Origin of the sequence: Embleya sp. NPDC056575 (genome assembly GCF_042793325.1) — a bacterium.
Taxonomy (GTDB): Bacteria; Actinomycetota; Actinomycetes; order Streptomycetales; family Streptomycetaceae; genus Embleya.
The window spans coordinates 1-56,482 of sequence record NZ_JBHTVA010000002.1; the positions used below are offsets into that span (position 1 = coordinate 1).

General features: G+C 71.3%; 51 protein-coding genes (1 of these 51 cut by a window edge). 22 read left to right on the top strand and 29 right to left on the bottom strand.

The features are described 5' to 3' along the window. Positions 1-45: 45 nt before the first annotated feature. Positions 46-2,289 (bottom strand): MMPL family transporter, encoded by a 2,244-nt coding sequence (locus ACFRCG_RS01340; protein WP_380027450.1) that lies wholly within the window; start codon positions 2,287-2,289, stop codon positions 46-48. 180 nt (positions 2,290-2,469) lie between these two features. On the opposite strand from ACFRCG_RS01340, the gene ACFRCG_RS01345 reads away from it, so the two are divergent. Further along, positions 2,470-3,285: a TetR/AcrR family transcriptional regulator gene (locus ACFRCG_RS01345; RefSeq protein WP_380027452.1), complete on the top strand. Its 816-nt coding sequence runs from the start codon at positions 2,470-2,472 to the stop codon at positions 3,283-3,285. 11 nt (positions 3,286-3,296) lie between these two features. Here ACFRCG_RS01345 and ACFRCG_RS01350 read toward each other — a convergent pair whose 3' ends face one another. Beyond that, positions 3,297-4,280: a sheath polysaccharide-degrading enzyme gene (locus ACFRCG_RS01350; protein ID WP_380027454.1), complete on the bottom strand. Its 984-nt coding sequence runs from the start codon at positions 4,278-4,280 to the stop codon at positions 3,297-3,299. 193 nt (positions 4,281-4,473) lie between these two features. On the opposite strand from ACFRCG_RS01350, the gene ACFRCG_RS01355 reads away from it, so the two are divergent. Continuing rightward, positions 4,474-5,760, top strand: coding sequence for a serine hydrolase domain-containing protein (locus tag ACFRCG_RS01355; RefSeq protein ID WP_380027456.1), 1,287 nt, complete (start codon positions 4,474-4,476; stop codon positions 5,758-5,760). 285 nt (positions 5,761-6,045) lie between these two features. On the opposite strand, the gene ACFRCG_RS01360 is transcribed toward ACFRCG_RS01355, so the two are convergent. Then, a complete protein-coding gene (locus ACFRCG_RS01360; protein ID WP_380027458.1) occupies positions 6,046-6,993 on the bottom strand; it encodes a LysR family transcriptional regulator in 948 nt (315 codons plus the stop codon). A gap of 175 nt (positions 6,994-7,168) precedes the next feature. Between ACFRCG_RS01360 and ACFRCG_RS01365 the strand changes: the two genes are divergently transcribed. Beyond that, the gene (locus ACFRCG_RS01365) at positions 7,169-8,086 is read left to right on the top strand and encodes a ketopantoate reductase family protein (RefSeq protein WP_380027460.1); all 918 of its coding nucleotides are present in this window, start codon (positions 7,169-7,171) and stop codon (positions 8,084-8,086) included. A 232-nt stretch (positions 8,087-8,318) separates the two neighbouring features. Here the strand turns inward: ACFRCG_RS01365 and ACFRCG_RS01370 are convergent, their stop codons facing one another. Further along, complete coding sequence (locus tag ACFRCG_RS01370; RefSeq protein ID WP_380027462.1) at positions 8,319-8,615, bottom strand: hypothetical protein; 297 nt, start codon at positions 8,613-8,615, stop codon at positions 8,319-8,321. A 308-nt stretch (positions 8,616-8,923) separates the two neighbouring features. On the opposite strand from ACFRCG_RS01370, the gene ACFRCG_RS01375 reads away from it, so the two are divergent. The 4 genes from ACFRCG_RS01375 (at position 8,924) to ACFRCG_RS01390 (ending at position 12,301) form a co-directional block, all read left to right on the top strand. Then, a complete protein-coding gene (locus tag ACFRCG_RS01375; RefSeq protein WP_380027465.1) occupies positions 8,924-9,781 on the top strand; it encodes a nuclease in 858 nt (285 codons plus the stop codon). Between the two features lie 70 nt (positions 9,782-9,851). Further along, positions 9,852-10,523 (top strand): HEAT repeat domain-containing protein, encoded by a 672-nt coding sequence (locus tag ACFRCG_RS01380; protein WP_380027939.1) that lies wholly within the window; start codon positions 9,852-9,854, stop codon positions 10,521-10,523. Between the two features lie 3 nt (positions 10,524-10,526). Continuing rightward, positions 10,527-11,531, top strand: a complete 1,005-nt coding sequence (locus ACFRCG_RS01385; RefSeq protein ID WP_380027467.1) for a MerR family transcriptional regulator — start codon at positions 10,527-10,529, stop codon at positions 11,529-11,531. A 173-nt stretch (positions 11,532-11,704) separates the two neighbouring features. Further along, positions 11,705-12,301: a class I SAM-dependent methyltransferase gene (locus tag ACFRCG_RS01390; protein ID WP_380027469.1), complete on the top strand. Its 597-nt coding sequence runs from the start codon at positions 11,705-11,707 to the stop codon at positions 12,299-12,301. Positions 12,302-12,383: 82 nt separating this feature from the next. Here ACFRCG_RS01390 and ACFRCG_RS01395 read toward each other — a convergent pair whose 3' ends face one another. Then, positions 12,384-12,980, bottom strand: coding sequence for a YbhB/YbcL family Raf kinase inhibitor-like protein (locus tag ACFRCG_RS01395; protein WP_380027471.1), 597 nt, complete (start codon positions 12,978-12,980; stop codon positions 12,384-12,386). Between the two features lie 297 nt (positions 12,981-13,277). Here ACFRCG_RS01395 and ACFRCG_RS01400 point away from each other — a divergent pair, with 297 nt between their 5' ends. Beyond that, complete coding sequence (locus tag ACFRCG_RS01400) at positions 13,278-13,874, top strand: hypothetical protein (protein ID WP_380027473.1); 597 nt, start codon at positions 13,278-13,280, stop codon at positions 13,872-13,874. Positions 13,875-13,910: 36 nt separating this feature from the next. Here the strand turns inward: ACFRCG_RS01400 and ACFRCG_RS01405 are convergent, their stop codons facing one another. Next, the gene (locus tag ACFRCG_RS01405) at positions 13,911-14,147 is read right to left on the bottom strand and encodes a DUF5988 family protein (protein WP_380027475.1); all 237 of its coding nucleotides are present in this window, start codon (positions 14,145-14,147) and stop codon (positions 13,911-13,913) included. 321 nt (positions 14,148-14,468) lie between these two features. On the opposite strand from ACFRCG_RS01405, the gene ACFRCG_RS01410 reads away from it, so the two are divergent. Then, a complete protein-coding gene (locus tag ACFRCG_RS01410; RefSeq protein ID WP_380027477.1) occupies positions 14,469-14,885 on the top strand; it encodes an ATP-binding protein in 417 nt (138 codons plus the stop codon). Positions 14,886-14,948: 63 nt separating this feature from the next. Here the strand turns inward: ACFRCG_RS01410 and ACFRCG_RS01415 are convergent, their stop codons facing one another. Together ACFRCG_RS01415 and ACFRCG_RS01420 are read right to left on the bottom strand one after the other, a co-directional pair. Next, positions 14,949-15,650, bottom strand: a complete 702-nt coding sequence (locus ACFRCG_RS01415; protein ID WP_380027479.1) for an HAD family hydrolase — start codon at positions 15,648-15,650, stop codon at positions 14,949-14,951. 156 nt (positions 15,651-15,806) lie between these two features. Then, a complete protein-coding gene (locus tag ACFRCG_RS01420; protein WP_380027481.1) occupies positions 15,807-16,730 on the bottom strand; it encodes a ScbA/BarX family gamma-butyrolactone biosynthesis protein in 924 nt (307 codons plus the stop codon). 149 nt (positions 16,731-16,879) lie between these two features. Between ACFRCG_RS01420 and ACFRCG_RS01425 the strand changes: the two genes are divergently transcribed. Then, entirely contained in the window at positions 16,880-17,521 is a 642-nt protein-coding gene (locus ACFRCG_RS01425) for a ScbR family autoregulator-binding transcription factor (RefSeq protein WP_380027483.1), read from the top strand. A 182-nt stretch (positions 17,522-17,703) separates the two neighbouring features. Then, on the top strand, positions 17,704-17,961 hold the full coding sequence (locus ACFRCG_RS01430; RefSeq protein ID WP_380027485.1) for a WhiB family transcriptional regulator: 258 nt from the start codon (positions 17,704-17,706) through the stop codon (positions 17,959-17,961). Positions 17,962-17,982: 21 nt separating this feature from the next. On the opposite strand, the gene ACFRCG_RS01435 is transcribed toward ACFRCG_RS01430, so the two are convergent. Together ACFRCG_RS01435 and ACFRCG_RS01440 are read right to left on the bottom strand one after the other, a co-directional pair. Then, positions 17,983-18,180: a hypothetical protein gene (locus ACFRCG_RS01435; protein WP_380027487.1), complete on the bottom strand. Its 198-nt coding sequence runs from the start codon at positions 18,178-18,180 to the stop codon at positions 17,983-17,985. Positions 18,181-18,452: 272 nt separating this feature from the next. Next, complete coding sequence (locus tag ACFRCG_RS01440) at positions 18,453-19,811, bottom strand: M64 family metallopeptidase (protein ID WP_380027490.1); 1,359 nt, start codon at positions 19,809-19,811, stop codon at positions 18,453-18,455. A 164-nt stretch (positions 19,812-19,975) separates the two neighbouring features. Here ACFRCG_RS01440 and ACFRCG_RS01445 point away from each other — a divergent pair, with 164 nt between their 5' ends. Together ACFRCG_RS01445 and ACFRCG_RS01450 are read left to right on the top strand one after the other, a co-directional pair. After that, a complete protein-coding gene (locus tag ACFRCG_RS01445; protein WP_380027492.1) occupies positions 19,976-21,355 on the top strand; it encodes a tetratricopeptide repeat protein in 1,380 nt (459 codons plus the stop codon). A gap of 265 nt (positions 21,356-21,620) precedes the next feature. Beyond that, entirely contained in the window at positions 21,621-22,886 is a 1,266-nt protein-coding gene (locus ACFRCG_RS01450) for a ricin-type beta-trefoil lectin domain protein (protein ID WP_380027494.1), read from the top strand. 167 nt (positions 22,887-23,053) lie between these two features. On the opposite strand, the gene ACFRCG_RS01455 is transcribed toward ACFRCG_RS01450, so the two are convergent. After that, positions 23,054-26,116 (bottom strand): lantibiotic dehydratase, encoded by a 3,063-nt coding sequence (locus ACFRCG_RS01455; RefSeq protein ID WP_380027496.1) that lies wholly within the window; start codon positions 26,114-26,116, stop codon positions 23,054-23,056. 87 nt (positions 26,117-26,203) lie between these two features. Here ACFRCG_RS01455 and ACFRCG_RS01460 point away from each other — a divergent pair, with 87 nt between their 5' ends. Together ACFRCG_RS01460 and ACFRCG_RS01465 are read left to right on the top strand one after the other, a co-directional pair. Beyond that, positions 26,204-26,587, top strand: coding sequence for a VOC family protein (locus tag ACFRCG_RS01460; protein WP_380027498.1), 384 nt, complete (start codon positions 26,204-26,206; stop codon positions 26,585-26,587). 119 nt (positions 26,588-26,706) lie between these two features. Then, on the top strand, positions 26,707-27,492 hold the full coding sequence (locus ACFRCG_RS01465; protein ID WP_380027500.1) for a GntR family transcriptional regulator: 786 nt from the start codon (positions 26,707-26,709) through the stop codon (positions 27,490-27,492). Between the two features lie 32 nt (positions 27,493-27,524). On the opposite strand, the gene ACFRCG_RS01470 is transcribed toward ACFRCG_RS01465, so the two are convergent. Continuing rightward, entirely contained in the window at positions 27,525-28,079 is a 555-nt protein-coding gene (locus ACFRCG_RS01470; protein ID WP_380027502.1) for a cysteine hydrolase family protein, read from the bottom strand. Positions 28,080-28,228: 149 nt separating this feature from the next. Continuing rightward, positions 28,229-28,789: a TetR/AcrR family transcriptional regulator gene (locus ACFRCG_RS01475; RefSeq protein WP_380027504.1), complete on the bottom strand. Its 561-nt coding sequence runs from the start codon at positions 28,787-28,789 to the stop codon at positions 28,229-28,231. A 37-nt stretch (positions 28,790-28,826) separates the two neighbouring features. On the opposite strand from ACFRCG_RS01475, the gene ACFRCG_RS01480 reads away from it, so the two are divergent. Further along, positions 28,827-29,867, top strand: coding sequence for an epoxide hydrolase family protein (locus ACFRCG_RS01480; RefSeq protein ID WP_380027506.1), 1,041 nt, complete (start codon positions 28,827-28,829; stop codon positions 29,865-29,867). 128 nt (positions 29,868-29,995) lie between these two features. Here ACFRCG_RS01480 and ACFRCG_RS01485 read toward each other — a convergent pair whose 3' ends face one another. The 4 genes from ACFRCG_RS01485 to ACFRCG_RS01500 form a co-directional block, all read right to left on the bottom strand. After that, positions 29,996-30,712, bottom strand: coding sequence for a hypothetical protein (locus ACFRCG_RS01485; protein WP_380027508.1), 717 nt, complete (start codon positions 30,710-30,712; stop codon positions 29,996-29,998). 130 nt (positions 30,713-30,842) lie between these two features. Next, positions 30,843-31,781, bottom strand: a complete 939-nt coding sequence (locus tag ACFRCG_RS01490) for a Gfo/Idh/MocA family protein (RefSeq protein ID WP_380027941.1) — start codon at positions 31,779-31,781, stop codon at positions 30,843-30,845. A gap of 5 nt (positions 31,782-31,786) precedes the next feature. After that, on the bottom strand, positions 31,787-32,935 hold the full coding sequence (locus tag ACFRCG_RS01495) for a polysaccharide pyruvyl transferase family protein (RefSeq protein WP_380027510.1): 1,149 nt from the start codon (positions 32,933-32,935) through the stop codon (positions 31,787-31,789). A 15-nt stretch (positions 32,936-32,950) separates the two neighbouring features. Next, positions 32,951-34,234, bottom strand: coding sequence for a nucleotide disphospho-sugar-binding domain-containing protein (locus tag ACFRCG_RS01500; RefSeq protein ID WP_380027511.1), 1,284 nt, complete (start codon positions 34,232-34,234; stop codon positions 32,951-32,953). A 302-nt stretch (positions 34,235-34,536) separates the two neighbouring features. Here ACFRCG_RS01500 and ACFRCG_RS01505 point away from each other — a divergent pair, with 302 nt between their 5' ends. Further along, positions 34,537-35,484, top strand: a complete 948-nt coding sequence (locus ACFRCG_RS01505) for an NAD-dependent epimerase/dehydratase family protein (RefSeq protein WP_380027513.1) — start codon at positions 34,537-34,539, stop codon at positions 35,482-35,484. A gap of 40 nt (positions 35,485-35,524) precedes the next feature. Next, positions 35,525-36,910, top strand: a complete 1,386-nt coding sequence (locus ACFRCG_RS01510) for an NDP-hexose 2,3-dehydratase family protein (RefSeq protein WP_380027515.1) — start codon at positions 35,525-35,527, stop codon at positions 36,908-36,910. Between the two features lie 22 nt (positions 36,911-36,932). Here the strand turns inward: ACFRCG_RS01510 and ACFRCG_RS01515 are convergent, their stop codons facing one another. From ACFRCG_RS01515 to ACFRCG_RS01560, 10 genes are all read right to left on the bottom strand, one after another. Continuing rightward, complete coding sequence (locus ACFRCG_RS01515; protein ID WP_380027517.1) at positions 36,933-37,373, bottom strand: VOC family protein; 441 nt, start codon at positions 37,371-37,373, stop codon at positions 36,933-36,935. Beyond that, positions 37,324-38,445, bottom strand: a complete 1,122-nt coding sequence (locus ACFRCG_RS01520; RefSeq protein ID WP_380027519.1) for a Rieske 2Fe-2S domain-containing protein — start codon at positions 38,443-38,445, stop codon at positions 37,324-37,326. Before ACFRCG_RS01520 ends, ACFRCG_RS01515 begins: the two co-directional genes overlap by 50 nt. Positions 38,446-38,521: 76 nt before the next feature. Then, positions 38,522-39,691, bottom strand: a complete 1,170-nt coding sequence (locus ACFRCG_RS01525) for a cytochrome P450 (RefSeq protein ID WP_380027521.1) — start codon at positions 39,689-39,691, stop codon at positions 38,522-38,524. 33 nt (positions 39,692-39,724) lie between these two features. Continuing rightward, positions 39,725-40,591 carry an SAM-dependent methyltransferase gene (locus tag ACFRCG_RS01530; RefSeq protein ID WP_380027524.1) on the bottom strand — a complete coding sequence of 289 codons (867 nt, stop codon included), beginning with the start codon at positions 40,589-40,591 and terminating at the stop codon, positions 39,725-39,727. A gap of 12 nt (positions 40,592-40,603) precedes the next feature. After that, the gene (locus tag ACFRCG_RS01535; RefSeq protein ID WP_380027526.1) at positions 40,604-42,016 is read right to left on the bottom strand and encodes a cytochrome P450; all 1,413 of its coding nucleotides are present in this window, start codon (positions 42,014-42,016) and stop codon (positions 40,604-40,606) included. Between the two features lie 38 nt (positions 42,017-42,054). Continuing rightward, positions 42,055-42,981, bottom strand: coding sequence for a methyltransferase domain-containing protein (locus ACFRCG_RS01540; RefSeq protein WP_380027529.1), 927 nt, complete (start codon positions 42,979-42,981; stop codon positions 42,055-42,057). A gap of 45 nt (positions 42,982-43,026) precedes the next feature. Beyond that, positions 43,027-43,254 (bottom strand): ferredoxin, encoded by a 228-nt coding sequence (locus ACFRCG_RS01545; RefSeq protein ID WP_380027531.1) that lies wholly within the window; start codon positions 43,252-43,254, stop codon positions 43,027-43,029. After that, positions 43,251-44,435, bottom strand: a complete 1,185-nt coding sequence (locus ACFRCG_RS01550; protein ID WP_380027533.1) for a cytochrome P450 — start codon at positions 44,433-44,435, stop codon at positions 43,251-43,253. The genes ACFRCG_RS01545 and ACFRCG_RS01550 overlap by 4 nt, the downstream gene beginning before the upstream one ends. Before the next feature lie 40 nt (positions 44,436-44,475). Beyond that, complete coding sequence (locus ACFRCG_RS01555) at positions 44,476-46,530, bottom strand: carbamoyltransferase (RefSeq protein WP_380027535.1); 2,055 nt, start codon at positions 46,528-46,530, stop codon at positions 44,476-44,478. Positions 46,531-46,733: 203 nt separating this feature from the next. Beyond that, on the bottom strand, positions 46,734-49,517 hold the full coding sequence (locus tag ACFRCG_RS01560; protein WP_380027537.1) for an ATP-binding protein: 2,784 nt from the start codon (positions 49,515-49,517) through the stop codon (positions 46,734-46,736). A gap of 179 nt (positions 49,518-49,696) precedes the next feature. On the opposite strand from ACFRCG_RS01560, the gene ACFRCG_RS01565 reads away from it, so the two are divergent. Both ACFRCG_RS01565 and ACFRCG_RS01570 read left to right on the top strand, forming a co-directional pair. Further along, positions 49,697-50,611, top strand: a complete 915-nt coding sequence (locus tag ACFRCG_RS01565; protein WP_380027539.1) for an MBL fold metallo-hydrolase — start codon at positions 49,697-49,699, stop codon at positions 50,609-50,611. A 13-nt stretch (positions 50,612-50,624) separates the two neighbouring features. After that, positions 50,625-52,112 carry a carboxylesterase/lipase family protein gene (locus tag ACFRCG_RS01570; protein WP_380027541.1) on the top strand — a complete coding sequence of 496 codons (1,488 nt, stop codon included), beginning with the start codon at positions 50,625-50,627 and terminating at the stop codon, positions 52,110-52,112. Positions 52,113-52,180: 68 nt separating this feature from the next. Here the strand turns inward: ACFRCG_RS01570 and rph are convergent, their stop codons facing one another. Next, positions 52,181-54,781 carry a rifamycin-inactivating phosphotransferase gene (rph, locus tag ACFRCG_RS01575; protein ID WP_380027943.1) on the bottom strand — a complete coding sequence of 867 codons (2,601 nt, stop codon included), beginning with the start codon at positions 54,779-54,781 and terminating at the stop codon, positions 52,181-52,183. A gap of 261 nt (positions 54,782-55,042) precedes the next feature. On the opposite strand from rph, the gene ACFRCG_RS01580 reads away from it, so the two are divergent. Both ACFRCG_RS01580 and ACFRCG_RS01585 read left to right on the top strand, forming a co-directional pair. Further along, positions 55,043-55,552, top strand: coding sequence for an NUDIX domain-containing protein (locus ACFRCG_RS01580; RefSeq protein WP_380027543.1), 510 nt, complete (start codon positions 55,043-55,045; stop codon positions 55,550-55,552). 266 nt (positions 55,553-55,818) lie between these two features. Then, entirely contained in the window at positions 55,819-56,310 is a 492-nt protein-coding gene (locus ACFRCG_RS01585; protein WP_380027545.1) for a peptidylprolyl isomerase, read from the top strand. A gap of 74 nt (positions 56,311-56,384) precedes the next feature. Here the strand turns inward: ACFRCG_RS01585 and ACFRCG_RS01590 are convergent, their stop codons facing one another. Then, positions 56,385-56,482, bottom strand: the final stretch of a protein-coding gene (locus ACFRCG_RS01590) for a 2,4'-dihydroxyacetophenone dioxygenase family protein (RefSeq protein WP_380027547.1). 436 nt of this gene lie beyond the right edge of the window; only the last 98 of its 534 coding nucleotides appear in the window; its start codon lies beyond the right edge, outside the window — the gene reads right to left on this strand; the stop codon is at positions 56,385-56,387.

Genomic DNA, 56,482 nt, shown 5'->3' on the forward strand with positions numbered 1-56,482 from the left:
GACGGGGCGCGCGTTCGCCCCCCGTCCGCCGCCGCACCGGTGTGCTCAGACGCCCGCCGGGTCCCTCTCGCTCGCCGCGCCGGCCGGGGGCTTGGGCGCCACCGTCGGCGCCGGGCCGCCTTCGCTCAGGCCGAAGCGGTCGTGGAACCTGCGCAGCGGGCCGGGCGCGTACCAGGCCGAGCGGCCCAGCAGCCGCATCGCGACGGGGACCAGCACGCCCCGCACGGCGATCGCGTCGATCAGGATCGCCAGTCCCGTGCCCATGCCGAACATCTGCATGAAGCTGATCTCGGCCGTCCCGAAGGCGAAGAAGCTGACCGCGAGCAGCGCGGCCGCGGCGCTGACGATGCGTCCCGTGTGGCCGAGGCCGTCGACGACGGCGGACTCGGTGTCCTCGCCCTCGTCGTGCAGTTCCTTGATCCGGCTGAGCACGAACACCTCGTAGTCCATCGACAGGCCGAAGGCGATGCAGAACATCAGCACGGTCATCGACGTGTCCATCGGCTGCGGGGTGAAGCCGAACAGGGAGGCGAGGTGACCGTCCTGGAACATCCAGGTCATCACGCCCAGGGCCGCGCCCAGGCTGATCATGTTCAGGAGCAGTGCGCGCAGCGGCTGGACGACACTGCCGGTGAACAGGAAGAGCAGGAGGAAGGTGGTGACGGCGACCAGGGCGATCGCGGCGGGGAGTCGGCCGCCGATCGAGTCCTTGGAGTCGACCAGCTCGGCGTCGGTGCCGCTGACCAGCGGGTGGGTCCCCGGGGGCGGTGTGACCGCCCGTACGTCGGCGACCAGGTCCTGGGCGGCGTCCGACTTGGGGGCCAGGGCGCTGACCACGTCGATGCGCTGCGCGTCCGGGCGGCCCATCGCCGGGTTGCCGGCGCCGGGCGCGGCGGGCCGGCCGCCGATGTACGTGCCGGTGGAGGTCGCGACGCGCACCACGTCCTTGTGCCGGGACAGTTCGCTCGCGTACGCCGCCAACGGGCCCTCCGTCACCGGACCGTCGATGACGATGTGCACGGCCGCGGCGTCGTTGCCGTCGAAGTTCGCCCGCAGCGCGGTCGAGACCTCCCGGCTCTGCGCGTCCTCGGGCAGCACCCGTTCGTCGGCCGTGCCGAAGGTGATGCCGAGCAGCGGGCTCGCGGCAAGCAGCAGTACGGCGAGCACCGGAATCGCGGTGAGCGCGGGACGCCGCATCACGGTGCCGGCGATCCGTCCCCACAGGGGTGTGCGGACGGAGGCGGGGCGGTCGAACCGCGCCCACGGCATGCGACCGCTGTTGACCCGCTGCCCCAGGAGGGCGAGCAGCGCGGGCATCACGAACAGGGTGGCGACCGCGGCGACGATGATCACGCCGACTCCGGCGTAGGCGAACGAGCGGAGGAAGAACTGCGGGAACACCAGGAGTGAGGCCAGCGCGGCGGCGACGGTGGCGGCGGAGAACGCGACCGTACGGCCCGCGGTGCGCACGGTGTGCCGGACGGCGTCGTCCACCTCCGCCCCGGCCGCGAGGTGTTCGCGGAATCGGCTGATCATCAACAGGGCGTAGTCGATGCCGAGGCCCAGGCCGAGCGCCGTGGTCAGGTTGATCGCGAAGACCGAGACGTCGGTGAGGCCGCCGAGGACGGCGAGTTCGGCGAACGTGCCGACGACCGCGACGGTACCGATGACCAGCGGCAGCAACGCCGCGACCACGCTGCCGAAGACGACCAGGAGCAGGAGCAGGGTCAGCGGTACGGCGATCGCCTCGGCCAGGACGAGGTCCTTCACCACCTGCTCGGACAACTCGTCGCCCACGGCGGTGACGCCGCCGGCCTGGACGGTGAGCCCGGGCCCGTACCGTCCGGTGTAGTGCTCCAGGATGCCCTTGACGTGCTCCGCGCGCTCGCTGTCGTCGCCCTTGACGTGGGCGAGCACCATGGCCTGTCGGCCGTTCTCGGAGCGCAGTTCCGGGATGCCCGCGTCCCAGTAGGAGATCACGTTGTCGAGGTGTTTCTCCTTTTTGAGGTCGGCGACCAGCGTCTGCCCACCCTGCTTGGCCGCAGGGCCGTCGACGCCGCCGTCGGGGGCGCGGACCAGCAGGACCAGGTTCGTCTCGCCGCCGAACTTCTTGTCGATGACCTGTTTGGCGCGGGTGGACTCGGAGGCCGAGTCGTCGAACCCGCCACCGCTCAGCAGTTTGCCGAACGCGCCGGCGCCCAGGACGCCCATCAGGACCACGAGCAGACCCGCGACGACGAGTACCAATTTCGGCCGGCGAACCGTGAGTTCGGCTATGCGTTCAAACACCGGTTGTCTCCTTGAGCTTTTGCCATGACAACAGAAAAGACCTGGAACACGCCGGTCGTGGCGCTCCCCGTCGGCTTCGACGACCCTAGTGAGGTACAAGAAACTTTGGCAGTGTTAGATTTTCTTAACAGGGTGCGCCGAGGTCGTGGCGCGCCGGAACCTTCGTCGTAAGGTCGTTGCATGTCTCCTGCCGAAGCCGGATCGACCGTGCCCACGCCGCCCGCGTCGTCCGCGGCGCCCGCGCCGCCGGCGCCCTCCGCGCCGCTCACGTTGCGTGAGCGGCGTCGGGCCGTCGCCGTGCGGGAGATCCTGGGCGCCGCCGAGGAACACATCGGCAGGGAGGGACCGCACTCGTTGTCGCTGCGCGCGGTCGCCCGCAGCCTGGGGATGACCGTGCAGGCGCTCTACCACTACTTCCCGAGCCGGGACGACCTCGTCACCGCGCTCATCACCAAGGCGTACGACGACCTGGCGGACGCCGTACAGGTCGCGGTCGACGCCGTCCCCGACCCGGGCCTGTCGCGCATGGTGGCGGCCGCCGAGGGCTACCGCCGGTGGGCCGTCGCCAACCCGGAACGGTTCCAGCTGATCTACGGGGCGCCGCTACGCCACTACGCGGCACCCACCGACGGCCCGACCACCCAGGCCGTGCGCCGGATGAGCGCGATCTTCGAGCGCGAGCTGTTCGGCGGGTCGACCACGGAGCAACTGGCCGCCGCGGACATCCCGCCGCTGTCGCCGGCGCTGCGCGAGGAGTTGGAGCGGCTGCCACCGGACGGGCTGGGCTCACTGCCGCCACCCGCCGTCGCCATCATCCTGAGCGCCTGGGGCCACATGCACGGCCTGGTCTCCCTGGAGGTGTTCGGCCACACCTCGTTCGTCGACACGCACCAGGCGGAGATCTTCCGCATCGCGATGCACACCATGCTCGCGGACATCCACCGCCGCATCCCGCCGGCGGATCGGGCCGCCACGGCGCGGCGGCCCCGCCCGTAGGCGCGGCGCGGTCAGGGGATGACCGGGACGCCCGGGTTGACCAAGCCGTTGCCGCCGACGACGGTGTTGTCGGCGGTGACGGTGGTGGGGCAGGCGGCGGTGTACGAGAAGGCGTGGATGGCGAGGCGGTCCGGGCCCGTCGCGCCGGTCAGGTCGGCGCGGTTGGCGTGAAAGACGGTGCCGCAGCCCCAACCGGGGAACTGCGCGTGCACCTGGAAGCCGTCGTTCGTGGAGTCGCGGCCCGTGTTGTCCTCGATCAGGTAGCCGTTCCCCTTCACGTCGACCCACGAGTCGTCGTAGTTGTTCCCGGTCAGGCCCGTGCCGTCGAAGGTGTTGCCCGCGACCCGGCCGCCGGTGGTGCCCTCCTTCAGGTCCACCGCCTCGCCGCCCACGTCGGGGCCGATCACGTTGCGCAGGATCTGCACCCGATCGCTGCGGTCGGCAAGCGTGTTGGCGGTGCCGACGTACACGCCCTCGCCCATGCCGCGATTGTCCCGGCCGGTGTCGTAGATCCGGGAGTCGACGATCGCGCCGTCGCTGCTGGAATTGCGGAAGTGCACGCCCTCCATGGTGAGTTCGTGCACGGTGACGGAGTCCACCAGCACGCCGCGGGCGGCATCGATCATGATGCCCTTCTGGGCGTGGGTGAGGGTGATGCCGCGTACGGTCCAGTAGGCGGCGCCGTCGAGGTGCAGGGCGTAGCCGCCGCCGGTGCCGGTGCGCAGCACGGCGTTGGTGGAGCCGACGAGGGTGATCCGGGCGTCGGCGCGACCGGCCCTGGTGGTACGGAAGTTGCCGGTGTACGTGCCGTCGGCGAGGCGGATGGTGGCGCCCGGGGCGGCCGCGGCCAACGCCGACTTGAGCTGCGCCGACGTCGACACGAGCACGACCGGGTCGGTCGCGGACGCGGTCGCGGTGGCGTGGCCGGGCGGCGCGACGGCGAGCGTGGTGGCGAGGGTGCTCACCAGGGCGAGCGACAGGGTACGGATGCGCATCGGGCAACCTTCCGTCGAGGCGGTGACGGGACGCGTGCGGGCGAGTCGGGCCGGTGCATCCACCAGCGTGCGGCATCGGCGCGTAGAGGTCTAGACCAACGTGGGCGCCCATGTGCGCCCGGAAGCGGGTTTGCGACCCGAATGGGTTGATTTCGGGGACATCGGGTCATCCGGAGTCCGTCGGCAGGGGAGGATGAGCGAGGTCGGCGAGGTCGGCGAGAGGGAGGCGGCGGTGGCGATGCGGACGGTACGAAAAGGCCTGGTCGCCGCGCTCGCGGTCGTCGCGACGATCGCCGTCGGGGCCGGCGTGCCCTCGACGGCGAGCGATACGGCCGCCGCGACGGGCGTGTCCGCCGCGGCGGGGGCCGGCCACGAACAGACCCGGGCCGCCATGGACTTCGCGATCCGCTCGGGCGTGCCGGGCGTCATCGTCCGAGCCCGGGACGCGCACGGCACCTGGCGCGCCACGGCCGGTGTCGCCGACCTGCGTACGGGCCGACCGCCCCGCCCGGTCGACCGATTCCGGGTGGGCAGCATCTCCAAGCCGTTCATCGCCGCGGTCCTGCTGCAACTGGAGGCCGAGGGCCGGCTGAGCCTCGCGGACAGCGTGGAGAAATGGCTGCCCGGCCTGGTCCGCGGAAACGGCAACGACGGCCGCGCCATCACCCTGCGGCAACTCCTCAACCACACCGGCGGCGTCGCGGACTACACGGACGACCCCGATCTGCACCTGTTGGGCAAGACCTTCCTGGACCACCGCTACGACACCTGGACACCGGAACGACTGGTCGCGATCGGCCTGAAGCACGCGCCGACGTTCCCGCCCGGCGCCGGCTGGAACTACACCACCACCGCGTATGTCCTCGCCGCGATGGTCGTCGAACGGGTCACCGGCCACACCTACGCGGCCGAGGTCGACCGGCGCGTCTTCGTCCCGCTCGGGCTGCGCTCCACGCTCCTGCCCGGCACGTACCCGCGCATTCCGGCGCCGAGCGGGCGGATGTACACGAGGTTCCCCGATGATCCGGACCAAACGGTGTACGACATCACCGAGTTCGATCCGTCCTGGGGGTGGGCGGCCGGCGAACTGGTGTCCGACACCACCGACCTGGACGGTTTCCTCACCGCCCTGATGCGCGGCCGACTGCTGCCCGAGGCGCAGATGGCCGAGCTGACCACCACCGTGCCCTCGCCCGACTTCGGCGACGGCCAGGACGACGGCCTGGGCGTCTTCCGCGCCACACTGCCGTGCGGCACGCAGGTGTGGGGCCACACCGGATTCCTGCCGGGTTCGCAGAGCATGGCGTACACCACCCGGGACGGCGGACACACCCTGGTGGTCAACTTCGACACCGACTGGGCGGGCGACACCGACGCGGCCGGCTATCTACTCCTCGCCGAATTCTGCGGCACGGCCCCGCCGTCGGCACTCACAAGCCCGCCACCCACGCCCCGAGGGCCGCGTAGTCGGCCGCGGTGAGCCCATGCACGGCATCGACGCGGTACAGCAGCGCCGGCGCGGGATGATGAGCGGCCACCCAGACCCGATCCCCCTCACCGACCTCATCGTCAACCCACACAAACACCCGCCCCACCGCCGCCCGGCTCCGCCGAGTGGTCGTGCCGGTGCTCCGCGCGTGCTGCGCCGGAATCGTCGGGTGGTCCCGAGAAGAGATTCGTGGGGGCCTTGACCTCAAGTGGAGTCGAACTTCCGGCGTCGTCGGGAGCGAGAGGGGTTCGGCTGTGACGGCGCTTGTTACGGGTGCTACCGGGAACATCGGTCGGCCCGCTCGTACGTTCGGGCGGTGGAGTGCCGATCACGTGCGTCGGGTCCGGTGAGGGTGACGCTGTCGGCGAAGGCGCGGGCCAGGGGGGTCAGGTCGTCCCAGCGGCGTACGGCCCAGCCGACCGGCAGGCGGGGCAGGGCCGGGATGGGCAGGAAGCGTACGGGATCGGTGTCGGCGGGCGCCCGCCGGTCGGGCAGGGCGGGCACGATGGCGTGTCCCAGGCCCAGTTCGACCAGCAGGATGGCGGTGTCCCAGTCGGCGACGCCCGATTCGGGCGGGATACGGATGTCCAGTTTCGTGAAGGCCGCGTCGAGGTGGGCCCGCGAGGAGGAGTCCTCCGGAGGCCGGATGTAGCGGATGCCGGCCAGGTCGCCCGCGTCGACGCGGGCGCGTTCGGCCAGCGGATCGTCCGCCCGGACCGCCAATACCCAGGGCAGTTCGGCCACGCAGCGCTGCTGGATGCCGGGAATCGGGCCGCCGACGGTGATCCAGGCGAGGTCGAGGGTGTTGGCGGCGAGCGCGTCGAAGCAGCTGCGACTGGAGGTCTCGGTGCGAAACTCGAGACTGGCTCCGGGATATCGGCTGCGGAAGGCGACGACCGCCTCCGACATGAAGTGCCGAACGGTCGTCGCGCCCGTGGTGACCCGGACCGATCCGGTCTCGCCGCAGGCCAGTTCGTCGAGCCGGCGAAGGGCCACATCCAGTCCGGCGATGCCGTCGGCCGCCGCCGCGTGCAGCAGTCGACCCGCCGCCGTGGGGGCCACGCCGCGCGGATGCCGCTCCAGGAGTTGCACCTTCGTCTCGCGTTCCAACCGCTTCACGTGCTGGCTCACCGCCGACTGGGTGCACGAGAGGTCCCGGGCGACGGCGCTCAGGCTCCCGGCCCGGCACACCGCGACGAAGATACGGAGGTCATCGAGGGTCATGACCCCAAGGTAGGGCTTGGGAAGTTGGCAGCAAACCCGAGGATTGACTTGGGTCGTCGCCCGGTTCGATCATCGGAACCGGGCGGCAACCCGACCCGACCACACGTCCCCGTCCGGACGGGGACGGCCCGGCGGGACGGGTGCCGACCCTCGTCGCCATCGAAAGGATCCGTCCGTGCCCGCTTCGACGTCGTCCCACGAGCCCGCCGCCGTGCCTCCCCGAGCCGTGGCGGTCCTCGGGCCGGGAGGAGTGGGCGGGCTGCTCGCCGCCCTGCTGTCCCGGGCCGGCCACCGCGTGACCTGCGTCGCGGGCGAGGAAACCGCAAAAGCCCTGCGCCGGGGCGGAATTCGGGTACGCAGCGGGCAGTACGGCGAGTTCACCGCCCGCGTCGAGGCGGACACGCGCCTGCGCGAACCCGTCGATCTGTGCCTGATCACGGTCAAGCACACGGGACTGCACGACGCGCTGGAGCGGATCCCGGCCGAAACGATCGGGGACGGGCTGATCCTGCCGCTGCTCAACGGCGTGGAACACCCGGACCTGCTGCGCGAAGACTACGGCGAACAAGCCGTCGTCCCGGGCGTGATCCGCGTCGAGTCCACCCGCCTCGCGCCGGGCGTGATCGAACACGGCAGCCCGTTCACGGAGATCGACCTGGCCGGCCCGCGAGAGCGCGTCGAGCCGTTGACGGCGATGTTCACCGACGCCGGTGTGCGCACCCGGGCGGTGGGCGGCGAGGCGGTCGCGTTGTGGGCGAAGCCGGCCTTCCTCGCGCCCTTCGCGTTGCTCACCAGCCGCTACGGGCTCACCATCGGCGAGGTGCGGACCGGGCGGCGCGCGGAACTGCTCGCGCTCGTCGAGGAGGCCGCCGCGGTGAGCCGGGCCTGTGGCGTCCCCGTCGATCCGGCGCACTCCCTGGCGCTCTACGACTCGTTCCCGGAACAGACCAAGTCGTCCATGCAGCGCGACGTCGAGGCCGGCCGACCCACCGAACTCGACGCGATCGGCGGCGCGCTGCTGCGCGCGGGCGCGCGACACGGCGTTCCCGTACCCGTCGCGACCCGGCTGGTGGCCGAACTGACCCCGCGGTGAGGCCGCTTCGGCCCGCACGGGTGTGATACGGGTCGGGGCGGCACGCGTCGGCCGAACACCGTCCACTCCACGTCGATCCGCCGTCGCCGAGACGGGGCGGGACTCGCGCCGGCGGCCGGGTTCGACCCGTTCGAGTACGGCGTGTACCGGCGCCACGAACTCCCGGCCCGCGGGCGCCGACAACGTGCGGCCCGGTTCCGGACCGGGCCGCCCGGGCCGAGGGGTGGGGTCGTCAGGGAGTGACCACGGTGTGGGCCTGGTAGATCCTGGGCTTCGGGTTGGGCACGCCCAGTTCCTCGAGGATGGGGATGATGGTCTTGCCGAACTCGCGGAAGGCCTCCTCCGATTCCCAGACGTCGACGACGAGCCAGCCGTCCGGGGTGGCGGCGGAGGTGTGCGAGATGAGGCCGGACACCGGCCAGTCCGAGGGGTTCTTCACCGGGCCGGCGCGGCCGGCGACCTTCTCCGCGCTCTGCTCGTACTGGCTGCGGGTCATCCCGGGGACGTCGAAGACGGCGACGATCGGCATGCTGGGCTCCTGTTCGGGAGATGGACGTGGAAGAGTCCGACCAGCCGAGTGCACCATCAGCCCCGGCCCCCCGCATGCCGACTGACCCGAACGGGCGTGCCGGAACCGGACCGCGGCGACACGCCGAAGTGGGCGCAAGCCCGCGCCGCGGGGCCGGGTGGGCATAACGTGGCCCCGCCGTGAGCTTCATGTGACGACCGCGTCACCCGGCGCGAGATCGTGTGGGCCGCGTATTCGCGTCTCCGCGGGTCCGGGTGCTCGTCGGCGGCACATGTGGCGCCCGTACCTCGCACCCCATGGGGGTCGCCATGCCCATGCTGCTGATTCAGGGCTCGTTCCACGTCATCGGAGCCCAACCGGACGGGGACTCCCTCCACTTCACCCCCGACGACCCCACCGAGTGGGACCTCGTCCAGGGCAGACACCGGGTCCGACACAACAGCGCCGGGACCAACCAGCTGCGGCTGGACGCGATCGACGCCCTGGAGACCCACTACGGCCCGCAACGCGACCACCAGCCCCTGGAGTTCGCGCACGCCGCCGCCGCCGAACTGCTCGCCTGGCTCGGCTTCACCGATGTCCGACGCGAACCCGACGAGACGGTCGTCGGGGCCGTCCCGGAGCGGGTGCCCGGGTACATCCTCACCCGCGATGCCGACCTGCACGGCCGATGCGTCGCCCTGGTCGGCAAGGGAACCCCGCCGGCCGCGAGCGGTACCACGGTCGTGGTGGACGTTCCGCTGCTGCGGACCACCGTCAACCACCACCTGCTCGCGACCGGTCTGGTCTACCCGACGTACTACCGCAACCTGTTTCCGGACCTGCGCGGCGAGTTCACCGCCGCGACGCTCCGGGCGAGGGCCGCCGGCAGCGGGCTCTGGTCCCGGGACGCGACCACCTCCGGTGCCGAGATCACCGGCATCCCCTCGATCACCGACGATGTCGTGATCCTCCCGAAGCTGTTCCGTAGACTCGACGACTACCTGCGTCTCGGCGACCCGTCGCCGGCGGGCTTCCCCGCGTTCCTGGCCCAGCACCCGGACCGGTACTTCATCCTGTCGACGGGCCACTCCACCACCGGCCTGGACTTCGTCGTCGAGGTCACGGACGCACGATACGTCCGCATGACCCACCCACCGGAGGACCTCGTCTTCGACGAAGGATGACCCCCGCCGGCCCTCGGATTGACCTTGACACGGTGACAACGTTTTGACTGTGGCCGAGGAGGTGGTCGCGATGGCCATGGCGAAACAGGGCACGGGCACGATGCGAGGACTGCGGGGACTGGCGGACGGCGATCCGTCGGTCCGGGTGCGAGTGGCGCTGGCGGCCGGCACGAACCCGGACCCGGGATTCGTCCGACCGCTCGTGGAGCGGTGCGGGATCGATCCCGACTTCCAGGTGCGCGAGACGTTGACGTGGGCGCTCACCCGCCACCCGGCGTCGCTGACGGTACCGCTGCTGGTCGAGGAGGTGCGTTCGGAACGGGCGCGGGCACGCGGCCAGGCGTTGCACACGCTGTCCAAGATCGGGGATCGGCGGGCTTGGCCGGCGATCACACCGGCGCTGCTGTCCGACGCCGACGACGAGGTCGCGCGCAGTGCCTGGCGGGCGGCGGTAGTACTGGTGCCCGAGGATGCCCGGCACCGGTTGGCCGTGGTGTTGGCGACGCAGCTCGGGCGCGGCGAACGCGAGACGCGGCTGAGCCTGAGCCGGGCGCTGATCGCGCTCGGGGAGGCGATGTTGCCGACACTCGGCGCCGCGACGACGGACCTCGACCCCCGCGTGCGTGCGCACGCGATCGCGACGGAGCGGTTGTGGCGCGACCCCGACGCCGGATTCGAGCTCGCGATCGAGGAGGCGAAGCGTGTCGCGGCCCTCGGTGGTGCCGATGCGGAAGGGCGGTAGGCGGTGTTGATCGGTGACGTCGCGCGAGCGTCCGGGGTCAGCGCCCGCATGCTCAGGCATTACGAATCGCTCGGACTGGTGCGGCCGACGGGTCGCACCGGTTCGGGCTATCGGGAGTATTCCGGCGAGGACATCCGGCGGATCTTCCACATCGAGAGCCTGCGGTCGTTGGGTTTGTCGCTGCGCGACGTCGGACGGGCGCTCGACGATCCCGCCTTCGCGCCCGCCGAGCTGGTCGACGATCTCATCGAGCGCACGCGCGAGCGCATCGCCGCCGAGACCCGATTGTTGACGCGGCTGCGGCGGATCGGCGCCGCCGAACCGGCCGGCTGGGAGGACGTGCTCCAGATCGTCGCGCTGCTACAGGCATTGGGATCGCAGAGCGCGGGCGCGCGGCAGCGCGCGGCGCTGTCCGCGATCGACGAGGGGCCCGTGCCGGTGGAAGCGCTGGTCGAGGCCGTGCTGGGCGAGCCGGACCCGAACGTGGCCGGCGCCCTGCGCTGGGCCCTGGCGCAGGCGGGCGAGGACGCGCCGGCACTGCTGGCGGCGGGGCTGGACGCGCCGGAGGCCGAGGTACGGGAGCGTGCCGTGCGCTCCATCGCCGAGATCGCGAACGCCGAGGCGACCGCGCTGCTCCGGGACGCGCTCACCCACTGGGACGAGGTGGTCCGCGGGCAGGCGGCGTTGGCGCTCGGCGCACGCGGCGTGGCGGACGCGATTCCGACGCTGCTGGACATGATCGTGGCGGAGCGGAACGACGCCGACGCGGCCGACGCGCTGAGCGTGCTGGCCGGCGACCCGGCGGTGGCGGATCGTATCGCCGGCGGCCTGGTCGACTGCCTCGGGCGTGCGGCGGCGGGCTCGTCGGCGCGTCGCCGGTTGACCCAGGCCCTGGCGGATATTCCGGGGAGCACGTCGTCACGGGCGCTGGCGGAGCTGTCCCGGGACGGGGACCGCGTCGTCGCGTCGACCGCGACGTACATCCTCGAGCTGCGCGGTGCGCGATAGCGGTGTGTGGGGTGTGTCGGCGAAGTCCGTTGCCGTGATCCATTGTTCGTGGGGGCGGCCGGGCATCTCACCGACGCATGACAGCAGTTCGGGATGTGGATCATCGGAGCCCCGACTCCGTCCCGGAATTCGCCGCCGCCTAACCTGTTGATCGACTCGGGAGGTCGATGGACATGACGAACTACGCTCGTATGTACCGCTTCGGGGTGACGCCCTGGGAGTCGTACGGGAAAGCCTCGGGGGAAAGCATCGCGGCGGTAATCGCTCGTGAGGACGTCGACCGACCGCGACCGCTCGGCCGAGCGCTCGATCTGGGGTGCGGGCGTGGTCGGTTCACCCCGGAACTCGCCCGGCGCGGCTGGCAGGCCGTGGGCGTCGACTACGTGCCGGCCGCGATCGAGGCGGCCCGACGGCGGGGCGACGAAGGTGTCACCTACGTCGTGGGCGACGTGACCGACCTCGGGTCGGCCGATCTGGGAACCTTCGACTTCTTCCTCGACATCGGCTGCTTCCAGGGCTTCGACGCCGGCCGGCGACAGGCCGTCGGCCGCGGAGTCACGGCGCTGGCCGCGCCGGGTGCCACGCTGCTGATCCTCGCGTTCGGTCCGAGCCGGTACCGCTCCTTCGTCGGTGGCACGAGTCGGGACGAGATCGAAGCCGCGTTCCCCGACTGGGAGTTGTCGACCGTCGAGCCGGCCCCCACGGCCGGCCTGGGCTGGCCGATGAACCGGACCGATCCCCAGTGGTTCCGGCTGCGCCGCCGGTCCTGATCCGCGCACGGATGCCGGCGCGCCGCAGCCGGTCCGACGGCGCGCCGTGCGTCTCGGCAGCGGCGGGGAGTGAAGACACGCGCTAGGACTCGCCGCTGATCCTGGCCGAGCCGATCGAGGCCGCGGCGATCGTCCTGGCGGCGGTCTGCGTCGAGGAGCCGGAGTTCAGCTCGGTCAGCGACGTCCGGTCGAGCGCGTGGACGACGAACTCGTAGGTGTTCACGGTCGACGGCGAGCAGGGCCCCTGGTAGCCGTACAGGCTCGCGCTGCCCCGGTAGTAGACCTGCCGTGCTCCCGCCGGCACCGACGGCCGGTAGGCGTGGTCGACGTTCTGGGGCAACGAGGTGGTGCCGACCGGGATGTCGTAGACGACCCAGTGGATGAGGTTGGCGTTGTCGAGATCGCGCATGACGATCGCGTAGCTCTTGGCGGCGGCCGGCGCGCCCGACCAGGCCAGGGGCGGGGACTCGTTCTTCTTGGCCGGGTCGTGGCCGCCACCGCTGGTGCACTCGTGGACCTTGGGGATGGGACCGCCGTCCGCGAACGCGGCACTGGACAGGGCGAAGGCGTTGCGATCCGCCGGGGACGCCGGTGCCGGCGATGCCGACGCGGCGACGGGCGAGAGGCCGACGGCCCAGGTGACGAGCAGGGCGCACAGCACGATTCGTGTGCTTCTCACTGGAGGCTCCCGAGGATGCTTTTGGCGTGCGGTGGATTCAGCCTAGGCATCCCGGATTCCGGCGGCCAACACCTCATACGAAGGCCGAGTTTTCCATTTCGGTCAACATCTCAGCCGGATTCCCGTCCGACAACGAAGCGCCGGCGCCGGCCGCGACGAGATCACGGTCACGCTCACGGTGCCGGGGCGAGGGCGACGATTTTTTTGGTGTTGGTGCTGCCGAACGCCACCTCGGGCCGGCTCGGGGCTTGCGCAGCCCTCGATGGGGGTGTCGGCCGGTACGGATAGGTTGGCCGCATGAGTCTTTCGCTGTCGTTGTTCCTGGTCGACCCCGAACTCCCGCGTGCCGTGGTGGGATCCGGTGACGTGCGCGTTCGCCGCGCGATCGGTGGGCGGTTCAAGCAGGAGATGTCGCAGGACGACGACTACTTCGCGCACGAGATCGAGAACGGCGCGCCGACGCGATACGAGGCGCTGACGGCGGTCGTGGAAGGCGGCCCGTTCGAGGAGCGGCACGCCTTCCAGTACGGGTACGCGTACCGGATGATCTGCGCCTTTCACGGACGCCGGTTGTGGGGCAACAGCTTCTCGCCGTTCAAGTTCGCGTGGCTGGGGCACGTCGACGAGGCCCTGAAGTCCCTCGGCATCGAGGCCGTCACGGTGTCCGAATTCGGCTACGGCCTGCCCGAGCCGTTGCCCCGTGCCGACCTCCCCGGCCACGGCGTGTGGTCACCGCACGCCTGCGCCACCGCCCGGTCCCAGTACGAGGCCGTCACCGAGGAACAACTCGCCACCCTGGACGGCGACACCCGCGAGGCGGTCGAAGAACTCGGCACCTGGCTCCACGAAACCCACACCCACCCCGGCCGCGGCATCGTGGGCTTCCTGCACTGACGCCCGCGGCACCCGCGGCGCAGTGCCGCCCGGCGGCTATTCGGCGATGCGCGTGGAATAACTCCAGCGGTAGAGCGGTAGGTGCGCGCCGTCCAACTCCACCGCGCCACCGGTGTATTCGTAATGTTCCCGCCCGTTGCGGAAGGCCACGGACACCTTTTCGGGTATGCCCGGTCCGTTCACCACCAGGACCGCCAGCATCTCGGGGATCCCACCCGTCAGAGCCACCCGCACCTCGTCGCCCGGATGGGTGGGAATCGCGCCACTGGTCATCGTCCACCTCGCATCTTCCACCTCGCATCACCCGTCACCGCGCAAGGTCCGCACGGCGAGACCGACCGGGAGCCGCTCGCCCCGCAAGCACAACATCACCGGGGGTGTCCGGCACAGGGCGCACGAACGCATCGTGGGCGCGCGGACGGCCGGGAGAAGGCCGGGAATGCCTTCGATCACTTCTTCCACGCCCTTGCGCGTCCCACGAGAGCGTGCATGTCGCGATCACCGACGTGCGCGACGGTGATTCCCGGGGCGGCGTGAGCGCGGCCGCACGGGGCAGACGTCCGGTCGACGGCGACCAAGCGAGAGGAGCATGACATGGCGGACCTGCGAGCGGTCGGGTGGGCACACTCCTTTCCGATCGGCGGCGGCGTGGAGGCGGGTCGGCGCTGGGCCCGGGAGCGGCTGGCCTGCCTGCCATGGACGGCGGACGCCCCGGAGACGGTGGACGACATCCTTCTCACGGTCTCGGAATTGATCACCAACGCCCACGTCCACGCGCACAGCACGGCCCGACTGGTCCTGGCCTGGGACAGCCGCTGCCTGAACGTCTACGTCGCCGACACCGGCCCCGGACTGCCGGCCCAGCGCGGCCCCGAGAGTCTCGCCACATCGGGCCGGGGCCTGGCCATCGTCGACGCGATCGCCGACGAATGGCACACCCGCCCCACCCCGCACGGCAAGGCCATCACGGCCTGCTTCCACCCACCGGGCACCTCTGCGCACGACGGATGAACAACCGCCGCCCCTCCGCGACCGACGTGCGCTCGGTCGCGGAGAGCGACGATCGGGCCGCGCTCAGGTGCCTACGCAGGCGCCCACCGGCTCGCGCGACTCGGCCCAGGCGACAAGGGCCGCGTCGGCCAACGTGGGCACCCACATGTCGACGAGGGCCAGCTCCTCGTCGCGCGGGGCGGCGCCCACGCCCAGGACGCGCAGGCCAGCGCGCGAGGCGGACAGGATGCCGCAGTAGGAGTCCTCGACCGCCAGGCACACGGAAGGCGGCGCGCCGCAGGCCCGCGCCGCCGCGAGATAGACGTCCGGGTCGGGCTTGGGACGCAGCGTCGCGTCCGGGACCACGATGTCGGTGAAGTACGGAAGCAGCCCGGCCTGCGCCAACCCCGACTCCACGACGTCGCGCGGGCAATTGCTCGCCACCGCCAACGGCGCGAAGTCGGCCGCCAGACGCACCAGTTCACCCGCGCCGGGAATGGTCACGGGGGCGGCGGCGACCAACTTCCGGAAGTGATCCAGAAGTTGCGCCGTCACCTGGTCGGCCTGGCCGGCGGAGAGCCCGATCACCTCGGTCATGACCCGTCCGCATTCGGTGAAATGCAGGCCCTTCGTGCGTTCGCCGAAGTCGTCCGGGGTTTCCATGCCGTATCCGCGCAGCACCAGTTCGCGTGCCTCTTCCCAGTGGCACTCGCTGTCCATCAGCGTGCCGTCGCAATCGAAGACGATTGCCGCGGGAGTCCAGGAGAGAAGGGAGTTTCCTGCCATCGGTGAGCCGTCCGTTCAAGAGACGTGGATCGCGGGGGACACCCCGCCCGAGGCGTCGGCGGGCGGGGTTTGCCCCGAAACATAACGATCATTACGCTAGGTCGAATACGCTCGGTATTCAAAGAACAACGGATTGTCCGCGTGTCGACGTCGAGGTCACCGGTAGCGCGCCGCCCCCAGGGCCGTGTACGCGCCGCCCTGTCGGAAGCGGAACGAGGCCTGTCGACCGTGGTGCAGCGTGCACTCGATCCGCGCGGGCGGGTCGAACTCGGTGAACAGGGGGGTACGCAGACGAAACGCCGTCGGCCGAAGCAGTTCGCCGTCGCTGGCCAGCGCGATCGCCTGCCGAGCGGCCTCGACGAGCACCATCCCGGGCACGTGGTCGCAGGGGTGATCGAAGAAGAAAGGATGCAGCCGATCGGCCGGATCCACCTCAAGGACACCGCCGTCGGATTCGGCGACCAGCACGTCCCGGGGCAGCGTCGCGTCCACCGCCTCCGGCGTCGGCCGTACGCGCGGAGCCGCCGGGCGCGCCCCCGCCGCGCCCCGGCGCAGCGCCGCGTACGTGTCGGGGGCCAGGAAGCGTGCGTTGCCCCCCGCGCGGGCGAAGGTCGTGTCGCCGACCGACAGCCGCACCCGCAGCCGTGCCCCCCACAATCCGCGGCCGTCGCGCGTGGAGCGGAAGTCGTCGACCTGCGCCAAACAGGTGATCTCGCTTGCGCCACTGGTCGAACGTGGCTCCGCCGAGGCGTCGACACCGTAGAAAAGGTCCTTGATCAGGAAGTGTGCCTTCGGAGGCACCGCATAGAACTGCGCCGGAATGAAGATTCCGAGCTGACGGAGGGTTTCCAGGACCATCAGCCGACTGTGGCCACCGTCGTGGGTGGGCCGAAACGTGGGATGGGAGCAGGGCCACTGGGCGGCGGCCAGGAAGGTCGTGCCCGCGACCCGGACCACGTCGGTGAGCAGCACCTCGGCCACCGACACCCGATGCACCGATTCCCGTTCCACGGTGCGCGACCAGCTCAGGAGCCTCGCCGACGAGCGCGAGGACGCCCTGTCGCCGCCAAAAGCAACCATGAACACAAGAAGAACCCAGGTGCCGGGAAGGTGCATGTCGTCTTCGCTCCACCCGTCGGGTGACGGTGCGCGAGGCCCGGCGATCCGGACCGCCGGCGCGGCCCGAGGGCAGACGATTCCCACCCGGACGTTCGAGTTGGAGGTGGCACGTGCAGGCACGGGCAGGGGCGACTCGCCGGTCTCTTCTGGAGACCGCGGCATGTCTGTTCCACGAGCGAGGTTTCGCGGGTACCAGCATCAGCGACATCGGCAACGCGTCGGGACTCACCAGCGGGGCCATCTATTTCCACTTCTCGAACAAGGACGCCCTGGCCCGCGCGATCGTCGAGGCACACTTCGCCACCTGGCCGGTTCTGATCGAACGGCACACCGGCGTCGGTGTGCCGGCGGTGGTGGGGCTGGTGCGGCTGAGCTTCGACGTGGCCCGAGCGTTTCGGGACGATCCGCTCGTGCGCGGTGGTGCGCGGTTGTGGAGCGAGCGGTACGGGATCGACGCGACGCTGCCCGCCCCGTTCGTGGGCTGGATCGCCGCCGTGCGAGCCCTGCTGGAGCGGGCGCGGGAGGAGGGCGAACTCGCGGACCGGATCGACCCGGCCGGGGCGGCGAAATCGATCATCCACGCGTTCTTCGGCCTGCATACGGTTTCCGACGCGCTCTCCGGCCGGGTCGACATCGAGAACGACCTCGCCGACCTGTGGTGCCTGCTCCTCCCGGCCCTGTTGGCCGATCCGGGCGCGGCGCGGGACACGTTGCGGCTCGCCTTCCCGGCCGTCGACGAAGTGCGAGCGTGAGGGTCGCCCGCCCGGTCGTCGACGCGTGGGTGGCGCCGCGCCGCATCGCGGCGGCGGCCGGGATCGGCGAACTCGCGGCGGGTTTCGCCGACTCGGCCGGTTGGGTGGAGGTATCCCGGGCAGCAGGGCCGAGAACCCGAACCGCGGGACCGCGCCCCCCGGGCGCGGCCGGAAAGGAAGACATGGACTGGCGATCCGCCGCTGCCTGTACGCACGAAGACCCCGAACTGTTCTTCCCGGTCGGCAACTCCGGCCCGGCCAGAGAGCAGATCGACCAGGCGAAATCCGTCTGCCGACGGTGCCCCGTTATCGGTCGTTGCCTCTCGTGGGCGATGGCGACCAAGCAGGAGAGCGGTGTGTGGGGCGGCCTCAGTGAGGACGAACGCCGCGCGCTGCGCAGAAGGAACACCCGCCGGCAGCACAACCGCCACGCGGCCTGAGACGGGATTTCGCGTCGGCGCTCACGACTCCGGCTGTAGGCGTGTCTCCAACGGCCGCGTCGTCGGCGGCGGTACCGCCTGGGTGAAGTTGGCGAACGGCTCCGCGGCGGCGACCAGGGCCGCCAGGGCCGGGGAGGTCTCGGCATCCGGGTGCTCGGCGAGCGCCTCTCGGGCCCGCAGGATCGCAGCCCGCAGTTCCTCGTGGCGAGTGGTCGGCATCGCGGTTTTTCCCTCCCGGACGGGCACGAGGATCGTCCGACAGGTTCCGACCTCGGTACGGCAAACATTATCCGAGGCACAGGAAGCGAAGCGGATACAACGCCGCTCCCACCGTCGTGGCGCGGCGGCCGCGACGTGGCGATCGGCTCCCGAGGGACCGGACGAGACGGCGCGACCCCGGCGCGAGGCGCGCGCCGGGGTCGTTGTGCCGGTGATTCGTGCGGTCGGGCCCGGCTGATCCGGGTCGGATCCCGATGGCCGGGCCCGGATGCTCAGGCTCGGATGGTCCAGGTCAGACTCGTCCGCAGGGTCTCGGCGATGGCGGGGTCACGGACCGAGTCGGTCGGGTCGACGACCACCACGGTCAACCGGTGCGGCCCCGGGCGACGCGGGTCCGGGCGCAGTTCCGAGACCTGCATCGTGTCCTCGCGCGCCGGTGGCTTCAGCGGCTTGTCGTCGAGGTACCACCGCACCCGAAGCGGCCGCGCGGCCGGACCGGTGGGCCGGGCCAGGGCGATGCGCGCGCTGTCCCCGGCTCGCAACGTCCGTGCCGTCGGGGTGAGGGCGTGTGCCGCGGAGGCGTGTCGGTGGAAGCCGGCGATCATCGCCTCGACCCCGGGCAGATTGAACGGCTTGCCGGTGAAGCGCATCAGCGAGCCGTCCGTCGGCCGGTTCAGGCCGGTCACGTAGTAGCCGCCGCCCGTGTACGCGCCGACCGTGCCGCCGTCGGGTGAGGTCTGGCCCAGCCAGCGGTACCACTTGGCGTGGGTGCTCCGCATTCGCGCCGCGGACAGTTCGGTGATGTTGGACTCGCCCGGTTCGGGGCCGGTGTAGTGCTCGTAGCCGGGGACGCCGGGATAGAAGTACTCGTCGGCGAGCTTGCCGAGCGAATGCCCCGTCTCGTGGATGGCGACCTGGCCCGACTGGGCGTTGTGCGCGGAGGAGGTGGCGATGCCCTCGTAACCGAGCGTCGGGCTGGGCGTGTTGTAGCCGGCCCCGCCGTACTTGGCGCTGTTGGCGAGCACCATCACCAGGTCGACGGCGGGGGCGTTGTCGACGTACGAGTCGACCTTGGCCTCGTCGACGCACAGCAGCCGTTCGGTGTTCTCGCACCAGAAGTAGGATCCGAGCGCCGTGTCCCGCACCACGTCCCGGGACGGATCGCCGGACACCCCGGACTGGCGGGAGACCGCGTCCACCGCCCAGACGTTGAAGAGGCCGGCGTAGGTGGTGTAAGGCTCGACGGCCACGATCTCCGCCCAGCGCTCCCTGACGTCCGTGTGGAACCGCGCCAGTTCGCCCGCGGTGTAGCCGTCGCCGACGAAGACGATGTCGAGGCGGTTCGCGGTGGGGCCGTTGTCGACGACCTTGGTGACCGCGCCGTCGCCCGGGGCGGTTTCGGGGGAGAGAACGCCCGGTGGCGAGCCCTCCCCGCCGCGCCGGGAGACCCAGGTGTACCCGGAGCCCGCCTCGGTGTGTGGTCGCGGGAGCGCGGTGGGTCCCGCGGATTCGGGGCCCGGGATCTCGACTTGGACGCGGTCGGTGGTCGGTGTGCCCGCGGCGGCACCGGCGGCCGTACCCGGCGCGGTGACGACGGTGCACACGAAAGCGACGGCCGCGACGGCCGCCATCACGGATCCGCGAAGCGATGTACTCGATCTGCGCAAGGGATTCTCCTTGGCACGCGAGGGGAGATAGATCCGGACTTCAGTGAATCCAAGTCCGAACTTAAGCTAAACGTCGGGGCGTTGCAGCACAATGCCTCGGGGCGAGGAACAACCGCAGGGGGTACTCGATGGACGAGCCGGCCGAGATCGGAAGGCGCATCCAACGCATGCGCAACCAACTGGGATTGACGCAACGTCAGCTCGCCGAGCCGAGGTACACCGCGGCCCACATCTCCACCCTGGAATCGGGCAAGGCCCGTCCCTCGGAGGCCGCCCTGCGCTTCCTCGCGGGGCAACTCGGCACCACGTACGAGGAGCTGACCACGGGTCACCCCGCCCACCTCGCCACGGAACTGCGCCTCGCGCTCACCGACGCGCAGCGCCTGCTCGCCATCGGCACCCCGGAGCAGGCCGCCCGGCGCTACGGGGAACTGCTCGCCGAGGCCGAGCGGCTGGCGCTGCCGGCCGAGCAGGCCACCGCCCGGATCGGACTGGGCGAGTGCGCGCTGGTGACCGGGGAGCCGGCTCGGGCGCGCGCCCACTTCGAGGCGGCCGAGCGGCAACTCGCCGGCGAACCCGCGCCCCGCCGGGCCCGCGCCATCCGCGGCCGGGCCGTGGCCCACTTCCTGGCCGGCGAACTGCGCTACGCGTGCTACGTGTTGGAGACCGCCTTGGCCGAACTAGCCGCCGACGACCTGCACGACCCCGACGCGCTCGTCCTGCTGCACGCCGCGTCCATCGCGCCCTACATGGACATGGGGGCGTACGTCCGCGCCGCGCACGCCGCCGAGGTCGCCCTCGCGCTGGCGCCGCGGGTCTCCGATCCCGCCCTGGTGGCCGGGATGCATCGCAGCGTCGCCCGTACGCTGCTCGCGGAGGGCCGCATCGCCGACGCGGACGCCTCGCTGGCCAAGGCGCAGGAGCTGTACCGGCAGCTGCAGCTGCGCACCGAACTCGCCCACTGCCACTGGATGCGCGGCTACGTCCACGCCCAGCACGACGCGCTCGACGCCGCCGAGACCGAACTGCGCACCGCGCGCGAGATGCTCGCGGCCCGGCACGCCCGACTGTTCACCGCCCAGGTCGAGGTGGAACTGGCCGACGTACTGCGCCGCCTCGGCCGGCACGAGGAGGCGCGGGAGCTGTTGGCGGGCGTGCTCGATCTCGACGACACCCGAGGCGCGGTGCACGCGGCGGGCGCCCATCGGCTGCTCGGTCTGATGGCCGAGGAGCGGGGCGAGCCCGAACGCGCCGAGGAGCACTACGTCGGCGCGCTCGGCTTCCTCGAACGCAGCGGCGCGGCGGGGGACTTGGCCGACCTGTGCATGCTCCTGGGCGACCTGCTGCGCCGCATGGGCCGCACCGAAGCCGCGATGGACGCCTACCGCACCGGCCTGCGCGACCGGGCGACCCCGGGCACCACGACACTCGGACCGGCCCTCGGCCGGCCGGCACCGTACCGGGACGCGGAGGACGGGCCGGCGCCGGCGTATCCGTTCGTGCTCTGACCTCTGAACCCCATCAACCGAAGTCGATGTGTGATCGACGCCAGATGAGGACATGTACGAGGACTTCTCCGATCGACCCGTCCTCGCGTTCCGATCCCTGTCCCGATTGCGCGAAGTGGGGTCGGGTTGCGCGGCGGTGGCGGGGGCGAAATTTGTTGCGACCGGTGACCTGTACGGTGTTTTTCGGCCGGTGCCGAAAGGTGCGTTCACGGCCTTGAACGAAGGGTTACGGGATTTGAAAGTCACGGGGAAGCGCCGAATATCGTTGGTCGCCGCATTCGCGGCGACCGCCGCGATCGTCGGTGGATTGCAACTTTCGGGCGCGGCGTTCGGCGACCAGGACGGCGATGCCCAACCGGATCCGGTGCCGGTTCAGCAGGCGCTGGACGGGGTCGAGGCGCCCGACTCCGGCTGGTCGGATGTCGACGGCACCACGTTCGTCAATGGCCGGATGACGATTCCGCCGCTCGCTCCCGCCCGGCAGCGTACGGCCGTCGCCGCCGCAGCGGCCGCGCCGTCCGGGCTCGGGTGGAAGTCCGCCGGCGCGGCGAAGCTGCTGTCGACCGGCTACACGATCAAGTTCTACGATCAGAAGTCGGTCGACTGGCTGGCGCCGTACGTCAAACGCTCCGCCGCCGAGATCCAGCACGAGACGGCGCTGCCGATCACGGTCGACACCAAGCCCGTCGGTCACGACTACGTCCGCCCCAAGGGCGAGATCGTGATCGGCGCGTTCCTGAACCCGTGTGTGACGACCACCGACGGCAGTCCGTGGAAGGTCGTCATGGACGGATCCGGGACGCCGGGGTGGAGTTGCGGGTTCCACTCGCGCAGCACCCCGGACACGGTGACCAGTGGGCACGCGTACATCAACACATCCTTCTTCACCGCCGACGGCAAGCCCACCGCGCGCTTCGGCGAGGTCGGCATGCGGAACCACGTCAGCCACGAACTGGGCCACACCCTGGGTCTGGCACACGCCGACGACGCGCCCGGGAAGTGCGCCAAGGGCACCGACTCGGGTGAGAACCCGGTCATGTGCACGCTCCTGAACGCCTACCCGGACTCCCGAGCCGGCCAGTACGTGCAGCAGTTCGACGTCCAGGGGCTCCGCACGCTGGCCGCCGCGGCCGGCGCTCCGGTGCCCCCGCAGGGCAGGATCACCGGGATCGCCGGGAAGTGCCTGGACGTCAAGGGCGGCAAGCCGGCCAACAGCACCCAGATCCAGATCTACACCTGCAACACCGGCCCGGGCCAGTCCTGGATCCTGTACTCGGACGGCACGCTGCGCTCGATGGGCAAGTGCCTGGACGACGCGCGCAACGCGTTCGCCGACGGCACCAAGATCTCGTTGTACGACTGCAACGGCAGCGCCGCGCAGAAGTGGCGGATCGACGCCAAGGGCCGCATCGTGCACGTGGCGAGCGGCAAGGTCTTGGACGTGAAGGGCGGAGGCACCGCGAACAGCACGGTGGTGCAGCTCCATTCCGCCAACGCGGGCAAGGGGCAACTCTGGAACGTCCCCAAGTAGTCGGGCGACATGACACCAACGAGGCGGCCCGGGTCGGATCCACCGACCCGGGCCGTCGCGCGTCCGGACCGCGCCCGGGCCGGACGGGCCGGACGGGAAAGGGACTTCGTCGCTGTGCCACCGGACGCCGGCCGCCTCGGCCGCCGGAGGCGCACACGCCGGTCGGCTCACGGGCCGACCGGATGGGCCCGGAAGGCCAAGACGGCCTGGCGGGCGAGGCGTCGGCAGGTTCGTTCCCCGGTCGGGTCGATGCCCAAGGCGCGGTTGTGGTGCAGGCACAGGAGCGCGTCCAGGATGGCGTCGGTGTCGGTATCGGCGGGCAGCAACTCGCGGTAGGCGGCGAGGGCCTGTGCGCGGGCCGCCCAGGCCGCGGACAACTCCGCCGGCAGACCCGTCGGATGGACACCGTCTGCGGTGATCCGGGCCGGGACGGTGTCCGCGATGGCCCGCTCCACCCGCGGCGCCGCGCCGATCGGTTGCGCGGCCAGGCGCCGCATGCCCTCGCCGGGGTCGCCGTGGAACGCGCAGGCGATGCCCACCATCGACAACGCGGCCCACGCGAGGGGCGCGAGGTCCATCGTGGGCGCGTGCGCGAGCCACGCGGCCACCGTGCGCGAGTCGGCCGCGAAGACCCGCTCGGCCGCCGCCATGGCCGCTCCGGCGCCGTAGCGGCCGACTTCGGGCCGGTAGGTGTCCAGCACGAGATGCGACGCGGCCCGCCCGGCGCGCAACTCCCGGGTCCATCGCTCGATCGCCGCCATCACCGCGGCTCGATCGTGCGGGTCCGGGGTGTGGACGTACAGCCGGAGATGGTCCCGCTCGTGGGTGCCGCGGTGGCGTACGAACCACCGGGCGCGGTCCCGGTCCAGGGCGACCGCGAGTTCGGGCAGGCGGTGGGCGATGATCTCGTCGAAGCGCTCGGGGTGCGCGTGGATCTTCGCGTACACCCACTCCTCGCTCGCCGATCCGGGCGCCGCGCCGCACACCGGATCGGCCGCGCGCCCCGGCAGGCCGATCAACGGTGAGGGCGCGGGCGGTCGGCGGGCGGCCAAGGGGAGGGCGATCTCGTGGACATGACCGCCGATCCACCCGAACTCGGCGGCGGACGCGGCCTCGTGCACGATCGCGTGTCCGCGTTTGGCCAGGTGGCCGCGCAACAGCTCGGCGTGCGCGGGCTCGTCCAGGGACAGGCGCAGGGTGCGGTCGGTGGCGTCGCGCAACTCGACGGTGTCCGGGCACTTCCAGCGGGTGCGCCAGACCCTCAGGGCGAGTCGCCACGAGTTCCCGTCGGCGCTCGCGGCCGGCAGGTCGTCCCCGGTCAGCCGCCATCGCGCGGGGGAGAGCACCGAGCGCCCGTAGCGCACCCTCGGTAGCCAGGGCAGAAGTTGTGCCCGCGGCCCCCAGTCGAACTCGTACCACTGGGCCCCCAACGCACGCGGCAGCCGGGCGACGAATCGAGCGAGCGGTGACACCTGTCGGTGCAGGGCGAGCGCATGGAACACCTGTGGCTCCACGACGACATGCCGTGAGCGGTCGACCAGGTGCAGGCCGGTCGAGGTGGCCAGCACGGCCAAGTCCCGCACATCCACCGCGATGTGCGAGTCGTCGGGGCCACGGTGTTCGCCCAGGGACAGCACGTGGGGCAGATAGCCGGGGACACGGCCGACGTTCTGCGCATGGGCGTACAGCGGCGGCGTGGCCAACTGCGCCCGCAACGCGCCCTCCGTCGTGGGCGGCAGCGTGCGGTACACGTCCTCCAGGCCCGAACCGGTCGCCGTCGGGGTGAACCGCGAGGTGATCGTCCCGGCCGCGCCCGCCGGCGCGACCACGAGGGTGAACTCCCCACGATCCAAAGCCCGGACGCTGTGCGCGTGTACGCGCGCGGACAGTTCGAGGTGCGGAGGTGTGCGCCGCTCGTCGAAGCCCGTGCCGTCGGCCAGCGTACGAATGTCCGCGTCGGTCAACACGACCTCGCCGACGCCGACCCCGTCCGCCATGGCCTCCCACGCCATCGCGAGCAGACGGTCGTCGCGCGGCGTCGCCGTCTCCGCCGGCGCGACCTCCGTGGCGGTGGGATATCCGGCGGGATAGCCGAGCCCGGTGTCCGGGTCGACGACGTCGGCCAGGGGCACCGCCGCCCCGACGCCGTACCGGTCGACGAACGCGGCATGGTAGGCCCGCCACGCGGACTCGCCCGCCGGCCGACGCGTCGTACGCAACAACGCGCTCGCGGCCCGCTCCATCTCCCACGCCACCGCATGGGGAACGGCGACCCGGCAGTCGAGCCGCGTGTCCACGCCGAGCGCGGTACGGCCCGCATCGGACAACGTCCGCATCCGCGCACCCAGATCGGCCCGCAGCGCGGCACGGTCGGCGAGTGACGCCTCGTTGTGTCCGCGCACACCCTCGGCCACCAGGCGCAGTCCGGCCACCAGTGGGGCGACCGCGGGCACCGTGTCCGCGTGCACCCGCCGGAGTTCGTCCACGAGTCGCGCGAGCGGGTCGGTGACGGTCATCGGCGCGCGCAACGCGCTGATCAGGAAGCCGCGCCGCACGAGATCGGCCGACAGGGCCTCGATCCGGGCGCGGTCGACCCGGGGAAACGCCTCGGCCACGGCATCGACGAGCGTGCCGAAACGCACCGGTGAAGCCGCCGCCTCCCGCGCCGCGAGCACGGCCCGCGTACGACGCACGCTCACCCGGAACGGGCCGTTCGCCAGCTCCAACCGGTCGCCCCGTTCGGTGACCGGCCGGCTGAAGACCACGTCCACGCGGGCCAACAGCTGCGGGCACGCCTCCAATCGGTCGACGAGGTCGGCGAGCCATTCGGTGTCGACCCGGGCCATCGGCCGATGCTCGGCCCCCCAGTCGACCCGGGTGTGCGAGCCCACGGTCAACGGTGCGACACCGGCGAACAGGCCGAAGGGCGTGGGGCGTCCGGCGCTGCGCAGCACATAGCGGACCACGGCGGCGGTCGCCCGGCGCACCCGCTTGGGGTCACCGCCGTCGGTGCCGGCGATCAGCGCCTCGACCCGGCGCGCGAGCGTCGGGCCGGCCGCGGTGATGCCGGCGGCGAGCCCGGGCCGCGACCACGTTTGCCGCAACCACGCCACGCAGTCGGGTACTTCGTCCGGATCGGGCCACCGGGTGGGGATCTCGCCGAGCGGCGTCACCGCCGCCCGGAGCAGGGCGACCCCGGTGCTGCGGTAGAGCTGCGTCCCGTCCGACACACGATCCTCCGAGGGTGAGCCGAAACACCACTGATCGACTACTGCCTACCCGGGCGTTCGGCGCCGGGATCGGGAAGAATCACGCCCATGGTCTCGGTATTGCAGAATGTGGCGATCGACTGTGCGGATGCCTACGAGTTGGCCCGGTTCTGGAGCGGGGTGACGGGGCGTCCGCTGCATCCGGAGGACAAACCGGGTGCGCGGGAAACCGAGGTGCAACTCGCCGACGGGCCGGTGTTGTACTTCAACCAGGTGTCCGAGGCCAAGACGGTCAAGAACCGGGTGCATCTGTGTCTGCGCCCCGAGACGTCGCGCGACGACGAGGTGGAGCGACTGCTCGGCCTGGGCGCAACGCTGTTCGCCGACCACCGGAATCCGGACGGCTCGGGCTGGGTGATCCTCGCCGATCCCGAGGGAAACGAATTCTGTGTGCTGCGCAGTGCGGCCGAACGAGCCGCGATGGATACCTGACGAATCCGCCGGCTCATTGCCCTGTCGGAATACCGGCGGGATTCCTTTATCCATATGCCGGAGATCACGCGGCGGGAAGTAACTGCCGTATCAATTCGGTCCGGTGGTATGCTGACGGAGTGCGTAAAGATACTCGTGAGGGCGATTCGGTGATCACGGGAATGCCGCATATCCCCGCATTGCTGTTGGTCGGCGCGGAAGATTCCGGCCTCGATCGCACGAACCAGGCCTACCGGGCGATCAGACGCCAGCTCATCGATCTGACGCTGTCGCCCGGTAGCAGCTTCACCGAGACCTCGCTCGCGCGGCAGTGGGACATCAGCAAGACACCGGTGCGCGAGGCGTTGGCCCGATTGCGGCGCGATGGGCTCGTGGCCGCCCTGCCGCGCGCGGGTTACGTCGTCAGGCCCATCACCCTCCAGGACACCGACGACCTCTGCGGATTGCGCACGCTGCTGTCCGGCGAAGCCGCGTCCGAGGCGGCGCGCCGAGGTGTCGACGGGCCCGCACTGGAGCGGCTCGAAGTATTGGCCCAGGTGCATTTCGCGCTCGCGGCGGGCCGGGTGGGACAGGAGGAGGCACTGCGGGCCTCGATCGAATTCGAGGCCATCATCGCCAACTCCGGCGGCAACACCCGGCTGGCCAAGGCGATTGTCGACGTACTCGACGAACTGGAACGCGTCCTGCGGATGGCCGCGCTGATCGCCCCCGACGCCGCGAGCCCGCCCGGAGAACTGGCGGCCGTCTTCGAAGGGTTGCGCGCGCGGGACGTGGCCGCCACCCACGGGGCGATGCGCAGCCGATGCGAGCGCGTACACCGCGACGTGCTCCGGGTCCTGGCCCGAAGCGCCTCCGTCAACAGGGCGCCGATCGAGATGCCCACGTCACCACTGCCGCTCCTCTAGGACTCGACGACCGGCCCCGCGTGGCCGAGGGTTCAGGCCGGTTTCGGGTGCCAGTCGGCGCAGGACGTCACCGTGAAGCCGCGACCGGGGAAGACGGCGTCCATGAAGAAGTCGTGGACGGCCGGATCACCGTCGGCGCAGCCGTCGCGCAGCACGGTCACCCGGTATCCGCGATCGGCTCCGTCGTAGGCGGTGGCCGCGACCATGGCGCCGGTGGCCACGCCGGCGATCGCGATCGTGTCGACGCCGCGGGCCCGCAGGACGAGGTCGAGGTCCGTGCCGGCGAACGCGCTCGTGCGGCGCTTGAGCACGACGACGTCCTCCTCGGCGACCGGCAGGGCGATCTCGGTGCCGGCGGTGCCCTCGTGGAAGGTGTCCCCGGCCTCGTAGAACGTCCGGTACAGCGCGTTGTCCGGGAGGAGATCGGCCCCGTTGCCGCGGAACGCGAAGTGCACGAACACCACGAGAGCATCGGCGGAACGGGCCCGCGGCAGCAACTCGGTGAGCGGGGGCAGGACTTGCCTGGCGAAGGGATAACCGCCGGTGATGCCCTGTTGGAGGTCACCGATGATCAGTGCGGTGGTCACGACAATCTCCCGTCGAGCCGCTCCATCCGGCGGCCGTGGTGAGCACGATGGTGAGAGGCGCGCGGGCGCGCGGGTGCGTTGCCGACGGAGCCGATCGACGCGACCCAAGTAAGATCACAATAACGGCGACTTGAGATATCAACAAGATCTCACCCGTCGGCGAGGCGTTGGATGGTGGTGGCCAGCCAGGCTTGAAGGGCGGCCGGGTCGCCCGGTTCGGAGCGCAGGAGGCGGCGGCGAGCGGAAACGCCCAGGACGAAGGCGTCGATGGCCGCGGCCCGGTCGCGGGCCTCCGCGTCGGGCAGTCCGGTGTCGCGCAGGTAGCGGTGCAGGGGTTCCAGGGAGTTCCTGTCGAGGAAGGCGGCCAACGCCTCCGCCGCCTCCGGGCGTTCGCCGGACGCGCGGTGCAGGACGAGCAGCGGATCCTCCCCGGATGTACCGAACCATCGTTGCACGATGCTCGCCGCGAGGCGCGGACCGAGCGTGGCGCGGTCGCCCTCGACCGAGTGCTCGACCGGCAATTCGACCCGGGTCGCCGCCAGGAACAGGCCGTCCTTGCCGCCGAAGTAGCGCGTGATGAGGTTGGGCGACACGCCGGCGGCATCGGCCACACCCTTGACGGTGACCGTTGTGTACCCGTGCCGGGCGAACTGGCGTTGGGCGTGTTCCAGGATCCGCTGCCTGGTCGCGGTCGCATCACGAGACGTCATGTGTATGAGTATATACATCATGTGTATGCTCGTACACATGATGGACGAACTGCGAGAGCGAATCCGGCGCACGCGACGCGTGACGACCCCCTGGCACGACGACGCCACGCGCGGCCTCGGCGGTACCCGCCTCGACGAACTGCTCGAACACTGGGCGAACGCATACGACTGGGACGCGCACGAGCGCCGGATCGCCGAACTCCCGTGGGTGACGGTGCGCGCGGGTGACGCCGACCTGCGGGTCATCCACCAGCGGTCCGCGAATCCCGGCGCCCCCGTGGTCGTGTTGCTGCACGGCTGGCCGGACTCGGTGTTGCGGTTCGAGCGGGTCCTGCCGCTGCTCGCGGACCTGCACGTGGTGGTTCCCGCGCTGCCCGGCTTCCCGTTCGCTCCACCGCTCACCACGCCGGGCATGTCGGCCAATACGATCGCCGGCATCGTCGCGGACGCGCTCGACGCACTCGGCCACGCCCGCTACACCGTGTCCGGCGGCGACGTGGGCGGCACCATCGCGGAACTCCTCGCGGCCGAACACCCCGACCGGGTGGCCGCGTTGCACCTGACGAACATCGCCCCGCAGCACGCGCTCAGCGCCGACCCGGCGAAGCTCGCGCCCGACGCGGCCGACTACCTCCGCCGGACCGCGCAGTGGTTCCGGCTCGAAGGCGGATACATCGCCGAGCAGTCGACGCGGCCGAACACGCTTGCCGCAGCCCTCGGCGACTCGCCGGCCGGCCTCGCCGCGTGGATCGTCGAAAAACTGGAATCCTGGTCCGACAAGGCGGCGTTCACCCCGGACGAATTGCTCACCTGGGTCACCGCCTACTGGGCCACCGGTACGATCGGCACCTCTTTCGCCACCTACGCCGAACCGGTCACCCTGCCCGACCGCATCGACACACCGACCGTGCTGTCCGTGTTCGCGCACGACCTCAAGCCGGAACCCCGCAGCTACGCCGAGGTGTTCCTGGACATCCGCGAATACGTGGAGCACCCCGTCGGAGGCCACTTCGCAGCCTGGGAACAGCCCGAAACGTACGTCGCCGACCTGCGGCGAGCGCTCGATCCGGCCCGCTGAGGGCGACCCGCGATTCGCCAGTCGGTGCTCGGGTGGGTGGCCGGGAACCGCGGTCCGACGCGTTCGTAGCCCGGGCATGGCACGACGAGCGGCACGTCGGGCGCCGTCGCGCCCGGGCGCGATTCGGGTCAGGGGCGGGAGTTCGCGTTCGGTGTTGCGGGTGACCTGCCGTCCAGGACCGGACGCTGTGGCAGTGACGCGCGTGGCACCTCGAAGCGGGCCAGCCGGATGTACGGGGCGAGGCATTCCGGCGGTGCGCTGCGATCGGGGAGGCGTACGTCGAGTCGGAGCCGGTTCCCGGTCGCGAACAGGCGGGCGCCCTCGGGGTCGAGGCAGCCCGCGTCGACGGTCACGGTGACCACGACGTTGCGGGCGAAGTCCGTTGCGGGGGTGGGTTCCGCCGGGCGCTTGTTCGGGCTGCCGGCGAATACGCCCGCCAGCACGTCCGCGTCCTGTGCCGCCGATTCGGCGACGGCGAACACCTTGGGCAGACCGCGTGCCTCGGCGAAGGAGATGGTGCGCGTGTCGACGCGTCCGTCGACGGGGAGGGCGGGGGTTCGGGTGCTCGTGGGCGTGGCACGCGGCGGCGTCGTGCTCGGCGGGATCGCCGTCTCGGCGGGGGACACGGCAAGGGTGGCGGCGGGCGAGGTGACGGGGGCGGTGCCCGGTGCGCCGACCGGTGTGTCGGACACGGAGCGGGGCTTTCCCTTCGCGTTCTTTTCCTCGCCGTCATCCGCGTACATGAGCCACAGTGCGACTCCGATACAGGCGACGGCGATCAGTCCGGCGGCGATGACGAGGATCGTCCGGATGGTGGCGGGTGGTCGTGCATTCGACTCGGCCATGGTGATGTGACGTCGGCGCCCGAGGGACGGTTCCCGACGGGGACAAGTCGCGGGGTCTCCTTCCGGTTCGGCGCCGGAACCGGGCGAAACCCGACCTCGGTGGCGGCACGGAACCGCCGGACCGACACGGTCAGTTGCCGTTCGCGGCCCGGATCAGGCGGTCGAGCGTGCGAGCGTCGCCGAGCAGTGGCTCGTCGAACTCCCGGGAGCCGGTGTACGCGGCATCGACCACCCGGTTCAGGAAGAGCCTCATGCTGTCGGCGGGGGCGATCCGGTGAATACGCTCCTTGTTGTCCCTGCGGATCGTCACCCTCGCCTCGTTCTCCGGTGGCATGGAGAACGGACGCTCGACATCCACGACTTCGTGTCCGCCCAGTAGTCGCAGCGCGTTGTGGTAGGTGTTGGTGAAGCCGAAGTGGCCGACGACGGTCCTTCCTTCGGCGTACCGGGCCAGTGCGCTGTACGAGAGGTCGAGGCCGTCCGCCGTGCGGTCGGCCACCATCACGCAGACCTCCTCCGGCTCCAGATCCCACAACACCCGTCCCAACGACGCGAGATAGGGACCGGTGTCGAAAAGCGCACCGCCGCCGCGCCCCCGATCATGGCGGAAATCCCCCGCCGGCACCGGCGGGGTGAAGACGGCCACCACCTTGGTGGCATCGGCGGCCGACTCCCGGACGACGGGGAACATCGGGTGGAACGAATAACACGTCGCCTCGGCGAGCACGAGGGACGACGACCTCGCCAGTTCCACCATCTCGGTCGCCACCCGCGCGTTGCACAGGGCCGGCTTGTCGACCACCACATGCCACCCCAGCCCCAGCGCCTCCCGGACCGCGACGGCGTGCTCGTTGTTGACCAGTGACACATACGCCAGGCCCGGTGCGCACGTGGCCAACGCGCCGCGCCAGTCGCCGTGGAGCCGGCCCAGCTTCGGGACTTCGGCCACGTCGTCCGGCGTGGCGTGCCGGCTGGCGATGTCGACCGTGGTGATCTCGGGCATCGACGCGGCGGCGGGCAACACCCGACGCCGGGCGAACCTCGACAGCCCGATCAGCAGCAGTTCCATCCCTCTCACGCGGAACCACGCCCGTAGATGCGCTCGGCCACGGCCAGTTTGGCGGTGCGCAGTTCGGCCAACCGCTCGACGGCGTACCCACCGGTGGTGGGGCGTTCGGGAATCTCCGGCGGTCGGATCAGCCGCCAGGCGGAGCCGGAGTCGATCAGCGAACGATGTTTGATGTCGTAGTAGTCGTCTCGCACCACCAGGGCCGCGCCGTGCGCGCCGGCCGCGCCGGCCACCATGTGCGGATGGAAGCGGGTACTGATCCAGCACTGGCCGGCGCGTGCGGGCAGACCGTGGGCCAGGACGTCGCGGAGCGAGTATCGGCGGGCACCGGGCAGCAGCGTCTCGGCAATGGCAAGTACGTCCCGATCCTTGTCGGGAGAGCACTCCAGCAGGCCCACGTCCGTCACCCGCCACGCGCGCAGCACCTCGGCCACGAAACGGACCGTCGCCTCGGCCGCCCCCTCGTTCGCGGCCAGAAGCGACTGCACGCTCACCATGACCTCCGGCACCCCCTCGTCCGCACGCAGCAGGTGCGGGCCGAATCCGAGGAACACGTCGTCGCAGTGGTCGACGGACGCCGCGAGCCCGACGAACTCGGCGGAGGCCGCGTCCCGTACGTCGACCACGTCGAACCGTGCGATCAGCGACCGGGTCGGCCCGGCGGCGTCGACCGGCGGCCACAACCCCTGCCCGGTCATCGCCGTCCGCGCGCCGCCCGTGTCGGCGGCGACGGCCATGCCCGCCAACAACCCGACGAACACCGGCCAGATGCCGTTGAGGAAGCCGCCGCCGACCAGGTGCACCACCGCCGCTCCGCGCAATGCCCGGATCTCGTCCGCCAGTTCGGGCACCGAGGCCGGATCGCGCACCGCACCCGCCACGCCCGCGCAGGTCGCCGCCGGGTCGTCGCCGGGCCAGTGGCGCAGGCACAACCGCCACAGCACGCTGGTGAAACGTGCTCGCGGATGCACGCCGCCCATGTGCCCGACGGCCACCTCGGGATAGAGGCAGTCCACGACCACGTCGACATCGGGAGCCACCCGGGCCAGATGCCGCAGCCAGGTGATCGCGATGAGTTCGTCGCCGTAGTTGGGAATTCCCGCCGCGCAGACGAGGTAGTACGGACGGTGCTCGTCGTCGCTCGTGAAAGGCATGAAAAGGCCGATTCCTCAGGCGCGATGAAGGGTGGTCAGTTGCTCCAGTCGGGAAACGCAGTCCGTCGGCGCGGGGTCGGACATCGTGTCGACGTACAGGCGGTGTGCGCCGGCTCGAAAGCCCGGATCGTCGAGCACCCGAACCAGCGCCTCGTACACGGTCGCCCCCGCCAGTCCCGCCGGGTCCAGCGCGAGCCCCGCCCCGTAGCCGGCCACCTGACGCGCGGTGACCATCTCGTCCCACATCGGCTGCGGAACGATCACCTGCGGCACCCGGAAGCCGGCGGCCGCGGAGAAGGTCCCCCGGCCGCCGTTGTGCACGATCGCCGAACAGCTCGGCAGGAGCGGGCCGAACGGCACATAGCCGATGGGCCGCACATTCTCCGGAAGCGGGCCGAGAGCGGACATGCGGTCGGCCGTCATCGTGGTCAGCAGATCCACGTGCAATTCCGCCGCCGCGTCGAGGAAGTCCCGCAGCGGAAACGCCAGTGTGCGCCGGTGGATCTCCTCCCTGGTCATCCCGAGCGTGAGCACCACCCTGGGCCGCGCCGGCTTCTCCCGCAGCCACGGGGAGAGTTCGGCCGCTCCGCCGAAGGGGATCCGGCGCATCGGCACGGTCGTGCCGTGGGCGCGGTACGGATGGGGGCGGCACAGATCGACGGACCACTGGCCCAGCAGGGAATCCTCGGTGAAGTCCAGGCCGTACGGATCGAGCAGCGGCCGCAACCACTCGGCGCACGGATCCTCGATGTCCCCCGCCGAGGCGGCGCGTCGCTCGTCCAGGTCCGTGCGGATCCGGTCCCGGAGCATGCCGATCGTGTCCATGCCCCAGACGATCCGGGCATGCGCGGCGCCGCAGAGCCGCGCGGCCACCGGAGCGGGGAACACGAGCGCGTCCCAGAGCAGGAGATCCGGCCGCCAGGAGTCGGTGAACGCGACCAGGTGCCGCAACAGGCCGCTTTGTGCGCCCACTTCGGAATCCGGCGCGTACACCTGCCGGTACATGAAGCGCACAGCCGCACGGAAGCCGTCCCACCGACCCTCGTCCCGCTCGTCCGGGTCCATGGCCAGGAAGTCGGATTGATTGTGCTCACCCGGGCGAACCGGGGACACGTCGCCTTCGCCGCCCAGGGGCACGGCGTTCAGGCCGGCCGCCTCGATGTACCGCGTCGAGTCCCGCTCTGGGCCCCAGTCGGCGGTCAGCACCACCTCGTGGCCGGCGCTCTGCAGGGCCCACGCGAGCGGAATCACCGTATTCAGATGCGCTTTCACGGGCAGAGTCGCGAACACGACGCGCATGCGCATCTCCGTCTTGTGAGCCAGCCATCCCCCCGAACCGGGCTCCAGCCTCACGCGGTTCCTCGCCGATTGCACGCACCGTTGGGCCGAACGAGTTCAAATCCACGCCGCGATTACTCCGTATGGGTCACGCATCCGCAGTCCGGATCCCGGGACCCCGCGCGCCCCACAAGGATGGTGCAGACCAGTCGAGTTGCCGTCGTCGGTGCGGCGATAGTCCGCCATTCAGCGCGGGTTGCCCCACCCACGGACCGTACGTGCCCACCGGCGAAAGCAGTTACCCGGAGATGCGGAGGACGTCCATGATGAGAGCCGCCATCGTCGGGGCCGGATTTCTGGGCACCGCCCTCGCCATCGGCGCCGAACGCCGCGGCTGGGACGTGACCGTCATCGGCCGATCCGATCCGTACGCGCTGCGCGAGCGGGTCGCGTCCACCGGAAGGCCGCGCCTCGTCCCGGGCGACGGAGCCGCCGAACTACCGTCCGTGCTGGGCCCGGACACCGACGTCGTCGTCATCGCCGCCGGTGGCCGATTCCCGGTACCGTCGGCGCACGCGCCGGCCGCCGACGCCGTGGACACGTTGTCGCTGCTGATCAACGTCTGCGAGGCGGTGCGCACCCACAGCCCCGACACCCGGATCGTGTTCCTCTCCTCCGCCGGCGGCGTCTACGCGCCGGGGCCCGAGCCGGGACTGCGGACCGAGACGCATCCCGCGGAGCCCACCTCCCCGTACGGCATGTCGCGCCTGACGGGCGAGCACTACCTCGAGTTCTACCGAAGGGTGCACGGGCTGGCCGGTACCGCCCTGCGCTGCTCCAACGTCTACGGCCGACTCCTGCCCGCCGCACGCGGGCAGGGCGTGGTGTCGGCGGCCTTCCGCTGCGCGCTGTCGGGTGAGCCGTTCCGGCTGCACGGAAGCGGAGCACAGCGGCGGGACTTCGTGTACGTGGACGACTTCGTGCGCGCGACCCTCGATCTGCTCTCGTTGCCGACGAGCCCGCCCGCGACCGTCAACGTCGGCTCCGGGGTCGGCTATTCGGTGACCCAGGTCGTCGACCGGGTCGCCACCGTGCTGAAGAAAGCCATCACGATCACGCGGGGACCGAGCTGCCGCACCGACCTCGGCAGCCTGGTGGTGGACACCTCCCTGCTGCGATCGCTCGTCGACTTCGCGCCGTTGGACCCGGACACCGGCATCGAGAAGATGGCGCGCGAGCTACGGGTCGACGCCGGTGGGGAGTTGTCGTGAGCACGATTTTTGTGGGCACGCCGCGCGAAGGGCGAGTGGAATGTCGATTCTGATCCGCGGCGCCGAGGACTTCCTCTCCTCGGCGCGAACCCTTCAGACGCCGCTGACCCCGGACCCGGAGGCGTTTCTCAAGGAGCGCGAGGCCGCGTCCACGTTCCGCACGGACGAGGTCCCGCTGGGCTCGCTCACGAACTGGCACCTCGGCGACCGGATCAGCCACTCCTCGGGCCGCTTCTTCGCCATCGAGGGGCTTTGCGTCCGGACGAACTTCGGCCCGACACCGCAGTGGTACCAGCCGATCATCGTGCAGCCGGAGATCGGCGTCCTGGGCATCCTGGTCAAGCGCATCAACGGCGTCCACCACTTCCTGATGCAGGCGAAGATGGAGCCGGGAAACAGCGCCCTGGTCCAGTACTGCGCCACCGTGCAGGCCACACCCAGCAACTACCAGCGGGTGCACGGGGGTCGATCCACCCCCTACCTCGACTACTTCCTCGACCCCGGCGCGCGCACCGTCGTGTTCGACCAACTCCTTTCCGAACACTCCTCGTGGTACCTCCACAAGCGAAACCGCAACATGATCGTCGAGGTGCCCGAACACGAAGAGGTCCCGGTCGTGGCCGACTTCACCTGGCTGACCCTGGGCCAGCTCCGGGACCTGCTCGCCCAGGGCGACCGGGTGAACATGAACGCCCGGACCGTGTTGTCGTCCATCACCTACGCGACGCCCGAACAGCCGGCGGTCGTCGGACACGAACCCGGGGGATTCCATGGCGAGATCGTGCGATCACACCGCAGCGGGGCCTCGGATGCCGCGCTGGCCTCGGCGATGACCTGGCTCATCGACCAGAAGGCCACCTTCAGCCTCGACGTCAAGCGCGTCGACCTGCCCCGGATGGCCGGATGGATCTGCGACGAACAGGGCATCCGACACCACGAGGGACGCTACTTCCGCATCGTCGGCCTGTCGGTCGGAGCGACCAGTCGGGAAGTGGGCACCTGGACACAGCCGATGTTGCAGCCCAACCCGGGCAACGTCGTCTGCTTCGTCTGCCGGCGCCATCGGGGCACCCTGATGTTCCTGGTCCAGGCGATGGCCCAACCGGGCGCCACCGACCGGGTCGAACTCGCCGCGACGGTGCAGCTGACACCGGGCAGCTACCGCGGCCCGCGGGATCTGCCGCCGCTGGCCGAGGTGTTGCACTGCGACCGGTCGTGGGTGGTCGTGGACGCCGTGCAGTCCGAGGACGGCGGACGCTTCAGGCACGCCGACACCAGGCACCTGGTCGTCCGGGTCCCGGACGACCAGGTGATCGAGGCACCGACGAACTACCGCTGGATGTCCCTGGGGTTGCTCAACCGACTCATGCGCCTCGGCTACTACGTCAACGTCGAGGCGCGCAGCCTGATGGCCTGCCTCCTCTGACCCGAGGCCGCGCGCCCGGCCGTCACCCTCGCGGTGCTCCGACCGGGCGCCGCGCCGACGTGTACTTCCCCAACTCGCTCGCGCGCAGGGCCGCGTTGTCGTGGACGCCGATGACGTAGCCGTCGATGTCGCGGAAGTAGAAGACGCGTTGCCCGATGTCGTCGGTGAGCGGACCCTTGATCACCGTGGTGTGGCGGACGACATGATCGTGGAATCCGTCGAAGTCCTCGACACCCATGTACAGCATGCCGGCCAGGCCGATCGGGGTGTCCGCGAGTTCGGGGAGCCAGTTCCCCAGGTCGGCGTTGCTGTACAACAGCCCGCAGAAATCACCCTGGTAGAGCAGCATGTGGATGTCGTCGCCGGGGCGCGAGACGGCCGAGTCCACGTCGAATCCGAGCTTCTTGTAGAACTCAATGCTGGCCGCTGTGTCCTTGACGCTGACGCACGTCGCAAACGGCATGGCAATCTCCCGTGGTGGTCGTCGGTGGGGTGGAGTAGAACTGTTCGGCCCACTTGCGATAGCGGCCGATGGGCCCGTCGCCGGTCGCCAGGCGTGGGGTCTCGCGATACTTCTGGTAGTGCCACACCGGCAGATCCATGGAACCGCCGTGGGCGTGGATGGCATAAAAGACGTCCCGAACCAGGCGCCCGGCCAGAGCACTTGCCGGTTTCGACCACATCCTCGGTACTCGACCGCCGGGTGCGACCTTCGCCGTGGCCGCGAACCCGAACCGGACCCGCCAGGGGTCGACGGGATTGGGGAGGGCGAAGAACCTGGTCGTGACGTGGTCCGACAGGGCACATTCGATGACGGTCAGACCGAGGCCGTACACCCGGAAGGTGTATTCCGCCGAGACCTCCCCGATACGCGGGAGCTTTCGCACGACCCGGAAACGTCCGCCGCACTCCCGGCCGTCGAAGGACACGTCCGGGGCGGCGGCGAGCGTTGCTCCGTGCAGGTGCTCCAGGTGCCCGAAGTCGACGACGTTCTCCGTGATCGGCTGCGGGTGCCCGGCGACCTCGTACATCGTCCCGCGAGGGGTTTGCCAGCCCGAGGTCGAGATGACCGGCGGCTCCCACGTCGGGGGCGAGCCGTCGCGGGCCCGCCAGACGAGGATGAGGCCGCCGACCTCGCGCACGGGCAGCGTGTCGAGCGTCGCCCTGGGCGGCGGCCCGCCGTAGGCGGTGCGCCGGCAGGGCCCGTCCAGGCTGAACACGAACCGGTGGAACCCGCAGACGATGTCGTCGCCGGAGACGGTGCCCAGCACGCCCAGGTGCGCCCCGAGGTGCGGACAGTGCGGGCGCAGCGCGCGGAGTCGGCCGCTCGCCCCGCGGGCCAGGACGACGTCCTCGCCCGTGGACCGTCGGGTGATCACCTCACCCGCGGCGACCTCGTGGCCGAACCCGACGCAGAACCACCCGTCCGGGTGGGGCAGCGCCGCCGACGGGAACGCCATGTGCGCCGGTGTGGCGCCCGCTCCGTCCCGGAACAGCCGCAGGGACCTGCGATGACCCGGAGTCCTCCAGGACATGACCCACTCCGTTTCTCGGGTATCGGTGCGGCGGACGCCGCACACCGGGGCGCGACGTGCCCGCCCCCGCTCGATGTCACCACCGCACCGGAAGTTCGGCCGGTCCGCCGGTCACCGCGTCCGGACGCATCCGCACCGCGTCCGGCTCCACCGCCAATCGCAGCGTCGGTAGACGGGCGGCCAGTTGGCCGAACACCGCGCGCAGTTCGATGCGGGCCAGGGGCGCGCCGAGGCAGTAGCGCGGGCCGTGCCCGAAGGTGACGTGCGCCGAGGCCGCGCGGGTGATGTCCATACGATCCGGGTCCGGGAAGGCGGCGGGGTCGTGGTTGGCGGAGCCGTTGTCCAGCAACACCAGATCGCCCGCCCGGACGGCGACACCGTCGATCTCCAGGTCCCGGCGCGCATAGCGGGGGATTCCGCCGCCGCCCGTATTCGAGGCGCGCAGGATCTCCTCGACCGTGCCGGCGACCAGCCCGGGGTCGTGCACCAGTGCCCGCCACTGGTCCGGGTTGCCCAGCAACAGCAGCACACCCATCCCGATCTGGACCACCGTGGTCTCCTGCCCTGCGAACAGCAGCGCCATCGACAACCCGGCGATCTCGTCGTCGGAGACACCCTCGGCCGCGCACAGCCGCGAGATCACGTCGTCGCCCGGCTCGACCCGCTTGCGCGCGACCAACTCGTGCCCATACCCGTAGAGTTCGGCCAGTCCGCGCTGCGAGCGCGCGGGATCGCCGACGTCGGCGGCATCGGCCGTCCAGGCGCGGAACCGCTCGCAGTCCCGGTACGGAACGCCGAGCAGCGCGCAGATGACCAGGATCGGCAGCGGCACCGCGACCATGGCGTGCAGGTCCGCCGGCGGCCCGTGTGCGATCAACTCGTCCAGGAGTCGGGTGGTCAGGGCCTCCACGCGCGGGCGCAGCGGTCGCATGCGCCCGGGGGAGAAGTGCGGTCGCAGGAGTGCCCGGGTGCGGGCGTGATCGGCCGCCTCCGTGGCGAAGTCGCCGAGCACCGCGTCGAACAACGTCTCCCCGGTGCGGGCCGCGCTCTCCGGCGTCGGATGGGTACGGCCGAGCCGGTCGTCGTCCAGCAGCCGACGAACCTGTGCGTGACCGGTGACCAGCCACGCCTCGTCGCCCATGGCGGTGCGTACGCGGTGCACCGTGCCCAGGGACCGCAACTCGCGCAGCCGGGGCGCCGTCCGCAACGGCCGCTGCCGGAACGGCAATTGCGCCACGATCTCCATGCCACCTCCGAGTGTTCGGTTCACGGGCGCGGTTCAGTCGTCGTGGGGTCGCGGTGCGCCGACGAGTGGCCGCTGTGCGACGACGAGGAGGTATCCGAGCGCGGGCACGTCGATCACGGACCGCGGGTTGTAGAAGCAGGCCGCTTCGGTGTCGTCGAACTCGAAGCGGAGTTGCTCCGCACGCTCGGCCAGGAAGGCGAACGACCTGGGCAGGGTCTCGTCGGTGATGTCCCGCAGTTCCAAAAACCGCAGGCCGCACGTGCGGATCAGCCGCGGATAGTCGTCGATCCGCACGGTCGTCGAACCCATGGTCCGCTGCAGGGCCAATCGGTCGGGGGAGGGCGACGCGCTGCGGCCGTGGAAGTCGGTGGCCACGATCCGGCCCCCGGGGCGCAGGACCCGCGACATCTCGCGGTAGACCCGCATCCGGTCGGGCATGTGGCACATCGATTCGAGCGCCATCACGGCGTCGAACGAGGCGTCGGGGAACGGCAGTTCCATGGCGTCGACCAGCCGGAAGTCCAGGCGGTCCGGAAACGGCGTCTCCCGCGCCAGTGCCTCGGCGCGGGCGATCTGCTCCCCGCTGACCGAGATGCCCGTCACGCTCGCCCCGGTGAGGCGGGCGATGCGCACCGCCGGCGCGCCGACGCCGCAGCCGACGTCGAGCAGCCGGTCGCCGGCGCCGATCCGCAGGCGTTCCAGCATGACGTCGGTGAGCCGATCGGTGGCCTCGTCGTAGGTGAGTTCGCTGTCGGGGGTGTCCCAATAGCCCAGGTGCGCGTTGTAGCCCAGCTGTGCGTCGTCGCCGAGAAAGTCGGCGGCGATGTCGGTCATGCGGTCGTACAACTGCCCGACCTCCGCGGCCACGGGGGCGCCCGGCGCCGCGATGTGTTCTTCCATCGTTGGTCCTCCTCAGGGGTGGCGGATGCCCCGGTGACGCGGGTGCGGGATGGTGTCGCGGGGCACCGTGGGGTCCGTGCGGCTCGCGTCCGGCGTGCGCTCGTGCAGGGACATCGGGAGCGAGCGGGGTGTGGACGACAGTCGTGGCGTGAGGCGTTCACGGGCGCCGGGCAGCGGGTCGAGTTCCCAGCGGGCCGCGATGGAGGCCAGTGCGAGGGTGGCCTCGGTCAGGGCGAAGACCTCCCCGATGCACTTGCGGGCGCCGGCGCCGAACGGGGTGAACACTCCCCGGGGCGGCCGGGGGCCGTCGTCGAGCCACCGGTCCGGGTCGAATCGTTCGGGCTCGGGGAACAGGTCGGCGCGGTGCTGCACGATGTGCGGGCTGTACAGCACGACCGAACCCGCCGGCAGCCGGCGGCCCGCCAGTTCGGTGTCCTTGGTGGTCACCCGGGTGAACAGCCAACCCGGCGGGTACAGGCGCAGCGACTCCATGATCACCCGGCGGGTCAGGTCCAGTTTCGGGATGTCGTCGAACTCGGCGACCCGCCCGGAGAGCACGGCGTCGACCTCCTCGTGCAGTCGCCCGCGGATGTCGGGGTTGCGGCCCAGCAGGTACAACGACCACGCCAGCGAGGGGGCCGTCGTCTCACTCCCGCCGAGGTAGAACGTGAAGACCTGGTCGTGGATCTCGGCGTCGGTCAGCCCCCGGCCGTCCTCGTCGCGGACGGCCAGCAGGATCGACAGCAGGTCCCCGTGGTCCACGCCCGCGTGCCGGTAGTCGGCGGTGAGCCGGACGACGTAGCGCCTGAGCCGTGCGCGGGCCTGCTCGAAGCGGCGATTGGCCGGGGTCGGCAGCCGGTTCAGGAAGGACCAGGGCAGGAGCATCCGGCGCATCATGCCGGTCATCACGGTGTGCATGCACAGCCGCAGTTCCTCGAACGTGGCGTCGTCGAGTTCGGCGGCGAACAGGGTGCGGGTGGCCAGGCTCGCGGCGAACTCGTTCACGGCGACCAGCACGTCGAGTTCGCGGTTCGCCGACCAGCCGTCGAGCATCGTGGCGATCTCGGCGGACATCACCTTGGCGTATCCGGGAAGCCGGTTGCGGTGGAACGCCGGTTGCAGCAGTCGACGTTGCCGGCGGTGGTCGTCGTGCGGACAGGTCGCCAGGCCGTTTCCGGCGATGGTGCGCACGAGGTCGAAGATCGCCCCGCCCTTGTCGTAGGTCCGGTCGTCCAGGAGGACCTGGTGCACCAGATCCGGGTCGCAGAGCACATGGAACGGCACGGGTCCGAGCCTGATCTCGACCAGGTCGCCGTGCGCGGGCAGCGAGGCGAGGAAGTCGAGCGGTCGCCTGCCGAGCCGCACCGCGTGACCGAGCAGGGGCAGTGCTCCCGGAACCGAGCCGAGCTTCACGTGGTCCGTCATGTTCGCTCTTCTCTTCGGAAGGACGGTTCGCGGCGTCGTCACCCTCGCCTGCGGGCGACCCAGCAGCCCATGATCACTTTGCCCGCCCGGCACGCGTCGCGGAGCGCGGGCACCGATGCCTCCAGAAGGGACTCGAAGCTCTCCGGCCGCGAGTTCGAGGCGTCGACGGCGCCGCTCGCACCCCCAACGCCCGCCGCGTCGACTGCGCCCGCCGTACCGGCCGCGTTCGCCGAGTTCTCCGCGCACAGCCGCCAGTTCGGGGCGACGTCGCCGTGGTCGTCGTACCGGGACACCGACTCGACCTCGAACCCGGCGGTCTCCAGGTGTTCCCGGACTCCGCCGAACGGGATCACCCGCGGGATGGCGAACGCCCGACACATCGGCTCCACCCACCGCGCGTAGTCCGCTTCCGAGAGGTCGTCCGCACAGAACCAGTCGGCGCCGACGAACGCGCCGCCCGGCTTGAGGACCCGGGCCACCTCCGCGTAGGCGCGGTGCTTGTCGGGCGTGTAGCACAGCGCCTCGATCGAGTAGACGCCGTCGAACCGGACCGGCTCATACGGGAGTTGCATCGCATCGGCTTCGACGAACGTCAGTCGCGTGCCCACGTCGCCGGTGTGCATGGATCGGGCGACCCGGACCTGGTGGCCGCAGATGTTCACGCCCGTCACCGCGGCACCGGTGTACTCGGCCACGTTCGCGGCCGGGCCGCCGATGCCACAACCGACATCGAGGAGTTCGTCGCCCGCCGTGAACCCGCCCCGATCCGCGAGCCACCGCTGCATCGTGCGCTGCGCCTCGTGCAGTTGTTGCCCCTCGGCGAACCACGCGAGGTGGAAGGAGTCCGACCACACGTCACGGCACATCGGCGTCACGAGTTCGTAGTAGCGATCGACGACGCGCGCGTAATGGTTCTCCCGGCCGCCGGCCGTCTCCACCAGTTCGAGATATTCGGTGTTCTGCATACGATGCCCCTTTCGGCAACGGGGATGACGATCGACGGGAACTGCTCAGTCGCGCGGGCCGATCACCCGTCCGTTCTCCGTCACGGTGATGGCCCGAGCCGGGCAGGAGTCGGCCGCGTCGAGCACCGTCTCGTTTGGGGCGACGTGCTCGGTCGGCGGCCGGGCGCGTTCGTCGTCCAGGACGAACAGCGAGGCGGCCAGGGCCACACACACGCCCGAGCCCATGCAGCGGTCGCGATCCACCGTCGTCCGCCAGACCGGCACCACCCTCACCACCCCACGGGCATGGTGTGCGGACCGCGGACGAGCGAACGACTCTTCCAGACGACGTCACCGGCCGGGTGCAGGCTCGGCATCCGCAGGGCCAGGGCGCGCAGCGCCTCCTGCAACTCCAGGCGGGCCAGCGGCGCGCCGACGCAGTGGTGCACACCGTGGCCGAACGCCACGTGTCGATTTCCCTCGCGGCCCAGGTCGAGCACGTCGGGAGCGGTGAAGCGCCGAGCATCGTGATTGGCGGCGCCCACGGAGACCATGACGGGCTCTCCCTCGCGCACCGGCGTTCCGCCGACCTCGACCTCCTCGGTGGCCCAGCGGGCCGCGAGCGCCCCGGTGCGCAGCGGCACGAAGCGCAACAACTCCTCGACCGCCGCCGGAATACGATCGGGCTCGTCGCGCAACCACCCGAGCCCGTGGTGCCGGCCGAGCAGAAGGTGGACGAAGTTCGGGATCAGCATCGCGGTGGCCTCGTGGCCCGCGATCAGCAGCCCCATGCACTGCTCGACCAACTCGGCCTCGGAGAGCCGCTCCCCGATGTCGCGGGCCTCGATCAACTCGGTGATCAGATCGTCCGCGGGTCGGACCCGGTGCTCGGCGATCAGCTCGACCATGTAGGCGCTCAACTCCCGCATGCTGCTCGCGACTTGCTCCGCAGTGTTGCTGGACACCGCGTCATCGCTCCATTTCCGAAACAGCGGCCGGTCCGCCTCGGGCACCCCGAGCACCCGGCAGATCACGGCTACGGGGAGCGGGAGCGCGAAGGACTCCACGAGATCGGCGGGCGGGCCCGAGTCCGCCATGTCCTGCGCCAAACGCTCGGCCAGGGCGCGAATGCCCGGGCGCAGCCGCTCGATCCGCTGCACGGTGAAGGCCTTGGCGACCAGCTTGCGCAACCGGGTGTGGTCGGGCGGGTCGGTGGCGCCGATGCCCGCGGTGACCCGGCCCGGTTGCTCGCGCGGCTCGTCGTGCGCGGTGCACGCGGCGCGGCTGAACCTCGCATCGCCCAGGACGAGCCTGGCGTCCGCGTAGCGCGTGACGAGCCAGGCGGGTTCGCCGTAGGGCAGCCGTACCCGCTCCAGTCCGTCGGCCTGCTGCGCCTCGGCGTACCGTGCGGACAACTCCAGGCCGGCGGCCTCGTTGAAGGGGTAGGCGACGGGGTCGCCGACGGGATTGGGCATGCGTACCTCGTGACTTCTCACCTGGTGGTCGACCCGAGGACTACTCGGCCGACGCGCGTCGGGGGGACCGGCCGTGCCGCGCCGCGGGCACGGGCGCCGGTGTCAGCGAGAAGAAGCGCTGCTGCCACAGGGCGTGCAGTTCGGTCCTGATCGGCGCGGTCGGGGCACCGGCCGCGAGGGCGGCGAACGTGCTGGTGCCGTCGGCCTGTTCCAGGAGCGCGAACATCTCCGGCGACACCGGGGTTCGCGGACCGGTGGCGTAGTCGAGGACGATCTCGTGGGAGACGACGCTCCCCCCGGTACCCGTGGCCCTGGTGGTCCTGATCAGTCTCGTGACCGGGCGAAGCCGCGGGACGAGGTCGTCGAGGGCGGGCAGGAACCCGGGGCGGCGCCGGACCACGAACTCGTCGACGACCAGACCGTCGAGTTCGGTGGTCAGCAGACAGGTCAACGCGTCCTCGACGCTCTGCACGATGGGTTCCGCGTTGTTGTTCATCGACGTGTTCAACAGGACCGGGGTGCCGGTGAGTTCGCCGAAGCGGGCGACGAGGCGGTGGACCCGCTCGTTCGCCTCCGGTTCGACGACCTGGATCCGGGCCGTGCCGTCGACGTGGGTGACCGCGCCGAGCGTTTGCCGATGCTCGGGGCGAACCCGCACCACGAACGACATGAAGTCGTAGTCGGCGGCCGTCTCCGGTAGTTCGAAGTAGGTGTGGGCCGCCTCGGACACGACCATCGGCGCGAAGGGCCGGAAGCTCTCCCGCTTCTTGATCATCGTGTTGATCCGGGCCCGGTTCTCCGCCGGCCGGGGATCGGCGAGGATGCTGCGGTGGCCCAGTGCGCGCGGGCCGAACTCGGAACGGCCCTGCGCCCAGCCGAGCACGGCGCCGTCGGCGAGCAGCCGGGCCGTCGTGTCGACGAGGTCGGCGGGCCGCTCGTACTCGATCAGCCCGCCCCAGGCGGCGAGTCGCCGTTCGATCGTGTGCGTGTCACCGAGGGCGGGGCCCACGCTCGCGCTGCGCAACCGCTCCTTGAGCCGCACCGGGCCGGCCAGTGCCTCCTGCGCCAGCAGCGCCGCGCCCTCCGCCGTGCCCGCGTCGTGGGAGGCGGGGTGTACGAACATCTCGTCGAACAGCCCCGAGCGGAGAATGGCCCCGTTGAGACTGCAGTTGTGTGCGACGCCGCCGCTGAACACCAACGCGGTGTGCCGCGTGGACCGGCTCCAGTGCCCCATCAGGTGCAGCACGATGCGTTCCAACATCTCCTGCAGCCCGGCGGCGAAGTCCTTGTGTCGCTGTTCCACCGGGCCCGTCGAGCGCCGGGGCGGCAGTCCGTGGGCGAGGAAGACGCCGCCGACGTAGTCCAGGGACAGCGCGTGCCGGTCGAAGTCGTAGTCCCCGTCCGCGTTCAGCGTGTACATCGACTCGAACACCGCACGGTACACGGCCGGATCCCCGTACGGCGCGAGGCCCATCACCTTGTACTCGTCACCGAAGCGGAATCCGAGGTGTCGGGTGGCGCCCATGTAGAGCAGGCCCAGCGAGTTGTGCATCGGCAGCTTGGCCAGGGTTTCCAGTCGGCCGTCCCGCGCACCGAAGATCGTTCCGGAACAGTCCTCGCCCATGCCGTCGAGGACCACGACCAGCGCGTCCGCCAGGCCGGAGCGGGCGAGGCCGGACATCGCGTGGGCACGATGGTGCGACGCGAAGAAGAGTCTGTCGTCGCCGAGTTCCCAGCCCAGGTCCCGGCTCAGCCGGTCCTTGATGAGCTGCCGCGAAGAGCGGGCGGAAACCGCGGGGTTGTCGAGGTAGAGCCCGTTGAGCATGAGGTCCAGGTAGGGCTCGGGAAAGTAGTAGCCGACCGCGTCGACGTCGGCCGGAGTCACGCCCGCCGTTTCCAGGCAGGCCCGGAGGGCGTTGCTCGGGAACTTGGTCGTGTGCTTGATCCGGTTGAGGCGCTCCTCCTCGACGGCCGCAATCAGAACGCCGTCGCGCACCAGGGCCGCGGCCGCGTCGTGGTACATGTACTCCCGTAAGCCGGGGACGAGATCCGAATCCCCGGGGGAGAAATTTCCGTTCAGTCCGATCGTCAACACGATCGTGAAGCTAACCGCAACGTTGGATGGGCACAACGCGGATCGGCGAATCCGGCGGCGGCTTCACACGTTCGGCTTAAGACGGGGTGTCGGGGTCGATGGTGCTGGGTAGGCAACGCGGCTTCGGGTAGCGGAAGTCCGGTTCACGCGGAGCCAAGTCCGCAGTTATCGGGACGACTTGCGGGCAAGCGTGATGTGTGGCCTCAGCCCCGGCGGTCGGGGCTCGCGTGCGCGTCGTCGATGAGGTCGCGCAGCTGGGAGCGGGTGGTGACGGCCAGCTTGGGGAAGCTGCGGTACAGGTGCGAGCCGACCGTGCGCGGGGACAGGAACAGCCTCTCGCCGATCTCGCGGTTGGTCAGTCCGCGGGCGGCGAGCCGGATGATCTGCTGTTGTTGCGGGGACAGTTCGGCCAGCGCGTCGGGCACGGAGTCGGTGACGTCGAGGCCGGCGGCACGCGCCTCGGCCCGGGCCCGCCCGATCCACGGGCGGGCGCCCAGACGCCGGAACGTCTCCAGGGCCTCGGCGAGGGGGACCCGCGCCTCGGCGATGCGCCGTCGCCGGCGCAGCCACTCGGCGAAGTCCAGGAGGGTTTGGGCACGTTCGAACGGTCGGTGCGCCGATTCCGGGTCGGCCAGGGCCGCGCGGAAGTACGGCTCGGCGTCCTCGGCGTCGGCCAGCAGACCGCGAGCCCGCGCGATCAGCGCACGCAGGCGAGGTGAGGCATCGGCGCCGAGCGTGTGTGCGGCGTGCGCGACGATGCCGGCCACCTCGTCGCGCCGGCCGGTGCGGACCGCCGCCGCGGCCAGATCCGCCAGCGCCGGATAGGCGGCGTGGTAGTGCACGGGCTCGCCGTCCGCGGTGAAGACGGCGCGGAGTTGGTGGTACGCCGCCTCGTGCGCACCCTCCGCGAGGGCCGCCGCGCCGAGGGCACGGCGGGCGTAGACGGCGACCGAGCGGCTCTCCGCCGGGTCGATCAGGGCAAGCGCCTCCTCGGCCCGGGCGCGAGCCGCCGCCGGGTCCCCCTGGTAGGCGAGGATCGTGGCATCCACGGCGGCCGCGCACGCCACCGCGTGGTCGAGGCCGGCCCTGACGCCCAGTGCCCCGCTGCGGGCACACGCCTCCCGGGCCCGCCCCCACCTGCCCACTTCCACATAGCTCCAGGCGGCCGCGCCACCCAGCCCCTCCGGCAGCGGCCCGCGCACGCCCCAGTGGTCGAAGGCCTCGTCGAAGGCGCGGACGGCCTGCGGGGTCTCGTCCAACAACCACGCCATGACGGCGAACGCGGTGAGCCGGTCGGGGCGGCGTCGCGCCTTTGCCGCCAGGCGCGGGAGCAGGGACAGCAGTTCGGCCCGGTTGTCGAAGGGGTCGGACACCGCCCGAATCCAGACGCGCAACCACGACGCGTCGTCGGGGATGCCGGCCAGCACGTCGCGGACGCGTCGCCGCTGCGTGTCCTCACCGCAGTAGAAGCGAACCACCGCGGCGCAGGCCACAAGGTCGAGCGCCGTGCCGGGCCGCGTGGTCGCCGACTCCTCGGCGGCGTCGGCCAGTCGGGCGAAGACGACGGTGTGCCGCACGGTCAGCGTGGCCAGCCGGCCGAGTTCGCCGGCGGCGCGGGCCAGGAGCGACGCGTCGTCGGTGCACGCCCGCACCTCGGCGGCCAACTCCTCGACCCACGGCAGGTCCCCGGTGAGCGCGGCGGCCGCGGCGGCCTCGACCAGCAGCCGGGCGCCCTCCCCACGCGGTGCGAGGTGGGCGGCACGGTGCAGCGCCTCGGCCGCCGCCGCGTGGCCGCCGCGACGCCGGGCCCGGTCGGCGGTGCGCTCCAGCTCCGCCGAGACGGCCGCGTCCGGCGGTGTGCTCGCTGCGGCGAGGTGCCAGGCGCGCCGGTCGGGCTCGTCCCGCAGCGCCTCGGCGAGCGTGCGGTGGGCGGCGCGCCGGGCCTCGACGGGGGCGGCGTGATAGACGGCCGAGCGGGCCAGGGGGTGACCGAACCGCACACCCCCACCGGTGTGCCGGATCAACCCGGCCCGTTCGGCGGGCCCCCACACGGCGGCGTCCTCGGGGCCGGGGAGGGTGGCCGGGGCGGCGATCGCGGAGTCGACGGTGTCCATGGCGGCCAGAAGCAGTACGGCCCGCGCGGTGGTGGACGGCAGGTCGCGCAGGCGGGCCGCGAACAGGCGTTCCAGGTGCTCGGTCAGCGGGAGCGGGCCGCCGGCGGGCGGCCCGGCGGCCGCGTCCGGTGCGCCCGCCGTCCGCGCGAGCTCGGCGAGCGCCAGCGGGTTGCCGTCGGCCTGGGCCAGGATCCGGGCCCTCGTCCGGCCGCTCGGGCGTCGCGGCTGGAGGTCGAGCAGGTGCCCCGCCGCGGCGTCGTCCAGCGGTCCGAGGGTCAGCGTCGGGACGTGGCGGTCGAAGCCGGGCAGGTGATCGCCGGTGCGGGCGGCGATCAGCATCGTGACCGGTTCGTCGGCCAGCCGTCGGACGGCGAAGGACAGCGCGTCCAGGGACGCGCGGTCGAACCACTGCGCGTCGTCCAGGACCACGAGCACCCGCCCGCGTTCCGCCAGGGCGGACAGCAGGCCCAGTACGGCGACGCCGATCAGCATCGGGTCGGCGTCCGCCGGGATCGGACCGCTACCGAAGGCGCCGTACAGCGCGGCACGTTGCCGCTCCGGCAGCTCGTCCACCTCGGCCGACACCGGGCGCAGCAGCTGATGCAGGGCGGCGAACGCCAGGCTCGACTCGGACTCGCTGCCGGCCGCGCGAAGGACGCGGGCGTCGTCGGTCGCGGCCGCGCGCACGACCCGGTCCAGCAGGGCGCTCCTGCCCATGCCCACGTCGCCGAGCAGCAGCAGGAGCGGTTCGGCCGCGGCGGGGTCGAGCGTGTGGAGCAGGCGGGCCGCCTCCCGGTCCCGGCCGACGAGCGCCTCGGCGGGTTCCGGGTGCGATCGGGCGGCCGGACGGGGGGCGCCTGCGTGCGTGCTCACGGGTCTCCGCTGATCGGGGCCCGTCGCTCGACCGAGCCGTTCTGCCTGGTCGCCTCCAGGCTACAAGCGGGCGGGCCGACGCCCCGCGCGGTGCAGTCACGTGACGGATACCGAAGCCGACCGGGCCGTTCGTACGCTTTCGGAAAGCCCCCGAATATATAAGGAACCCAGGGAAAACCATGGAGCAGATCGAACTCGGCGACGTCACCGTCACCCGAATCCGGGAATACTACGGATCCGTCGACATGACCCCGCACGCCTTCTTCCCGGAAAGCTCGGAGGAGGTCTGGACGGACGAATCCCCCTGGCTCGATCCGCATTTTCTGGATTCCGAGACCAATATCGTGAATTCCGCGATCCAGACCTGGCTGCTGCGCAGCGAGGGCGGGACCATCCTCGTCGACACCGGCGTGGGCAATCACAAAGAGCGCCCGTACGCCCCGGTCTGGAGCCGACTGGACACGGACTTCCTGGCCAATCTCGCCCGCGCCGGTGTGGCACCGGAAGACGTGGACATCGTGATCAACACGCATCTCCACATCGACCACGTCGGCTGGAACACCCGACTGGACGGGCGGGAGTGGGTGCCGACCTTTCCCAACGCCACCTACCTGATGCCGAAGGACGACTTCGACTTCTGGAATCCCGAGAACGGCCACGAAAGCGTATTCGGCCGCGGAAACCAGAACGTCTTCGAGGACAGTGTGGCTCCGGTGCACCGGGCCGGCCGGACGCTGTTGTGGGAGGGCAGCCATCGTATCGACGCCCACCTGCGCCTGGACGCGGCTCCCGGACACACGCCCGGCTCCTCCGTACTGACCCTCACCTCCGGGACGGACCGCGCGGTGTTCGTCGGCGACATGCTGCACAGCCCGGTGCAGGTGCTCGAACCACACGCCAACAGCTGCTTCTGCGAGGACCCCGCGGGCGCCCGCGCCACCCGTCGCAAGGTATTGGGCTGGGCGGCCGACCACAACGCGCTGGTGATCCCCGCGCACCTGGCCGGCCACGGCGCGGCCGAAGTCGCGCACGAGGGAGCCGGGTTCGCGATCAAGGGTTGGGCCCCGTTCACCCCGTACACCGAGCGGGACTGAGAAAGGCATCGTCGTGTCGCACATCGTCACCACCACACACGGGACCGTGCGCGGTCCGCGCCGGGACGACGGCATCGCCGTCTTCCGGAACATCCCCTACGCCGCGCCGCCACGCGGCGCGGGCCGATTCGCCGCGCCGCGACCGCACGAGCCGTGGCTCGGCATCCGCGACGCCGGCGCACCGGGACCCAATGCCCCCCAGGCCGAGCGCAGGCTCGGCCGGGTGGACATGTCCCCCTACTTCGGGGCCGGTTGGAGTCGCGGGGAGGACTATCTCACCGTCGACGTCCATACGTCCGCCGATGCGATCGCCGACGGCGGACGGCCCGTCATGGTGTTCGTACACGGGGGCGGATACGTCGCCGGGTCGACCCGGTCCGCGCTGTACGACGGGTCCACGTTCGCCCGCGACGGCGTCGTGCTCGTCACCGTGAACTACCGCCTCGGCATCGCCGGGTTCCTCGACATCCCCGGAGCCCCCGCCAACCGCGGGCTGCTCGACGTGGTGGCCGCGCTGCGGTGGGTCCGGGACAACATCGCCGCCTTCGGCGGTGATCCGGGCAACGTCACCCTCTTCGGCCAGTCGGCCGGGGCGACCATCGTCGGCGGTGTCCTGGCCGGCCCGGACGCCGCGGGCCTGTTGCGCCGGGCGATCGTGCAAAGCGGCAGCGGTCTGGGCGCGTTCACCACCGAGCAGGCCGCCCGGGTCACCCGGGCGGCGGCCGAACACCTGGGCATCCAGCCGCACGCCGACACGTTCGCGGACGTCGACGACGAACGCCTGGTCGAGGCCGCCTCCCGGCTCTCCGGCCTCGATCTGCGGACCGATACCCATCACGATCCGCTGCTCGGGCTCGGCCCGTTCGGCCTGGTCCTGGACACCCAACCCGCCGAGTCCGTCGCCGCCGGCCACGGTGCGGACGTCGACCTGCTCGTCGGGACCAACACCGAGGAGGGCAACCTCTACCTGGTTCCGGTGGACGCCTACGCCGGCTCGACCGCCGCCGACGTCGACGACACGGCCGCCCGCGCGCATCCGGATCCGGCGCGGCTCGTCGAGACGTACCGGAAGTCGCGCCCCGAGGCGGGCTTCGGCGAACTGCGCGCCGCCATCCTGGGCGACGCGCTGTTCGGGGCGGGCAGCCGCGCGCTGGCCGACGCGCATGCCGCACACCCTCGATCGGCCACCCACGCCTACGAGTTCGCCTGGCGCTCACCGGCGCTGGACGGCCGCCTCGGCGCCACGCACACGGTGGAGGTCCCATTCGTCTTCGACCTGGCACACCTGCCCGAACTCCGGGGCCCGCAAGCCCTGTTGGGTCCGGCCGTGCCCCCCGCGGACCTGGCTCGCCGCATGCACGCGGCCTGGATCGACTTCGCCCGCACCGGCAACCCCGGATGGGATCCCTACGACCCGGACCGCCGGGCCACGATGCGCATCGACACCACGTGGACCCAACGCGACGCCCCACACGACGAGGAGCTGCGCGCCTGGGCCTGACGCACGGGTGACCGGGGATCCGGGCCGGAGTTTCCGGCGCCGGATTCCCCCGGCGCGGTGGTCGGGAGTCAGGACAGGATCTCGACGTAGCCGTCGGTGCCGTGGACCCGGATCCGCTGCCCGTCGCGGATCAGCCGGGTTGCCTGGTCCACGCCCACGACCGCCGGCAGGCCGTACTCCCGGGCGATCACCGCGCCGTGCGTCATCAGGCCGCCCACCTCCGTGACCAGGCCCGTGATCCCGACGAACAAGGGCGACCAGCTGGGGTCGGTGTGGGCCGTGACCAGGATGTCGCCCGCCTCGAGATCGGCCTCGGCCATGTCCAGGACGACCCGGGCTCGCCCCTCGACGGTGCCGGCGGAGACCGGCAGGCCGACCAGGGCACCGGCCGGCACGTCGTCGCGGTGATAGGACCCGTTGACGGCCTCGCCGTCCGAGGTGAGCACCCGGGGCGGGGTGAGCGCGTGGTACGACCGGAACGCGTCCTTGCGTTCCCGGATGAGCCGATCGTCCACCCGGTGCGAGCGCACGACGTCGTGGAGTTCCCGGAACGTGAGGAAGTAGGCGTCCTCCCGATCGGCCAGCACGCCGGCGCGAACGAGGCGGTCGGCCTCGGCCAGCAGGGCCTGCTTGTAGACGAAGTAGCGGGTGATGATGCCGTACTTCGGGTACTCCCGGTATCCGATGAAGGTGCGGACCCGGTCGATCATACGTTTGGTCTCGTCGGCCTTTCGGTCTCCGTCGGGCAGGGTTCGCAGGCGCGCCAAAACGTCCCGCTCCTTCGCCAGGGCCCGCTGCCGGCCCTCCTCGAACCGCCGTTCGGCGGCGCCGGGTTCGAAGTTCTTCACATGGTCGAGGATCACCGGGACGAGTGTGGCGGGGCGTTCGCGCCACCTCGGCCTGGTGATGTCGATCTCGCCGACGCAGCGCATGCCGTATCGGTCGAGGTAGGACTCCACGGCGTCGCGCGCCTCGGCCCCGCCCGCGAGCTTGGGCAGTTCGTCCAGGAAGTCCTCGCCCTCGACACCCCGCAGGTAGGCGACCACCTCCGGGTGCGGGCGGATCACGTCGGCGACGTCGAGCAGCGCCAGGCCCATCTCGGAGGTGACGTTGCCGGGGGCGGACAGGGTGAGCGTGTCGGCCGCGTTCTTCTCGCCCAGCCACTCCCACAGCTTGTCGTTGAGCCACCACGTGGCCTCCATCCCCGCCATGATCGCCCGAAGGCTCAGCGGATCCCCGAGGGCCCGCTTGTGCTCCGCGAAGGCCTCCGCCAGGAAGTCGAACAGCGCCGGTCCGGACCTGCCCCGGATCTCGCGCCGCAGGGCGTCGACGGACGTCCGGCCGCGCTCGATCAGCTCGGTGACGATGGCCGGGTCCGTCTCGATCGCAGTGGGCGCCGCGGCGACGATCAGCGGCTCGGGCGGACCCGCGTCCGGGAGCGAGGGAACGAAGCCGTCGTGGTCGAGGACGGTCTCCAGCGCGTCCCTGACCAGCGGATCACCGCGCCCGACGAGGTCCAGGAACGCGGTGCGGCTCGCGGGCGAGGCCAGGCGGCGGGTGACGTCGACGAACAACCTCCCGCCGGCCGTGGACATCGGGGCCATGGCCGTCAGCTGCCACACGGACAGTCCCAGGGGCTTCATGGGGTCGGTCATCATCTGCCCGTGGCCGACCGAGACGTAGACGTGGTTGTCCCGGTCGTCGCTCTCGGGAATGGGGAACAACGTCGTGATCGGCCGGCTCTGCACGATCCGGAAGCCGTCGTCGTCCAGGCACCACTCGATGTCCTGCGGCCGACCGAAGTGCGCCTCGATCCGCCGCCCGAGCCGCACCAGTTCCAACACCCGCGCGTCCGTCAGCGCCGGCTGCCGCCGCCGGTCCGGGTCGATCGCCACCTCGTGCGTGCCGCCGCCCGGCACGGCGTGGAGGGCGCGCCGCTTGGCGGCGATCGTCCTGGCGACGATCTCGCCGTCGCGCACCGTGAAGACGTCCGGGTTCACCAGGCCGGAGACCAGCGCCTCGCCCAGACCCGGGCCGGCGTCGACGGTGGCGACCCCGCGGTTGCCCGTCACGGGGTCGGCGGTGAACAGGACGCCGGCCGCATACGGGAAGACCATCCTCTGGACGACCACGGCCATGTGGACCGCACGGTCGTCGATGCCGTTGTGCCGACGGTAGGCCACCGCCCGTTCGGTGAACAACGAGGCCCAGCACCGGCCGACATGCCGCAGGATCGCCGTCGGCCCGACCACGTTCAGGTACGTGTCCTGCTGGCCGGCGAACGAGGCCGTCGGCAGGTCCTCCGCCGTCGCGCTGGATCGGACGGCGTAGCCGGCCTGTTCACCGAACCGGGAGAGCGCGCCGGTGATCGCCGTCGCGACGTCGTCCGGGACGGCGATCTCCTCGATGGTCCGGCGGATTTCCGTGCTCAGCGTGCGGATCTCCTCCCGGTCGTCGGGGTTCGAGCGGGACAGCCGGTCCAGCGACTCGTCGAGCGACGGCGCCCCCGCGAGGACCCGCCGGAAGGCGTCCGTGGTCACACAGAAGCCGGCCGGCACGTGGACGCCTTCGATCCCGGAGAGCGCGCCCAGGTGCGCGGCCTTGCCGCCGACGAGGGGGACCATCGTCGTGTCGATCCCGCCGAGATCCGATACGTAGCGGTCGATCACCGCGATACCTCCGAGACAGTCCTGCTCCGGTGCCGCCGCATCGCCGGTGCCGCCGGCGTCGTCGAACCTGTTGTCGGGCACGCTCATCCCTCGTTGTCGTCGTTCCCATGTACGCGGGCAGTGGCCACGGCGGACGATTCTGCGCCGCGACGGGGGCCTTGCCGCAAGCCCCCGGGTGCGCTATAAGTTGAGAGAGGCAGGGAGAGGAATCTCCTTGCCTTCGCTGTTTCGCGGCCACGTCGACTCACTACGTTTGCCGCCATGAGCCACCCCCTCCCTCCCGCCGAGTACTACGCCACCCTGCCCCGCCACATCGGCAGCGCCGGCGCCATCCTCCATGCCTCCGAGGACCGAATCCTCCTGGTCGAGCCCCGGTACGGCGACGGCCACTGGGAGATCCCCGGCGGCGCCATGGAGCATGGCGAATTCCCCTGGGACACCGCCCGCCGCGAGGTCCGGGAGGAACTGGGCCTCGACCTCCATCCGGGGCGTCTCCTGGTCGTCGACTGGATGCCGGCGCAACCCGACGGCCGGCCGGCGTTGGCGAATCACCTCTTCGACGGCGGACCGGTCACCGAGACCGAGGCGCGCGCACGTATCCGCCTGGCCGGCGACGAACTCGCGAACTGGCGTCTGGCGCGCCCCGCCGAGTGGGACATCCTGATGGCTCCCCACATGGCCCGCCGCCTGCGGGCGTGCGCCGCGGCACTGGCCGATGGGACCACCGCCTATCTGCATCAGGGCACCGCTCCCGACGTGCGCCCGCGTTGACCGGGCCGCCTCGGACGCCTGGATTACGGCGACACCGACATCACCCACGGGTTCGGCAACCGCGTGGAACCCACCCGGGACACGTGCGCGGAGCCGAAGAAGGGGGCCGCCGCGACCGGGCGCCACCAGTGCCGACCGCATGTTCCGGTAGCGGGCGGACCGTTCGGGACGGGGGCGTGGCGTGCGCGCCCTCGCGGGCCGCCGGCCGGCGGCCCTTGTCGGCGTCGGTACACGACGGCGGCTTCGGCACTGCGTACGATGGCCGGATGATCAAAGTACTGCTGCGGACCTCGAGCGGGGACATCACCCTGGAGCTCGACGAGTCGAAGGCTCCGAAGTCGGTGGCGAATTTCGTCGACTACGTCAAGGCCGGTCACTACGACGGCACCATCTTCCACCGGGTGATCCCGGGCTTCATGATCCAGGGCGGCGGCCTGACCGCGGACATGGAGCGGAAGCCGGCGCCGAACCTGGTGGAGAACGAGGCCAAGAACGGTCTGCGCAACGACAAGTACACGGTGGCGATGGCGCGCACGTCGGATCCGCACTCGGCCAGTGCGCAGTTCTTCATCAACGCCGCCGCCAACGAGTTCCTCGACTATCCCGGTCAGGACGGCTGGGGCTACGCGGTGTTCGGCAAGGTCGTGGACGGCAAGGACGTGGTGGACGCCATCGAGGGCGTGCCCACCACGTCGAGGAACGGCAGCCGCGACGTGCCCGTGGAGCCCGTGACGATCGTGTCGGCGCGACTGGTCTGACCACCGCGCACAGCGCCCGGCATCTCCGCCTCCGCCTCCCCGACCGGGGGCGGCGGCGGACGTGGTCCGGGGGCTCAGCGGAAGAGGGCATCGACGTATTCGGCGCCCAGGCCCACCTTCGTGTAGTGCCGGCGGCACAGGGCGATGTAGTCGTGGACGTCGAAGTAGCCGG

What these genes read in the sequence shown, in the direction of transcription:
- ACFRCG_RS01345 (WP_380027452.1), top strand. Translation starts at nt 2,470, where the DNA reads ATGTCTCCTGCCGAAGCCGGATCGACCGTGCCCACGCCGCCCGCGTCG.
- ACFRCG_RS01350 (WP_380027454.1), bottom strand. Translation starts at nt 4,280, where the DNA reads ATGCGCATCCGTACCCTGTCGCTCGCCCTGGTGAGCACCCTCGCCACC.
- ACFRCG_RS01355 (WP_380027456.1), top strand. Translation starts at nt 4,474, where the DNA reads ATGAGCGAGGTCGGCGAGGTCGGCGAGAGGGAGGCGGCGGTGGCGATG.
- ACFRCG_RS01360 (WP_380027458.1), bottom strand. Translation starts at nt 6,993, where the DNA reads ATGACCCTCGATGACCTCCGTATCTTCGTCGCGGTGTGCCGGGCCGGG.
- ACFRCG_RS01370 (WP_380027462.1), bottom strand. Translation starts at nt 8,615, where the DNA reads ATGCCGATCGTCGCCGTCTTCGACGTCCCCGGGATGACCCGCAGCCAG.
- ACFRCG_RS01375 (WP_380027465.1), top strand. Translation starts at nt 8,924, where the DNA reads ATGCCCATGCTGCTGATTCAGGGCTCGTTCCACGTCATCGGAGCCCAA.
- ACFRCG_RS01380 (WP_380027939.1), top strand. Translation starts at nt 9,852, where the DNA reads ATGGCCATGGCGAAACAGGGCACGGGCACGATGCGAGGACTGCGGGGA.
- ACFRCG_RS01390 (WP_380027469.1), top strand. Translation starts at nt 11,705, where the DNA reads ATGACGAACTACGCTCGTATGTACCGCTTCGGGGTGACGCCCTGGGAG.
- ACFRCG_RS01400 (WP_380027473.1), top strand. Translation starts at nt 13,278, where the DNA reads ATGAGTCTTTCGCTGTCGTTGTTCCTGGTCGACCCCGAACTCCCGCGT.
- ACFRCG_RS01405 (WP_380027475.1), bottom strand. Translation starts at nt 14,147, where the DNA reads ATGACCAGTGGCGCGATTCCCACCCATCCGGGCGACGAGGTGCGGGTG.
- ACFRCG_RS01410 (WP_380027477.1), top strand. Translation starts at nt 14,469, where the DNA reads ATGGCGGACCTGCGAGCGGTCGGGTGGGCACACTCCTTTCCGATCGGC.
- ACFRCG_RS01415 (WP_380027479.1), bottom strand. Translation starts at nt 15,650, where the DNA reads ATGGCAGGAAACTCCCTTCTCTCCTGGACTCCCGCGGCAATCGTCTTC.
- ACFRCG_RS01420 (WP_380027481.1), bottom strand. Translation starts at nt 16,730, where the DNA reads ATGGTTGCTTTTGGCGGCGACAGGGCGTCCTCGCGCTCGTCGGCGAGG.
- ACFRCG_RS01430 (WP_380027485.1), top strand. Translation starts at nt 17,704, where the DNA reads ATGGACTGGCGATCCGCCGCTGCCTGTACGCACGAAGACCCCGAACTG.
- ACFRCG_RS01435 (WP_380027487.1), bottom strand. Translation starts at nt 18,180, where the DNA reads ATGCCGACCACTCGCCACGAGGAACTGCGGGCTGCGATCCTGCGGGCC.
- ACFRCG_RS01440 (WP_380027490.1), bottom strand. Translation starts at nt 19,811, where the DNA reads ATGGCGGCCGTCGCGGCCGTCGCTTTCGTGTGCACCGTCGTCACCGCG.
- ACFRCG_RS01445 (WP_380027492.1), top strand. Translation starts at nt 19,976, where the DNA reads ATGGACGAGCCGGCCGAGATCGGAAGGCGCATCCAACGCATGCGCAAC.
- ACFRCG_RS01460 (WP_380027498.1), top strand. Translation starts at nt 26,204, where the DNA reads ATGGTCTCGGTATTGCAGAATGTGGCGATCGACTGTGCGGATGCCTAC.
- ACFRCG_RS01475 (WP_380027504.1), bottom strand. Translation starts at nt 28,789, where the DNA reads ATGACGTCTCGTGATGCGACCGCGACCAGGCAGCGGATCCTGGAACAC.
- ACFRCG_RS01480 (WP_380027506.1), top strand. Translation starts at nt 28,827, where the DNA reads ATGATGGACGAACTGCGAGAGCGAATCCGGCGCACGCGACGCGTGACG.
- ACFRCG_RS01485 (WP_380027508.1), bottom strand. Translation starts at nt 30,712, where the DNA reads ATGGCCGAGTCGAATGCACGACCACCCGCCACCATCCGGACGATCCTC.
- ACFRCG_RS01490 (WP_380027941.1), bottom strand. Translation starts at nt 31,781, where the DNA reads ATGGAACTGCTGCTGATCGGGCTGTCGAGGTTCGCCCGGCGTCGGGTG.
- ACFRCG_RS01495 (WP_380027510.1), bottom strand. Translation starts at nt 32,935, where the DNA reads ATGCCTTTCACGAGCGACGACGAGCACCGTCCGTACTACCTCGTCTGC.
- ACFRCG_RS01500 (WP_380027511.1), bottom strand. Translation starts at nt 34,234, where the DNA reads ATGCGCGTCGTGTTCGCGACTCTGCCCGTGAAAGCGCATCTGAATACG.
- ACFRCG_RS01505 (WP_380027513.1), top strand. Translation starts at nt 34,537, where the DNA reads ATGATGAGAGCCGCCATCGTCGGGGCCGGATTTCTGGGCACCGCCCTC.
- ACFRCG_RS01510 (WP_380027515.1), top strand. Translation starts at nt 35,525, where the DNA reads ATGTCGATTCTGATCCGCGGCGCCGAGGACTTCCTCTCCTCGGCGCGA.
- ACFRCG_RS01515 (WP_380027517.1), bottom strand. Translation starts at nt 37,373, where the DNA reads ATGCCGTTTGCGACGTGCGTCAGCGTCAAGGACACAGCGGCCAGCATT.
- ACFRCG_RS01520 (WP_380027519.1), bottom strand. Translation starts at nt 38,445, where the DNA reads ATGTCCTGGAGGACTCCGGGTCATCGCAGGTCCCTGCGGCTGTTCCGG.
- ACFRCG_RS01525 (WP_380027521.1), bottom strand. Translation starts at nt 39,691, where the DNA reads ATGGAGATCGTGGCGCAATTGCCGTTCCGGCAGCGGCCGTTGCGGACG.
- ACFRCG_RS01530 (WP_380027524.1), bottom strand. Translation starts at nt 40,591, where the DNA reads ATGGAAGAACACATCGCGGCGCCGGGCGCCCCCGTGGCCGCGGAGGTC.
- ACFRCG_RS01535 (WP_380027526.1), bottom strand. Translation starts at nt 42,016, where the DNA reads ATGACGGACCACGTGAAGCTCGGCTCGGTTCCGGGAGCACTGCCCCTG.
- ACFRCG_RS01540 (WP_380027529.1), bottom strand. Translation starts at nt 42,981, where the DNA reads ATGCAGAACACCGAATATCTCGAACTGGTGGAGACGGCCGGCGGCCGG.
- ACFRCG_RS01550 (WP_380027533.1), bottom strand. Translation starts at nt 44,435, where the DNA reads ATGCCCAATCCCGTCGGCGACCCCGTCGCCTACCCCTTCAACGAGGCC.
- ACFRCG_RS01565 (WP_380027539.1), top strand. Translation starts at nt 49,697, where the DNA reads ATGGAGCAGATCGAACTCGGCGACGTCACCGTCACCCGAATCCGGGAA.
- ACFRCG_RS01580 (WP_380027543.1), top strand. Translation starts at nt 55,043, where the DNA reads ATGAGCCACCCCCTCCCTCCCGCCGAGTACTACGCCACCCTGCCCCGC.
- ACFRCG_RS01585 (WP_380027545.1), top strand. Translation starts at nt 55,819, where the DNA reads ATGATCAAAGTACTGCTGCGGACCTCGAGCGGGGACATCACCCTGGAG.